A 57671-nucleotide genomic window follows, 5' to 3' on the forward strand; every position below is an offset into this window, starting at 1 on the left:
CGGATCATCATCCTGGGCATGTGGGGGGCCAGCCTGGTGGCCATGATCGTCCACGTCTTCTGGATCGATGCTCCCCGCTGGCTCTACACCCTGGTCTACGTGGTCTTCGGGGTTTCGGGTGTAGGCTTCCTGAAGCTCTTCTGGGACTCCCCCATGGCCGGTCCGCCGGTGGTGTGGCTGATTGTGGCCGGCGGCCTGGCCTACATCCTGGGGGCGATTGTCTACGGTCTGCGACGGCCGGACCCCTGGCCCCGGGTATTCGGCTTCCACGAGATCTTCCACTGCGGCACGGTCATCGGCTACGCCTGCCATATCGTGGCCATCTACCTGGTGGTCTGCAATCTGCGCTGAATAAATGGCCAGTCTGGTGGTCTTTTCATCAAGCTCCGCCCAACAAAGACCATCGGTCTGCCGTACGAATCAAGCGGTCGCCCATAGAGCGGTCTCTTATAGAAGAAGCCGCCCTCCGTCGACCAGGGCGGGGAGTGGCTTCATTCAGGCAGGGCTGGGACGGTGAGGGGTCGTCCCGCTACTTGAGGGGCTGGGCATCCTTGACGGTGACCGAGATGTCCTTGCCATTGGGAGCCTTGTAGGTCACGGTCTGACCCTTCTTGGCACCCATCAGGGCCGCGCCGATGGGCGACTCGGGGCTGATGACGTCGTAGTCGGTGGCCACGGTCAGATCCCTGGAGCCCAGTACATAGACCATTTCGTTGCCGGCCATGGTCAGGGTCACCAGGGAGCCATTGCCCACCGTGCCCGCCTTGGGGGCCTTGAGGATCTTGGCGTTGCGCAGCTTGACAATCAGCTCGTTGATCCGCCCTTCGTTCTTGCCCTGCTCCTCGCGGGCAGCCTGATAACCGCCGTTCTCGCTCAGATCGCCCTCGGCCCGAGCCGCCGCGATGCGTTCGGTGATCTCGTCGCGGTACTCGCCCTGACGGTGGTCAAGCTCCTCCTTCAGCTTGTCGTAAGCGGCCTGTGTCAGCAGAATCGTCTTTTCCTCAGCCATGTGATTCCTCCTTGTTTGATGCACTTGTCTCGTGGCCCGACCTGAACTGCAAAGTCAAGGGTATGAAAAAGGCGCCGGCCCTCACCGGCGCCTGGAGACCCTTGTCTACCGTGTCGATATGATGTCGATCACGAAAACCAGGGTATCGTCGCCGCCGATGCCCGCCTGGGGCATCCCCTGACGACCATAGCCATACTCCGGCGGAATGGAGACCACTAACCTGGACCCCACGTTGTGACCGGGCACCGTCTGGTCCCAGCCGCGAATGACCTGCCCGACGCCAATGCCGAAGCTGGCCGGCTGATGACGCTGGAAGCTGGAGTCGAAGACCTGATCCGAACCCCAGACGACACCGTGATAGTTGACGGTGACGGTATCGCCCTTGCGGACGACCGGACCGTCCCCCTCGACCAGCTCCACGGCGCGCAGCCCGCTGGGTGCCGGACCATGGAAGGTTATGGTCGGCGTGGCGCCGAATTCGGCGTTCACCTCGGGCATGGATTGGTCACTCATGACAACTCCTTTGGTTTTCTTGCGTACCAGAGTATCGGTTCGTCGGCCGGGTGACAAGTTGCGACACTGCCCTCCAAGCCGATGAGGCCTTGGTGCCCCGGGTGGGAATCGAACCCACAAGCCGGTGAAGGCGGCGGATTTTAAGTCCGATGCGTATACCATTTCGCCACCGGGGCCGTAACCCATAACGCCTTAGTATATCATTCGCGCAGGAGGGTCCGACCGTAGTCCAGGACCAGGCCATCCAGGAGGCCGTGCTCGCTGGCCACATAGGTACCCGAAGCCAGCGCGCTCGGGCTGGCCTGACCCAGTCGCTCCAGCAAACGGCTCCAGATCAGGGCGCCCCCGCCTATCACATCCACACGTCCTGGATGGATGGTCTTGAGCTTCCGACGCTCCTGACGGCTCATGGTCAGCACCTGGTCGTCAACCCGGCGGGCCGCATCAACGGAAATGGACTGGCCATCGACGGCATGGCGATCGTAGACCTGGCATCCCAGGGCCAGGGCGCTCATGGTGGTGACCGTGCCGGAGACCCCGATCAAGCTGCCCACCCCGGCTACAGGAACCTGGTCGAAGGCCCGGTCAATCCAGTCGTCAACATCCCCGAGGGCCTGGTCAATCTCTTCCTGAGTGGGCGGATCATCCAGCAGATGCCGCTCGGTCATCCGAACGGAGCCGATGTTCATGGAGTAGGAGGCCCTGACCTGATCCACGGGCAGATTCTTTCCGTCCCCGCCCAGGACCAGTTCGGTGGATCCGCCACCCAGGTCGACCACCAGGTATGGTGCAGGCGGCATGTCGTCGCTGCCCCGCTGCTCCAGCACGCTGACCGCGCCCAGAAAACTCAGCGAGGCCTCCTGGGAGCCGCTGATCACCTCGGGCGTGACCCCCAGGATGGAGCGCACCCCCTCCTCGAATTTTTCTCGGTTGTCGGCATCCCTGGTGGCCGAAGTGGCCACAAAGCGCAGGCCATCCACAGGATGCTCCTGCAGTTGCTGGGCGAAGAGCCGACAGGCCTCAAAGGCTCGCTCCAGGGCCTGGTCGGAGAAGCGGTGGTTGCGGTCCACACCCTCCCCCAGACGGATGACCCGCATCAGCCTGGGAGCCACCGGGTGGAGTCCCTGCCGGTCAACCCGGGCCATCAGCAGACGTATGGAGTTGGTGCCGCAGTCCACGCCCGCCACCGTCACCTGATCCATGGAAACCCCCTTCATAGCTTCTCTTGTCGATCCTCTTGCCGGGATGCCTCACACCAGGGCTGGGCACACCTGCAGACCTGCGGATCGAACACCTGACGCACCAGACCCAGAACCCGGTCACCCAGGGGATTGACCCCGGGGCCCATAACCAGGGACTGGGCGGTCAGAGCGTGCAGACACTTGACCCGCTTGGGCATGCCCCCGGCCGAGATTCCCGTGATGTGCCCCTCGTCGTCGCCCAGCCGCTGGGCCAGGGCAGAGCGGAAGGCCAGATAGAGCTCGTGGGCCCTGCGGTAGGCGCTGGCCAGGTTCGCATCCGAACCCAATTCGGTGTTCCAGTCGGCCATGATGCCGTCGGCCTCAAGTCGTGAGACGGCCTTGACGGCCTCGGGGCTGGTCAGATAGCAGGTGGTCGGAAAGGGCGTGCCATCCTCCAGCCGGGGCCGGGTGACCACAGCCAGGGGGTTGCCACAGACACAGCGGGCGCCGACGGCCACCATGCCCCGCGGATAGCGGCCAAGCTGCCGGTTCACGACGGCTATCTGATCCGGTGTGGCCGGAGTCGCCAGAAGCTCCTGGACTCTTCCTCTTACCGCGGCCAGATCCCGGTCAGCAACCTGGCCGGAAATTTCGACCTTGTCCTGCCCAACCTGTGGCTCGACCCGGGCCTTGTCGCCGGCTTGAGGTTCCACTGCTGCCTGGGGCCTTCCCTGGGCCTTGATCACGCTGTCCTCGTCTTTCCTGATTGTTTGCCGATGATGGGTTCATTGACTGTTGACGCAACGGAATCCGAACCTTCGGAGTTCACTGCGCTCCCCCGCCCTTGGATGGAGAGGGACTGTCAGAGCCACCTGGACTGTTGGAACCAACTGGACCAGCAGATCCGCTCGGACTGGCTCCGTCACCAGGTTGCTGACCTGCGCTCCCCTTGCTCCTATTGCCCACCGGGTCCTGGTCGGCCTTGGCGAAGGAGTAGGCCATCTCCTGATACCAGGGCAGGGAGTTCCTCCTGGGGGCCCGAACCCCCTTGCTCCCGGCCTGGTCCTTGTCCTTGCTGCCCGTGACCGCCTCCGGATGCAGGACCCGGATGGCCTCCTCGTCGGGGAAGACGAATCCCAGACGGTCCCGGGCCTGGGCGGTCACATAGGCCTTGTCGTCCCAGCGGCGGATCTGGTTCTCCAGTTCACGCTTGTGCTCTACAAGCTGGGCCTGCTGGTTGCGCAGGCCGTTGAGCTCGGAAAGATTGATGGCGTAGGCGTGGAAGGTGGAGACCAGCTGAATCAGCCCCAGGGCCACGACGATGACCGCCACAAAGAAGGTGATGGGTCCCGACGACCGCCTGCTTGTCCGCCGGTCGGCGCCGTCACGTTTGTTCTTGGCCATACCCATAAAAATACCCGCGGCAGCCGACGCGGACCGCCACGGGTGAAAGACTTCACGGTCGGGTCAAAACCTGCAGAGGCTCCGACCCGACCGGCAGGACCTTACTTGGTGTACTTCTTGCAGGCCTTGAAGGCGCTGTAGCCGGCGTACTCGGCGGTGGAGCCCAGCTCCTCCTCGATCTCCAGCAGACGGTTGTACTTGGCGATGCGCTCGCCACGGGCCGGGGCACCGGTCTTGATCTGGCGGGTGTTCTTGGCCACAGCCAGGTCGGCGATGGTGGTGTCGGAGGTCTCGCCGGAACGGTGGGAAACCATGGAGGTGAATCCGTTGGCGGTGGCCAGCTCGATGGCGTCCAGGGTCTCGGTCACGGTGCCGATCTGGTTGAGCTTGACCAGCAGGGAGTTGGCGGCCTTCAGGTCGATGCCCTTCTGCAGCCTCTTGGGGTTGGTCACCAGCAGATCGTCGCCCACGAACTGCAGGCGGTCGCCCATGGCGGCGGTGATCTTCTGCCAGGCGCCCCAGTCCTCCTCAGCGAAGGGATCCTCGATGGAGACCAGCGGATAGCGCTCGACCAGACCCTGGTAGTAGTCCAGCATGTAGTCGGCGTCGCGGTCCTCGCCATCGAAGTGGTACTTGTCGGTGTCCTTGTTGTAGAACTCCGAGGAGGCCACGTCCAGGCACAGGCCGATCTGCTTGCCGGGCTCGTAGCCGGCGGCTTCAATGGCATCGACGATGTACTTCAGGGAGTCCTCGTTGGACTTCATCTTGGGGGCAAAGCCGCCCTCGTCGCCCAGGCCGGTCTCGTGGCCGTCCTTCTTGAGGATGCCCTTGAGGGTGTGGTAGACCTCGACGCCGGCGCGCAGGGCCTCCCGGTAGGAGTCGAAGCCGTAGGGGGAGATCATGTACTCCTGGATGTCGGTGGCGAAGTCAGCATGGGCGCCGCCGTTCATGATGTTCATGTTGGGCACAGGCAGGATGTGGCCGTTGGTGCCGCCCAGGTAACGGTAGAGAGGCAGTTCGGCGGACTCGGCAGCCGCATAGAGCGCAGCCAGGGAGACGCCCAGGATGGCGTTGGCGCCCAGCTTGCCCTTGTTGGGGGTTCCGTCCAGGTCAATCATGGTCTCGTCCAGGGCGCGCTGATCGGTGGCGTCCATGCCGATGACATTGGGAGCGATAGTCTCATTGACCGCCTTGACGGCGTCCAGCACACCCTTGCCCTGATAGCGCTTCTTGTCGCCATCCCTACGTTCCCAGGCCTCGGCCTCGCCGGTGGAGGCACCGGAGGGAACCAGACCACGCCCCTCGGCGCCGTCCTCGGTCTGCAGAACGACCTCGACGGTCGGGTTGCCACGGGAATCAAGAATTTCGCGCGCGAACACGCTTTCAATTGCTGCCACAACTGCTCCTTCAATAAGTTGTTGTGATGTCTCTTACAGGATACTAGTTTTGTTGGACGGGCGCGGGACCCGCTGGCGTGCCATCATCGGAGGACTTGGGCAGCCCCCAGGCCAGGTCGTCCAGCAGGATGTCCACCCAGGCGGTCATAGCCGCCGAATCCATGGGTCCCGAACCCAGGGAGCCCGCGAAGGGCGCCGGGATCAGCAGGGTCTGCGTCACCGGGCGGTACTGGCTGCCCTTGTAGATGCGTGCAATCCTGGCCTGGAGGGAGTCGGGCATGGCAACGGGCCTGATCCGCACCCTGGAGCCCTGGGAGGCAATCTCCACAATGCCCAGGGAGCGAGCCTTGGCCCGGAGCCTGGCCACCGCGAATAGGGTGTCGAACTGGGCCGGCGGACGACCGTAGCGGTCGGTCAGCTCCTCGTGCAGGTCGCGCAGGTCCTGCTCGTTGCGGGCCGAGGCCAGCTTGCGGTAGGCCTCCAGACGCAGCTTGTCTGAGTCGATGTAGTCCACCGGAATGGAGGCCTCCAGGGGCAGGTCGATGCTGACGGTGACCGGCTCGGTCCGCCCGGGCTCCTTGTACTCCTCCACCGCCTCGGAGACCATGCGCACGTAGAGGTCGAAGCCGACCCCCTCGATGTGGCCGGACTGCTCGTCGCCCAGCAGGTTGCCGGTGCCGCGCAGCTCCAGGTCCTTCATGGCCACGTCGTAGCCGGACCCCAGGGCCGTGTTCTGGGCGATGGTGGCCAGCCTGTCGTGGGCGGTCTGGGTCATGGGCTTGCTGGGGTCATAGAGGAAGTAGGCGTAGGCGCGCTCCCTGCCTCGTCCCACCCGGCCGCGCAGCTGGTGGAGCTGGGAGAGCCCGAAGCGGTCGGCCCGGTCCACGATCAGCGTGTTGGCGTTGGGTATATCCAGGCCGGTCTCGACGATGGTGGTGCAGACCAGCACATCGATGTCCCGGTGCCAAAAGTCGCGGATGACCCCGTCCAGCTGCTTCTCCCCCATCTTGCCGTGGGCCACGCCCACCCTGGCCTCGGGGACCAGGGTCTGTACCTTGGCCGAGACCTTGCCGATGTCCTCCACCCGGTTGTGGATGTAGAAAATCTGCCCCCCACGCAGCAGCTCGCGGCGAATGGCCGCCGTCACCTGGGCATCCTCGTAGGCGCCCACATAGGTCAGGACAGGCAGACGGTCCTCGGGGGGCGTGGCCAGGGTGGACATCTCCCGGATGCCGGTCACCGCCATCTCCAGGGTGCGGGGAATGGGCGTGGCCGACAGGGACAGGACATCCACGTTGGTCCGCATGGCCTTGAGGGTCTCCTTGGCCTCCACGCCGAAGCGCTGCTCCTCGTCCACGATCATCAGGCCCAGATCCTTGAAGCGGATGCGCGGGTTGAGCAGCTTGTGGGTGCCGATGACCACATCCACGGCTCCGCTGGCCAGGCCCTCCATGGTGGCCTGGTTCTCCTTGGCGGTCTGAAAGCGGCTCATGGCGGCCACATCCACCGGGAAGCCCTCGAAGCGCTCGGTGAAGGTCTGGTAGTGCTGCTGGACCAGCAGGGTCGTGGGCACCAGGACCACCACCTGCTTGCCGTCCTGGACGGCCTTGAAGGCGGCACGAATGGCTATTTCGGTCTTGCCGAAGCCCACATCCCCGCAGATCAGCCGGTCCATGGGCACCGGCTTCTCCATGTCGGCCTTGACTTCGTCGATGGCGGTCAGCTGGTCGGGGGTCTCCTGGTAGGGGAAGGCGTCCTCCAGCTCCTTCTGCCAGGGGGTGTCCGGGCTGAAGGCGAAACCCTTGGTGCGCTGCCGGGCCGAGTAGAGCTTGACGAGGCCCTGGGCGATCTTGTGGACGTGCTTGCGGGCCTTGGCCTTGGTGGCCGACCAGTCGGATCCGCCCAGCTTGTTGAGCCTGGGGATCTCGGCGCCGATGTATCGGCTGACCTGGTCCAGTTGGTCGGCCGGCACGAAGAGCTTGTCAGGCGGGGCATTGCGCTTGGAGGGGGCGTACTCCAAAACCAGATACTCCCGGCTGCCCTTGCTGGGGCCCACGCCCACGCTGCGCTGACGCATGCCCAGGAAGCGGCCGATGCCGTGCTGGTCGTGGACCACGTAGTCGCCGGGCTTGAGCTCGTCCAGGTCGATGGCCTTGCGCCGACGGTTGGAGGTCTTGCTTCCAGCGGCCACGCTGGTACGGCCGGTCAGGTCACGTTCGGTCAGCAGGGCCAGATGGGCGGACTGGTCCACGAAGCCGTCCACAGCCAGGGAGCGGTGGTACTCCACCCCGACAACACCGGTGGTCTGCACGGCCCGACGCAGACGGCTGAGCGTCCCCTGAGCCGGAGCGGTCACCACAACCCGGTCGCCGCGCTCCAGCAGGGAAGCGATGCCCGAGGCGGCCCGGTCCTCGTCGCCGCGGTACTGGTCAGGTGCCAGGGCATCCAGACGCTCGGCCCCCTCACGGTCCGGATCCACCGACAGGTCGGTCAGCTTCCAGACCTCCCCCTTGCGGTACTCCAGGGATGTGATGACCTCGTCGTAGTCCAGGAAGCTGGCCCTGTCGAAGCTGATGGGCGCGCCCGAGCCCTGTCCTGAGGCGGCCACATGCCAGCTGGCGGCCAGGAACTCGTTGGCGGTCTTGACCAGGTCCTGGGCGGACCGGGCCAGCAGCTGCGGTTCCGACAGCAGAATCAGAGCGCCCTCGGGCAGCATGGACCCCACCGGCACCAGGTCGTCGACCAGGGCAGGCAGAAGGGATTCCATGCCCTCCACCGGAATGGCCTGGGCGATGGACTCCAGCATGTCGTCGGCGTTGGGAATGCTCCCGATCAGGGAGCGGGCACGGGCGCGGACCTGGTCGGTCAGCTGCAGCTCGCGGCAGGGCGGCGCCCAGATCCGGTCCAGGTCGTTGCCGTAGGTGCGCTGGTCGGAGGCATGGAAGCTGCGGATGGTGTCCACCTCGTCGCCAAAGAACTCGATGCGCACCGGGTGGGCCATGGTGGGGACGAAGACATCCAGGATGCCGCCTCGAACGGCGAACTGGCCGCGCTCCATGACCAGGTCCACCCGGGTGTAGGCATTGCGGACCAGGGCTTCGACCGCCTGGTCCAGGGGCAGCTCCTGGCCGCGCAGGAAGACCAGGGGCTCCACATCCTGCAGACCCTTGACCACCGGCTGCAGCAGGGAGCGCACGGGCATGACCAGGATGCGGATGGGTCCGAAGTCGGGATCGTCCTGGACCGGATGGGCCAGCCGCCTGAAGACGGCCATCCGGGAGGCCACGGTGTCTGCCCGGGGCGAGAGCCGCTCGTGAGGCAGGGTCTCCCAGGAGCGCAGCAGGGCTACGTCACCCGGGTCGCCCTCATACCAGGAGCGGATGGCACCGGTCATCTCCTGGGCGTCACGCTCGGAGGGGACAACCAGGACGACCGGTGCCCGTACGGCTGCTGCGGCGGCCAGGGCCGGCCTGATGCCCTGGGGAGCCTGGACCATAAGGGAGGTGTCGGTGTCAGCCGCAGGTTCGGAGTCCCCTTGGACCAACCTCTTGAAGGCAGCATCCGCCTGCAGGTCGTCCAACAGAGGACGCAGGGACCCGTTCAACGATTCCTTGCGCTCCGACTTCTGGGTATCCTCATCGACCATTGAACTGCTCCTGAGCCTGGCTGAGGCCCTTGGTAATGACGATTTCTGCGGCATCCGCGCCGTCGGCCAGAAACTCGGGCAGACGTTTGCGCTGATCGCCGACAAAGGTGCCCAGGACCCAGTCCACAGTGCGGCGGTGGGCCTCCGGGCCTCTCCGGGCATGTCCCACGCCCATGCGAACCCGGGCGTATGCGTTGCTGCCCAAAGAGCGGTCGATGGAGCGGATGCCGTTGTGCCCGCCCGAGGACCCACCAGCCTTGACCTTGATTCGGCCGAACTCCAGGTCCATGTCGTCATGGATGACCACGACCCGGCCAACCGGTATGTGGTAATAGGAGCAGATGGAGGCCAGGGCATCGCCGGAGTCGTTCATGAAGGTCAGCGGCTTGGCCAGGAAGAAAGGTATGCGCCGTTCGTCAAGATCCAGGGTGCCACGGCCCAGTTGGGCCAGACCCTTGTGGTCGCGCAGGTTGACCGACCATCGTTCGGCCAGCAGATCGGCGCACATGAAGCCCATGTTGTGCCTGGTGCCCTCATACTCGTCACCCGGGTTGCCCAGTCCGGCTATCAGCCAGAAATCGGATGCCATGTAGGTGATACCTCCTGCTCTCAAACGGGACGGTGAGATTCTACACAGGCTCCCCGACCCCGTTTCGCTCAAGGGACAGGCTCCAGTAGGAGACATCATGCAGGGCGAACCTGTCCCAGGCGGCCTGGGGCAGGAGGCCGAAGCGGCTGAACCCGAACCGCTGCAGCAGGGCCTTGGAGGCCGAGTTGTCATCGAAGATGATGGCCACGGCCAGACGCATGCCCTCCTGCTGGGCGCACTCCAGCAGGGAATGGACCATCAGGGCCCCCAGGCCCCGGCCACGGCTGTCGCGGTCCACGTAGTAGCCCAGCTCGCAGGTCTCCTGGTAGCCGGACCGGTCGTAGTAGGCCGACAGGGAGCCGAAGGCCAGCACCTTGCCCTCCTGCTCCAGGACCAGGACCGGATGGCCCTGGTCCGGCTCGTGGCCCAGCCACCACTGCAGGCGCTGGTCCAGGCTGACCGGGGCCGTATCCGCTGTGGAACCACCGTCCATGACCGCCTGGTTGTAGATGGCGGTGACCGCCTCCAGGTCCCCGCGACGGCAGAGCCGGATGCGCGGGGTGGCGCTCACTTGTTGCCGCCCTCCTGGTCGGAGGCTTCCTTGAGGGCTTCACGCAGGCGGTTCTGCGCCTCGCCGTACGCGCTGAAGTCGCCCTTCTTCAGGGCGGCATCGCCGTCGCTCATGGCCTGGTTGGCCTTGTCCAGGGCCTGTTTCATGGCCTGCCCTCCTGTCGCCGATGCCCCGCCGGACCCGGTGGTCTTGTCAGGGGCCTTACCGGATTGCCCGCTCTGGTCAGCGTCGGAATTGGTGCGTCCGGTATTGTCGGCATCACCTGCCGATGCGCCCGAGTTGCCCTGGAAGGTCTTGTCAAGGGCCGCATCCAGCGTCGCCGAGGAGGAGACCTTGTCTCCGAAGGCCACCAAAACCCGCTTGAGCAGAGGGAAGCTGGTGGCGCCGCTGGACTGCACGTAGACCGGCTGGATGTAGATCAGTCCGCCGCCTATGGGCAGGGTCAGCAGGTTGCCGCGTTTGACCTTGGTGGACCCGGACTGGAGCAGGTTGAGCTCGGTGGAGACCGCAGCATCCGAATTGAAGTTGTTCTGGGCCTGCCCAGGGCCGGGCACATTGGAATTCTTAGGTAGCTCCATCAGCCGGATGGTCCCGTAGTCCGGTCCTATCACCCCCTTGGTCGATCCGGCGTCGGAGTCCACGGACAGGAATCCGGTCAGGATCTCCCTGGTGGAGGTGCCGGCGGGGATGAAGGTGGAGGTCAGTGAGAAGGCGGGCCTGTCGGTCCCCGGGGTCTGCAGGGTCAGATAGTAGGGAGGCTGCTTGATCCCCGCTGTCTGCTCCTTGCTGGTCCCGGTCGGATCCACGGGGGTCTGCCAGAAGTCCTCTCCGGAGAAGAACTGGCTGGCCGAGTTGACGTGGTACTGGGACAGGAGCTGGCGCTGCACCTTGAACAGGCTCTCCGGGTAGCGCATGTGGCTCATCAGGTCGCCCGAGATGGACGAGAGCGGCTTGAACTGGCCGGGGAAGACCTTCTGCCAGGCCTTGAGCACCGGATCCTTTGCATCCCAGGCATACAGGTCCACCGAACCGTCGTAGGCATCTACCGTAGCCTTGACGGAGTTGCGGATGTAGTTGGCCTTCTGGGAGCCCAAGCCCTTGACGGCCTCCGAGCTCAGGGTGGTCGTGTCCTGGGTGATGGGTCCCAAGTCCACCTTCTGGGAGTAGGGGTAGGCGTCAGAGGTGGTGTAGCCGTCGACGATCCACTTGACACGTCCGTCAACCACAGCCGGGTAGACGCGCCCGTCCAGGGTCAGATAGGGGGCGATCTGGGCCACACGCTCCTTGGGTGAGCGGTTGTAGAGGATCTGCGAATCGGGGGTGACGCGGTCCGAGAAGAGGATCTGGTCGGATCCGAAGCGGATGGCGTAGAGGACCCGGGCCAGGAAGTTGCCCACCGAGGGACCGCCGTTGCCCTTGAAGGTGTTGGTGGCGCCCTTGGAGCCGGTGGGATAGTCGAACTCCCAGCCCGACGAGCCCTGTGGCGCGCCGACGATGGAATACTCGGGCGCGTTGGGCGAGAAGTAGATTCGCGGCTCGTAGTGCTGGCTGTCGGTCAGCTTGCCCTTGGTGGGGATGTCCTGCTCGAAGAACTCGGGCTGCCCGTCCGGGGTGACCTTGTTGCCGTAGGCGGCCACGATGCCGTAGCCGTGGGTGAAGACCGTGTGGTCGTTGACCCAGTTGCGGTTGTCGTTGCCCTCCAGGTCCAGCTCGCGAGCGCCGATGACCGTGTCCTGGCTGACTCCGTCGATGTCGTACTTGTCGACGGCCAGGGTGTCCTCGAAGGTGTAGTACTGCTTGGACTGCTGCAGCTGGCGGAAAGTGGGGGAAACCACCTGGGGATCCAGCAGACGAATCTGGGCGGTGGTCTCCGCATCACGGGAGAGGGCGCCCGACTGGACCTCGGTGGTGGCGTCATAGGCCTCGGTCTTGAGCTTGTCCAGACCATAGGCCTTGGTGGTGGCGGCGATGTTGCGCTGGATGTAGGCGGACTCCATCTCCTGGGCGTTCGGGTTGACCCGGAAACGCTGGACCAGTGCCGGCCAGAAGACGGTCAGCAGCAGGGACAGGACGATGGTGACGGCCACAGCCAGGACTGGCACCCGCCACTGCTTGACGGCCGAACCCAGGGAACCTGCATGGATACGGCCGGGTTCCAGGGTGCGAGAGCGCAGAATCCAGACGGCCAGGATGATGCCCAGCAGGGCCATGACCACGGACATGATCAGGGTGACGGGGATGGCCGCCTTGACCGAGGTGTAGGAGGCACCGGTGATCCGATCGCCCTCCTCGGTCAGCCTGCCGAAGACGCCCAGTGCGGTATCACCGGCCCAGACCAGCATGAACAGGACCAGCCAGACGGCCACCTGACGACGGGCGGGACGGGTCATCTCCAGAATGCCGCGTCCATGCACGGGCATGGTCAGCCGAATGCCGCCCATAAGGAAGTTGGTGACCAGGCTGAAGACCGTGGCCGCCAGCAGCATCATCAGCAGGGAGGAGACCAGCAGCTGCAGGCCGGGCAGGATGAAGACATAGAAGCCGTTGTCCAGGCCGAACTGGGGGTCGCGCACCCCGAAGGACTGGGCGTTGAAGAGCAGGAGCACCTGCTTCCAGTCCGCGTTGAACTGGAAGCCGAAGAAGACGCCGACGACCAGGGAGACCACCACGGCCACCTTGAGCGCCGTGCGTGAGGAGACTCCTTTGCCTACCTCGATCAGATCGCCCTTGACCCTGATGGTGGACCCGTCAGGCGAATCGGGACGGCTGCGAATGGCCAGGATGGCCGAGAGCAGGGTCACCGCGGCCAGCAGCAGGGCATAGGCCAGCCAAAGTCCCACCTTGATGCCCAGCTGGGTCCAGACGATCTGGGCCGCCCCCAGCTGGGAGAACCACATGACGTCAGTGATGAAGCGGCTGAGCGCGAACAGGAGCAGGAAGACGACCAGGACGACTGCCACAACCACGGCCAGGATCCGCGAACCCCGCGAGGGCCCGTCATTGCCCTTTCTGCGGGAAGTCAGCCGGGGGTCACCTGGTCCGGGGAAGCGAAAACGGGGTGTGCCGCCGCCCCCCTGGCCGGGACCTTCCCCATCGGTTTGCACGTGCAGGATGACCGGGTCGTCTTCATTGCGACGCCGGCCTGGTCCTCCTGGACCGCCCTCAGGGTCGAACATGGAACCGAAGAAATCAAAGAATGACATGTACCTACCCTACATGAGACGGCGGTCTTGAATGGCTTGCCGGTAGACCTCCTCCACCTGATCGGCCACGGTGGTCACGTCGTAGCGGTCCAGGAGCGCAATCTGGTCATGGCGCACCTTCCGCCTCCAGGAGGGGTCCCCCAGGGCCTGGGCAACTCGCCGGGCCAGCAGTTCGGGGGTGTTGGGCGAGTCGACGGGCACCAGAGCCCGCTCATCGCCCATCAGGGTGGACCGGTAGCCGGGATTGTCCCCGGCCAGCACCGGAGCCGTGCCCGAGGCGATGGCCTCCAGCAGGACGATGCCGAAAGACTCGCCCCCGGTGGAGGGAAAGACGGTCAGGTCGGAGGAGGCCAGCAGGGCGGGCTTGTCCTTCTCGTCCACAAAACCGGGGAAGGCCACCGGGGTATGCAGGGCGGCGGCCTGTCGACGGCAGTCCTCCAGCAGCGGACCCTTGCCGGCCATGGTCACATGCAGGCCTTCGGGCAGGATGCCGGCCCGCTCCCCCGCCCGGAGGGCCGAGAGCAGGATCCCTGCCCCCTTGCGTGCCACAAATCGTCCAAGAAAGACCAGATGCGGCCCCTGGCCGTGCAGGCGCGCCACCTCCTGGTCGCCGGCGGCCTGACGGGCCTGGCGCAGGGCGGCCACGTCCACGGGGTTGGCCACCACCCTGCTGGGCACACCGGCGGTCTGCTTTGCATAGCCGGCCGCCACAGGTGAGACCGCGATGACCCTGTCGATGCGTCTATGGGTCCGGCGGTTGATTATCCCCAGCAGCCGGCCGCCCAAGAGCTGCAGATTCCCTGTGGGGGCGATGTGATAGGTGGCCACCAGGGCCGTTGCAGGGTCTGCGGCGCGGATGACCCGCCCGGCCAGGAAGGGACTGTAGGGTGCCTGAACATGCAGCAGGTCGAAGTGCCCGGCCTCCAGGACCCGGCGGATGGGCGCCTTGGGCGCAGGCAGAGGTATGCGCATCCTGTTGCCGTTGAAGGAGACCATGACGTTGCGGGACAGGGAGTGGACCCCATCAACGGGCGGATGGGCGGTCTGACCGACCAGGTACTGGACCCTATGGCCCCGCCTGCCCAGCTCCCGTCCCAGGGTCAGAATGTGCTGTTGGACCCCGTCAAACACATCCAGGGTGTCATCGAAGACGAACCCAATGCTGAGCGTCACTGAGCGTCCTGGCCTGCTTCAGGCTCGGTCCCTGCAGCCAGCTGACGACCCTTGAGGGCCAGGGCCACCAGGTGCCGGTCGGCGGCCTCGCGCGCCTGCTGCTCGTCGTTGCCCGAGTCCAGATTGTCCACATAGATGGTCTCCACCTGGGCGACCTGGCAGTACTTGAGGAAGGTCTGCCTGCGCAGCTGGTTGTCCAGGGCCTCACCAACGCCGCTGGACTGGTACCATTCCTTTTCCCCGCCGGTCAGCATGATCAGCTCCACCCGGCGCCCGGCCAAGGCCCCCGGGGTTCCGTCAGCGTGGTAGGCGAAGCCCCGACAGATGACCCGGTCGATGAAGCCCTTCATGATGGCCGGCATGCTGTACCAGTAGACGGGGAAGACCAGGGCCAGCACGTCCGCATCCCTGATGCGCTCCTGCATGGCCTGGACATCCTCGGGCAGGGGTCCCTGGCCCAGGTAGTGGGTCCTGTCCTCCATGCCGAAGACGGGATTGAACCCCTCGGCGCAAAGGTCGATCAACTCGGTGCGAGCCCCGCCCTCGGCCGCACCGTCCAGCAGGGCATTGCCCGCCGCATCGGTCAGGCTCTTGGGTTCGGGGTTGGCCGTGACTGCCACGATCTTCATGGGGATTCGCTCCTTACATTCCATTTCGCGCCTGCACCGACTGCGTGCAGACCCTTGTCATTGTCAGTCCTGGCAAGGACGGCAACACTGGTTTGGCAAATGCTTGACACTGCTCCTGGGCCCATCTATGTTATTGGGTGGTCGGTAGGTGAAGCTACCGCATGGACAAGGCATGCTGCCGCAAAGTGGTGGAGACACCCCGCGCAGGTCAACAGTCCCCGTCGGATCAAGGCAGGGACTAATGCAGGGCCAAATACCATGCGAAGCCGAAGCTTGAACGATGACAATGATCGGCGCATGGCCGATCGCCACGCCGTCTTCGAGGCTGCCGACAGGGATGTTCCGCACCTTGGAGGGAGGCCATCGTGAATACTGTCGCACTGCCAGGAATGCTCCGTTCTCCATTGAACGACGACCGTAGCCAGGCATCGCGCTCCACCCGTATATGGACGGGTCTGGCCGTAGCCATAGGCGCTCTGGTCCTATTGGGGGCCCTAGCCTATCTGCTGCCAGCCCTGGGCGCGCCCATCGGCCCGGCCGGGGTACCCTCGCACGTCTCCACCGACCCGGCCAATCTGCCCTATTACGCGCTTCGCTCCCTCTTCCGCATGTTCACGGCCCTGATCATCTCCCTGGTCTTCGCCTTCCTCTACGGACTGGCCGCCGCACGCTCCCGCCGCCTGGGCTCCGTACTCATCCCCCTGCTGGACATCCTGCAATCGGTGCCCGTCCTGGGCTTCCTGTCGGCCACCATCTCCATCTGGCTGGTCCTCTTCCCCGGGTCCATCATGGGCGTGGAGGCGGCCTCCATCTTCGCCATCTTCACCAGCCAGGCCTGGAACATGGCCTTTTCCTTCTACAACTCCCTGACCAGCGAGCCCTCCGACCTGGACGAGGCGGTGAGGCTGATGCGCCTGACCCGTTGGCAGCGCTTCTGGAAGCTGGACGTGCCCAACTCCATGATCCCCCTGCTCTGGAACTGCATGATGAGCATGGGCGGCGGCTGGTTCTTCCTGACCGCCTCCGAGATGATCTCGGTCAACAACAGGACCCTGGCCCTGCCCGGTATCGGCTCCTTCGTGGAGGAGGCCACCGCCGAGCAGGACCTGGGCAAGGTGGGCCTGGCCATCCTGACCATGATTGTGGTGGTCCTATTGATCGACTTCCTGCTCTGGAAGCCGCTGACCGCCTGGGCCGAGAAGTTCCGCTACACCAGCAGCCAGTCCACCGAGCCCCGGCGCAGCCTGGTGCTGACGGTCATCCGCCTGTCCGGGGTCAAGGACCTCTTGGGCCTGGTGGGCCACCCCCTGGCCGACCTGCTGGACCGGATCACCCGCCCCCTGGGCCGGACCGGGGCGCGCTGGAGCCGTGGCGACGGACGCAGGCGGACAGGCGACCTGGTCTGGTGGGCCTGCCTGGCCCTGATTGGCCTGTGGGGACTCTGGCAGCTGGACCGCCTGGTCATCCGCCCGCTGGGCCTGGGCGAGGTCGGCCACGTCTTCCAGCTGGGTCTGCTGACCTTCCTGCGGGTGCTGATCCTGATGGTGGTCTGCACCATCGTCTGGGTGCCCATCGGCGCCCTGATCGGCATGAACCCGCGCATCTCCCGCTATTTGCAGCCCCTGGTGCAGATCCTGGCCTCCTTCCCGGCCAACTTCATCTTCCCCTTCGTCACCATGGTCTTCATCATCTGGCGGATCGACATCAACTGGGGCAGCATCCTGCTCATGGCCCTGGGCACCCAGTGGTACATCCTCTTCAACGTCATCGCCGGGGCCTCGGCCATCCCCGACGACCTGCTGGAGATGTCGCGCAGCCTGGGCCAGAACCGCTGGCAGCGATGGAAGACCCTGATCCTGCCGGCCCTGTTCGGCTCCTGGTGCACCGGCGGCATCACAGCGGCCGGCGGGGCCTGGAACGCCTCCATCGTCTCCGAGGTGGTCTCCTACGGCAAGACCGAGCTGACGGCCAAGGGCCTGGGTGCCTACATCGCCCAGGTGACCGCCACCGGCGACACCCCACGCATCATCCTGGGGGTGGCCGTCATGAGCATCTTCGTGGTCCTGGCCGACCGGTTCTTCTGGTCTCCCCTGCAATCACTGGCGCAACGGCGCTATTCCCTGACATGAGAAGTCTGAGAGGTTCGACAATGACCAAGATCAATTCCAACGGGATCATCACGGCCGAGCACGTGACCAAGACCTACCAGTCCGACAAGGGCGCGGAGCTGACCGTTCTGGACAACATCGACTTCACCCTGCACGAGGGCGAGGTGGTGGCCATCCTGGGCCGCTCGGGCGCCGGCAAGTCCACCCTGCTGCGCATCCTGGCCGGCCTGGTACCGGCCAGCAAGGGCAGCGTCGAATACCGGGGCAAGCAGCTGGACGGGCCCAACCCCGGTGTGGCCCTGGTCTTCCAGAGCTTCGCCCTGATGCCATGGCTGACCGTCAGGGACAACGTCGAGCTGGGCCTGCAGGCCCGTGGCGTGCCCAAGAAGGAACGCGAGAAACTCTCCCTGGCCGCCATCGACGCCATCGGTCTGGACGGTTTCGAAAGCGCCTACCCCAAGGAGCTCTCCGGCGGCATGCGCCAGCGCGTGGGCATCGCCCGAGCCCTGGTCCTCAAGCCGGACGCCCTCTTCATGGACGAGCCCTTCTCGGCCCTGGACGTGCTGACTGCCGAGAACCTTCGCCAGGAGGTCCTCAAGGTCTGGTCCGAGGAGGCGGGCAGCGTCAAGTCGGTCCTGATCGTCACCCACAACATCGAAGAGGCCGTGGAGATGGCCGACCGGGTCCTGGTCCTGGACTCGCATCCGGGCCGGGTCATCGCCAACGTGCCCATCAACCTGGACAGGCCTCGGGACAAGCAGTCCGACCTCTTCCAGTCCTGCGTGGACTACCTCTATTCCATCCTGACCGGCCAGCGCGACAGCGAGGACATCCGCCGCCGTCTGCAGACCAAGGTGCGCAACCGCCAGGCCGTGCGGGACTCGGTGCGGGACGAGGACACCGCCGAGCGCAACCTGCCCGACGCCACCCCCGGCGGCCTGGCCGGTCTGGCCGATGTCATGGTCAACCAGCCCAACGGCATGGACCTGGCCGACCTGGCGGCCAAGCTCTCCTTCGAGGTGGACGACCTCTTCCCCCTGATCGACGCCGGGCTCATGCTGGGCATCTTCCAGGCGGACAACGGGCACGTCAGGCTGACCGACCAGGGCCGGGCCTGGCACGACGCGGACATTCTGGAGAGCAAGGAGATGTTCTCAAAGATGCTGATGGACCACGTCCCGCTGATCCGCATCATCGACCGGGCCCTGAAGAACAGCGACGACAAGAGCCTGCATGGCTCCCTGATCCTGGACCTGCTGCGGGCCCACCACTCGGACAAGGAGGCCGTCCAGCAGTTCGACACCGCCATCACCTGGGGCCGCTACGGCGAGCTTTTCGATTACGACGCCGACGACGACCGGCTGACCCTGGACCCCGAGAATCACACCGAATGAACAACTGCAGCAAGTACGGAAATCACGGTCCTCTGGCGCCCCTAGAATGAGCCTCGGGCGATGGAACCCGCCCGGGGCTTGAGCCCCGAACCGCAAACTGCTGATAGTTCCTGCACCATGATTCGACGACCCGTCTGTGGGCCGGGTGCAGGCACATGTCTTTCAGCCCGACCCTGCGGATGCTGATTCGTCGGGAACCGAGACCTTCCATGACCAAACCCCCTACCGGACCTGACATGGCCACGGCCCTGGTGGTGATGCTGGGCGGAACCCTGGGCACCGGCTGCCGGTACGCCCTAAGCCTGCTGCCGGGCCAGAGCGGCCCACTGCATCCGGGAACCCTCCTGGCCAACCTGATCGCTTGCGCAGGCTACGCCCTGCTGACCGCCTTCCTGGCCGGGCTGCCCAAAAGCAGGCATGCGCGCCGAAGACAGCTGACCGACAAGGGCCTGGGCATGGGCCTGTGTGGAGGACTGTCGACCATGTCCACGCTCTCGCTGGAACTGGTCCAAGGCTTGTCGGGCGGTCAAGTCCAGGCAGCCCTTGCCTACCTGCTGGTCTCCTTCGTCGGAGGCCTCTTGGTCTCCTGGGCCATGGCAGGGCTGGGAGCGCGTTTGGCCGCACGCATCCAGGCGGGTGTGCGATGACCATTACGTTTACGTTGCTGATTTGCCTGTGCGGCGGCCTGGGGGCCGGACTGCGCTACCTGCTCGATACCCTGGTCAAAGCCCGCTGGCAGGTGGACCTGCCCCTAGCGACCATGATCATCAACCTGTTGGCCGGATTGGCCGCAGGGCTGGTGGCTGCCCTGGCCGCCTTCCACGGACTGCCCGCCTGGGGACGGCTGCTGCTGGCCACAGGACTGCTGGGCGGCTTCTCCACCTTCTCGACAGCGGTCAACGAAGTGTTGGCCCTGACCCGGCAGAGACGGCACCTGGCGGCTCTGGGCTATCTGGCAGCTTCAATCTTTCTGCCGCCTCTGCTGACGGTCCTTGGGTTCCTGCTGGCCGGACCGGGCATGTAGCAGATCCAGCCAGCAATCAAGGCGTTCGAGAATCAGGCACGAACCGGTTCCGGACGACCCTGGGCGGAGTCTGCGGCAATCCCCAGACGGTCGTCATGCCGACGCCACCAGGCGGACAGCACCGAGCCGGAGATGTTGTGCCAGACGCTGAAGAAGGTGGAGGGGATGGCCACAATCGGGTCGGCTGCGAAGGCCTGCAGGGCCAGGGTCGCACCCAGTCCCGAATCCTGCATACCCACCTCGAAGGTTATTGCCTTCTGCTGGGCGTAGCGGAACCCCTTGGGGTAGATGCGGTACATGAGCCGGCTGAAGAGGAAGCCCAGACCGTATCCGCACAGGTTGTGGAGCATGACCACCGGCAGGACCAGGGCGGTGGCGGCGGTGAAGAGCTTGGCATGGTTGACCGAGACGACCACACCGATGATGACCAGGATGGCGATCTGCGAGACGGCCGGCAGGGCCACGGTCACCTTCTGCACCTTCTCCTTGAAGATGGCGTGGACGGCCAGGCCCAGGGCGATGGGGATCAGCACCACCTCAAGGGCGGTCAGGAAGAGCTGCTTGGTGGGGATGGCCACATACTGGCTGGCCAGCAGGTTCATCAGCATGGGGATCATGAAGGGCGCGCACAGGGTGGAGAGCAGGCCTATGGACACGTCCAGGGCCACGTCGCCGCGCGACAGGTAGGACATGACGTTGGAGGAGGTCCCCGAGGGGCAGCAGCCCACCAGGATGACTCCCACGGCGATCATGCCGTCCAGCCGGAAAATGCGGCAGAGCAGCACGGCCAGCAGGGGCATGATCAGGTAATGGGCTATGGTGCCGACGATGACCATGAGCGGCATCTTGACGATTCGCTTGAAGTCGTCCAGGCTCAGGGTCAGTCCCATGCCGAAGAGAATAATGCTCAGGAAGTAGTTGGTGTAGCTGCGGGCCCAAATGCTAATCTGCGGGACAAAGAAGTTGATGGCGGCCCACGCTAGGACCACCAGGATGAACCACTTAGTCAACCAGTCACTGAACCGCTGCACCTTTTGCATGATTCCTGACCACTTCCTCTCGATAGTTCTCTATGTGGTAGAGCAAAGTTAGAAAACCGAGGGCAGGCGCGACGGCGAATGGTCACATTTTGGACGAGGCCGTTCCGGCTCCGACTGGAATTCAGTTGTCCAGGACGGGCGTGCCGGTGGGCACGGACTGCATGATCCACCGAGCATCAGGCACCGTCAGTCGGATGCAGCCGTGGGAGCCAGGGCGGATGCCCAGCATATCGGCCTCCTCCTTGATGTAGCTGCCCTTGGAATCTGTGGGGACCGAGTGGCGATAATCCAGATACTCTGGATTCCTTTTATACTTGATATAAGTTCCATATCCGTTGTTTTGGTGAGTACTCAGTCCCCCGTTTGACACAGGCTACAACCGGGGGAATTATCTAAAGCGGCGCAAACAAACTAATCAATAATGTTAAGGACCTCGCTTGGGTCCGCTATTGTCTCATATTCAGGGAAACACAAATAATCTGCATTTTGCATATGAAACTGAGGAACATTCAAACCAAAGATCCTTGAAACAATAAGGTATGCAAGCAACTAGGGAAATCAAGTAACTACGGACATAGACAAGCTCACATAGGCTGCTTCTTTCGAACCACAGGAGCAATATTCAGTTCTACATTCATGCTGGCGAGTTCCTGGTCATGTCTGACAAGATTGATTTTGGTGAATGTGAAAAGCGTACCGGCAGTTATCGGCTTATCATCCTTCGCTATAACAATAACGACACGACGAGGTTTCGTCTCATATTTCTGAAGGTCAACACCGCTTGGTGCGATTTCTTTAATCTTCTCTTGGAGAAGCTTCTGTGCTTCCTCGTTGGTTCGCAGTACTTCCGTTGAAACAAGAGCTTGAGCCAGTAGATGACTTGCCGGGGCAGAAGACGATACATTTTTAACATGGACGAAGACACCATGAGGCATTAACACATCACAGGCTTCGATCCCTGAACCATGGTTTTCCGGTCGGATTAGCTGCTGGTCAAGACAAAGTCCACCGAGTCTATTTGAGAGCTGCTTGTTGTAATTTAATTCAGCATTTGCCTTCCTTTGAGCATTCCCATCTTCCGGTATTTCATATATAGGCCAATCGGGAAGGTTCTTAAAGTATGGCCCACGATCAAAGATTGTTTTTACCTGTTTTTGAAGATTCGCAATGTAATCGCTGTCCATGACATACCAGCGATTATTTTGCAAAAAATACCTCTTGTCGCCGATAGTTTTCTGGAATGTAAACCATTTTTTTAGAGGAATTTTTGGACTGCTAACATCTGAGTCGTCGGGACCCTTAAAAAGGACAATATATATCTTTTGAAGTCTATTTAATCGCTCCTTCTCATCTACTTCTTGAAGCGGTTTAAGAATATTGTTTAATGTAGGCAGATAATCATAATGCTGTCTATCTCCAGTACCAAAGATTCTGAAACTTTCGACTTGTCCGAAATCATCAATGATTTCATAGGGATATGAGAGGGCCACTTGGTCGCTCTTCTCTCCGATAGCTTTAATAAGACACCGATCGAGTTCGTTTTTCATTGCCTTGTTTTTAACCAATGAAAGATGCTCTAATGCAGCGAGTTCAGAACTCGCGGGTTTTCGGTCAAGCACCGCCTTGATCTGCTCCAAGTTCATTAATAATTTTTCCGGTGACTTGGAGAGAGGAATGCTTAACGAGTCTGCCCCTCTGAGTTTTATCGGTTTCTTAGAGTCACCAATGCCGTCTATGTGTGCTTCAGCGACGAGTTTTGTTGAAAAATCACCGAGTTCCTCAAATCCGAAACTTCTGAGTTCCGCACCCGCAGGTATCGTTGAGCGAATCATTTCAGGTCTCTCATCGAGAGTTGTCTTGCTAAGAACATTTAAACCAGCAGGTTTTGCACATCTAATTGCTACACGTAACCCAAACCTAGGATCTACGTATTGCGGTTCAAGCATCTGAAAACCCATTCCAAAGGTTATTGCCCAAGCAGAAAAAGAAGTTGTTTTCTTACCGGTCTTAGCCGAATCATTGTCGTTGCTTGATTCAGTGCCCGATACCAACTCAGCTCCTGATACAGACTGAGTACTATCCGCATCTGGAATAATGAGAACTGCTGAGGCTGTAGCATTCCCCACTCTCAGTTCTTTTTTAGTAAGCCCTTTTACGGTATCAGTCCAATTAGCCTGATCATGATTAACGGTGCTCCAGTAAAGATAAGCCTCTGTTTCCGCAACATGGACAACTTCTTCACTATTGTCATATTCATCATCATCTGACTGCTGATATTTAGCGCGTATCGCGGCATCATATGAGGGCAAGCCTATGAGGCGGTACAACGTCATACGAGTTTCTGTGCTGGGCTTCCTTGCCAATCTGTGTTCCCCCTTCAGTATCACCAAAGATTTGCTCTTATTTATTAGGGCAGACAATTAAGTGAAAATTATCATGCTGCACCTACTATAAGGCTTAATTAGTAAATTTTAGTAACTAGGGAGACGGTAGATAGTCAGAATTAGTTTTAAAACAAGCTTCGCACTTATACGAGAATACGCGGCTATCCGGAAAACAAGAGTTACAAATACTGATGTAGTAACTTATAGTGCTCACAATGACGGTAAATGTCGTGAATATAAAACATTCAACATCATCTAAACATAAAAAAGATGATATTTCAGAGAATAGGCAACGAAACAAGTTAAGCTCTAGTCGACTCTGATGCGAATTTGCTAAAAGTGACAAACGATTGTTCAATAAAATGACATCGCAGGACGTATACTTCCTAGTCATTTTTCTATTGTTCTCTTTTGGCAAATGCAAAATCAGAAACCCAAGGCACATGCGTCAGCACATAATCCCGTGTTGTTGCTGCGGACTGCACAGAGGGCTATGGAATTCACTTGACCAGGACGGGCGTGCCGGTGGGCACGGACTGCATGATCCACCGAGCGTCGGGCACCGTCAGTCGGATGCAGCCGTGGGAGCCAGGGCGGATGCCCAGCATATCGGCCTCCTCCTTGATGTAGCTGCCGCTGGAATCAGTGGGGACCGAGTGGAAGAGGAAGACCCCGTGGTTCAGAAAGCTGGTGTAGTAACGGGCGCCCATCCCCTCCCTGGGGTTGTAGAAGTGGTCGCCGCGCTCAGACTGGATGCGGAAGCTGCCCTTGGGCGTGGAATCGTCCATGCCCGTCGAGGCGTACATGGTGTAGAGCAGTTGAGACCCGTCGCGCACATAGACCCGCTGATCCTGAAGGCTGACCTCCAGGGAGAGGCCAGGATGGACCGCAGGATCCGGGTAATCGACCTGCTGCGAAGGCTTGAGCCAATCGACAGGCTGAGCAGATGCGCCAGCAGGCTCGGTCTTCTGAACCTTTGTCCGCTCCCCTGCTTGTTCTTTTTTCGCTGATGAAGCGGAGGACTCGGATTTACCGGAATGATGCGCCTTGGGAAATTGTCTCGCCGAAACGGTGGCTGTGCTGGAAGCGCTCGCACCTGCTGAACGTTCCGCATGGGCCGCATCCGCCGGCTGGATCAGGTTGACGATCAGGACTGTCAGCAGCAACGTCAATAGGGCGGTTGTCACCACCACAGGCGTGCGGCGGACAGGGTCCAGCAGCCAACGGAGCATGGCAAGCACACGCCGCTTAAGGCGCTTGCTTTGCAATCCCCAGACAGCCATGTCCTTCCCCTTCGTCGCCATCGAACGAACCTGTATGCACAGTTCATTGTAGTGGCGAAAGAAACCAGGGAGGACTCAGCCTTTCAGCACCTGCCTGGCCCAATCCTCCAGCAGGTCGCACACCAGGGCGGTCTGCTCGATCTGCACATTGTGGCCGGCCTGGTCCAACACCGAGTAGGAGGCCCGGGGGAAGCGGCAGGCCAGGTCGAATTGGTCCAGGTAGCCCACACGGTCGTCCTGGCGGCCGCAGACAAAGAGCACAGGGGCTATGAATCCGGACCAAACCTGGTCGAATTCCATATCCAGCTGGTAGTGCCCCTCCATTCGAGCCACCGTGTCGGCATCGGCCGAACGAATGCCAGGCATGATGGTGCGTTGGTAGGCCTCCAGGTGCTCCCGGGACTCCACCACGGCCATCTGTCGGTAGGCATGCCTGGTGAACTCGTCCACGTCGGCCAGACCCTGGTCATCCCGGACCAGCACCTGACGCGGGGGCAGGCGCCTGTGTGCCGTCACAGGGTCGACCACCGAGGAGAGCAGAGCCATCCCCCGGCAGCGGTCCAGTCGACCGGCGGCGGCATGGCGGCTGAGCAGCCCACCCAGGGAGTTGCCCACCAGGGCGAAGGGGCCGCCACCACTGAAAATGTCCACCTGATCATCCAGCCACCGGGCCAGACCGTCCAGGTCGAGGATGGACGGGTCGGGCGGTGTGCGGCCAAAGCCGGGCTGGTCCAGGTAGATTCGCTCAAAGCCACCCACCCGCTCGAAGACGGGGTCCAGATCGTCGAAGATGTGGTGGTCCACACCTGACCCATGCACAAAGATCAGCGGCAGCCCATGACCCCGACGAATGGCGAACCCGGGCCTGGCGCTCACTTCTTGGAACCGGAGGGAATGCCGGTCTTGAACTCCACGATGTCGCCGTCCTGCATGACGTAGTCCTTGCCCTCAAGGCGCATCTTGCCCTCCTCGCGCACCTTGGCGTAGGACCCGTCGGCGGCCACGAAGTCGTCGTAGGAGACCACCTCGGCCTTGATGAAGCCCTTCTCGAAGTCGGTGTGGATGACCCCGGCAGCCTGGGGGGCGGTCCAGCCCTTGTGGATCTGCCAGGCGCGCACCTCCTTGACCCCGGCGGTCAGGAAGGTCTGCAGGCCAAGAATGTCGAAGCCCACCCGGGCCAGCTGGTCCAGGCCGGACTCCTTGAGCCCGGCATCGGTCAGCATCTCGCGGGCGTCGGCCTCGTCCAGCTCGGTCAGCTCGGACTCGAATTGGGCGTTCAGGAAGATGGCAGGCGCAGGAGCCACGGAGTCGGCCAGCTGCTTCTTCATGTCCTCGTTCTGCAGCTCGTCGTCGTCCACGTTGAAGACGTAGATGAAGGGCTTGGCGGTCATCAGATGCAGGTCGTAGAGCTCGTCCTTGTCGATGTCCCCGGCCTGGGCCGCCTGGTCGATGGTCCGCCCCTGGCCCAGAATCTCCTTGGCCTTGCGAACGGTGTCCAGGTAGGCGGGCTTGATCTTGCCGCCGCGCTGGTCCTTCTCCAGCTTGGGCAGGGCCTTGTCGATGGTCTGCATGTCGGCCAGGATCAGCTCGGTGTTGATGGTGTCGATGTCGTCGGCCGGATCCACCTTGCCGTTGACGTGGACGATGTCGTCGTCATTGAAGGCGCGAACCACCTCGCAGATGGCATCGGCCTCGCGGATGTTGGCCAGGAACTGGTTGCCCAGCCCCTCCCCCTCCGAGGCCCCCTTGACGATGCCGGCGATGTCCACGAAGGTGACCGTGGCTGGCACGATCTTGTCTGTGTGGACCAGCTTGGCCAGGACTGGCAGCCGGTCGTCGGGCAGGGGCACGATGCCGGTGTTGGGCTCGATGGTGGCGAAGGGGTAGTTCTCCGCCAGAACGTTGTTGCGGGTGAGGGCGTTGAAGAGTGTGGACTTGCCGACGTTGGGCAGCCCGACGATTCCTATGGTTAACGACATATGTACCAGTCTATTGCCCGGACTGCCCCGGCGTGGCTCCCCCTAGTCGCCGCGCTCCACCGCATCGATGGCCTCGATGACCGCTCCACGGAAGCCGTGCTTCTCCAGGGAGGCGACCCCCTTGATGGTGGTTCCGCCCGGCGAGCAGACCGCGTCCTTCATGGCTCCGGGGTTGGTGCCGGTGGCCAGGTAGAGGGCCCCGGTCCCTTGAACCATTCGAGCCGCCAGCCGGTAGGCCGCCTGCCTGGGCAGCCCATGCTCCACCCCGGCGTCGGCCAGGGCCTCCATGTACATGGCCGTGTAGGCGGGCGCACATCCGGCGATGGTCGTGCCCACCGAGACCAGATCCCGGGGCAGCCGCTCGATCATGGCCACCGGGTCGAAGACCTGGGTGAAGAGCTCCCGCTGCTGGTCGGTCAGGGTATCGTCCTCCTGGGTGACCAGAACCCCCTGCCCCACTGAAATGGGCGTGTTGGGGATGGCGCAGATCAGGTGGGTGCCCTCCTCCAGGAGGTCGGCATAGTCCTCAAGGGTCATGCCGCCCACCACCGAGAGGACCATGCGGTCCGGGTCAGCCAGCTCATGGCGGATGGGCTCGCAGACCTGGGCCACCTGCTCCGGTTTGACGGCCAGAATCACCAGATCAGCGGCCGCAGCCACCTCGGTGCCCGAGTGCATGGGCCGAACACCCAACTGGGCCGTCCGCTCCACCAGCCGGTCGTAGTGGGCTGCACAGGCCACAATCCGGCCGCCGGGCAGCACGCCCGCGTCGACCAGCCCCTGGGCCATGGCCTGGGCCATGTTGCCGTATCCGATGAAGCCGAGAGTCAATGAGTCCGTGTTCATGCCCTCAAGTCTAGCCGCGCGCCGGGAAGAGCCCCTCCAGATCGCCGCGTTCCAGGGCCAGCCGGTAGAGGTGGGCGAAGACCCTGTCCCCGTGCAGACCGTCGTGCTCGAACTCGTTGGTCACCCAGGCATGGGCGTGACCCACGCGCGAGAGGGTGTCCAGCTGGAGCTCGGAGGGCACGTAGAGATCGTCGGCATAGACCGCTGCCTGCAGGGGAACCTGATTGTCGGCCAGGCGGTCGGGATCGTACAGGTGACCCCAGGAGCCCTCCTCCATGAGCAGACTGACCGCCGGTCCGAAGGGACGCAGGGCCGACTCCTGCTCGAACATCCAGGGGAAGATCGCCTCCCCGGTGAACATGAGCGGGCGGGCAGCAGTGCTGAATTCAGGACGGGCATCACGCACCCGCTGCCCCGCCCAGTGCAGGGGTTCACAGTCCCCATCGGCGTAGATGAACTCCTGCAGGGGCCAGTAGAGCTGTGTAACCGCAGTGGCCGCCCGCACCCCCTCCAGGAAGGCCTGAGAGAGGATGGCCCGGGAGCTGCTGGTGCCGGAAGCGGGCAGGCTGCCGTCGCCGTCCAGGAAGGCCGAGTCCAGCAGCCAGTGGAGGCGCTCGAACCCGCCGCTCTTGCCCAGGTCGGCGCCCAGGGTCTGCAGCCGCTCCACGCTCAGGGGGTCGCCGCCGGGCAGGACCACATCGCCCTGGGCCAGCCGGTCGGCAATGGCCGCCACTCGGTCTTGATCCCCCGGATAGCGCTGATAGAAGGCCTGGGACCGCTGGGCCATCTTGGTAAAGGTGTGGGAGAAGAGCTCATATGCATCAGTGGGGATGTGGGGCACGCCTCCGGCAGTGAAGGCCGCAGCCAGCCCTTCTGGGAAGTTCGACAGGTAGGCCAGGGTCAGATAGCCGCCAAAGCTCTGCCCCAGAGCGACCCAGGGACGGCCGGCGAAGACCGTGCGACGCAGGTGCTCGAAGTCCCGGATGATGGAGTCCGCCAGAAAATGCTTCAGATAGTCGGCCTGGGCCCGGGGCTGGCCTAGGGAGGCCATGGTGGAGCCGTCAATGGCGCTGGACCGGCCCGTACCCCGCTGGTCGGGCAGGACAATGCGGAAGTGGCGCAGGGCCTCGGCCATCCACCCGTCGGCAGTGGCGTTCAACGGCCGTGGGGCGCCCGAGCCGGGTCCGCCCTGCAGGTAGACCAGCAGCGGCAGGTCGTCGTGGATGTGCTCGGGGGCGCAGACCACGCGGTAGAAGCAGCGGATAACCGCCTGGTCCGAATGATCTTCGGCTCGCCAGACGCCAGGTTCACTGCCCGCCCAGTCCAAGGGAACGGGGACGGACCCCTCCCGAACGTAGAGTCCCGGCAGATAGTATCCCTGGTTGGTCATACGCTGGCTCCTTTCTTTGAGATCGGTCGGGTTCATTGTCCCCGGGCGGTTGGACCTGGCTCGTGTGTTGTTTTTCGGATAGCACGGTAGATGCAGTGATGTTGTGAAACGGAGCGGGTTCCGTTCCGACCTGTTTGGCTGTCGAAGCCAGCTTAGGCGGATGCTCCCGCGCTCACCTCCCCCAGGGGGATCCGACGCGCTCCTCGCGCCCACCGCACTTCTGCAAGTAGCCGCTTTCTGCTAAGTATTTAGCCTCGTCTGACTTCACTCATAGCCAAGCCTTGACGGGCCATGCAGTGAAAGTTGCGGTATCGTTACCGCACTGATATAACTGAAGGCTGTCAGAACCGTTCGCCTGCCCATGGCGGCGGTCAGGCAACCGCCGAGGTCGGCAGTCCGGCCCGGCGGCCGACCACTTCGACGAAAGGCCATGATGGCGTACGCGACGATCAGGGATGTGGCCCAACGGGCCGGTGTCTCCGTATCGACGGTCTCCCGAGCCCTCAACGACTCCGGGCGCATCTCCCCCGCCACACGACAGCGCATCAACCAGGTCATCCACGACCTGCACTATGTGCCGGACTCCCGGGCCCGGTCCATGCACTCCGCCCACTCGCGCACCATCGGCCTGCTCATCCCCGACATCCGTAACTCCTACTTCGCGGATCTGGCCTATCTGATCCAGGGCCAGCTGCTCAACCATGGCTTCCAGACCCTGATCTGCACCTCCACCCAGGGCGACCCCGGCGAGGACCGTGCCCAGGTGCGCAACCTGCTGGGCCAGCACATCGACGGAGCCATCATCGTGCCCGGGCCGCGTTCCTCGCACACCCTGGAGGAGCTGACCAGACGCGGGCTGCCCCTGGTCTGCGTGGACCGTGCCGCCGAGGGTGCCACCGGACACGACGGGCGGGCCATCCCCTGCGTGGACGCCGACCCCGAACCCGGCTTGAGGCAGGCCCTTGAGGATCTGCACGCCCAGGGCCACCGACGCATCACCCTGGTGCCCGGGCCCCTCAAGGAATCGGCCACCTTCCGCGAACGCCTGGACGTCTACCGGAACCTGCTGGCAGGCATCGAGGGCATGGACGACCCCCTGGCCGACCAGGTGGAGCCCGGCACCTTCGACCCCGACATGATCGACCTCTGGGCCCGGCAGGGCATCACCGGCGTGCTCTTCGGATCCTCCCTGGATGCCATACGCGCCATCAAAACGGCACAGTCGCGAGCAATCAGCATCGGCGAGGACCTGTCCATGGTCACCTTCGACGACCTGCCCGTCTTCCGCATCCTGACCCCGGCCGTATCGACCATCTCCCAGCAGATCGACACCATGGGGACCCGCTGCGTGGACATGCTCCTGGCTCTGATGGCAGGCTCGCCCGTGCGGTCGGTCCGGCTGCAGACCAGCTACCGCCACTGCGCCTCGGTGGGTCGCCCGCCCGCGCACACCGGCCAGGATCCCTGAACCTGTCACAGCGTGATCATCAAGGCGGACAAGCTCATCAAGGAACGGAGAAACATGATTCAAGATATGGCGGCGGCACCCGACCAGGTGCTCAAGGGACTGGATACCATCACAGGGTCCATCTCGGTGGTCGGATCCATGAATGCGGACTACACCGTCAACACCGACCGGCTGCCCAAGCCCGGCGAGACCATCAACGGCGGTCCCCTGCAGGTGCTGCCCGGGGGCAAGTCGGCCAACCAGGCGGCGACCGCGGCCCGCATCGGCGCCCAGGTCAGGCTCTTCGGGGCCGTGGGATCCGACTCCAACGCCGACTTCCTGCTGGGGCAGCTGGGCAATGCCGGGGTGGACGTCTCCCATGTGATGACCGTGCCGGGAGCCAGCGGAACCACAGTCATCACCGTGGATGCGCGCGGCGAGAACACCATCGTCTACTCCCCCGGCTCCAACGGCAAGGTGGATGTGGACTACGCCCACCGCTCCCGCCAGGCCCTGACCTCGGCCAAGGTGCTGGGCCTGTGCCTGGAGAGCCCCATCGAGACGGTCACCGAGGCCGCGCGCATGGGCCACGAGGCCGGCATGACCGTGCTGCTCAACGACTCCCCCTTCCGCGCCGACCTGCCTGCCGACCTGATCGCCAACTCGGATCTGATCCTGGTCAACGAGCATGAGATGGCTCAGCTGCTGGGCATCGACGAGCCCGAGGACGGCGACTGGCTGGGGGCCGACTGGGACCGGATCAACCAGACCATGCAGGACTTCGGCTTCCACCGGGCCATCGTCACCTTGGGCGGCGAGGGATCCATGGTGCTGGACCAGGGCCAGACCTACCGGATTCACGCCGTGCATGTGGACGCCGTGGACACCACCGGCTGCGGGGACGCCTTCATGGGCACCGTGCTGGCCGGCCTTGCCTCCGACATGACCCTTGTGCAGGCCGCCCAGCTGGCCTCCTACGTCTCCGCATACGCCGCCACCGGGCAGGGGGCGCAGGCCTCCTACGGCACGGCCGAGCAGATTCGGCTGCGTTTCTCCTGAGACCGGGCGCTCGGAGGCGGAACATCAAGGTCGAGCCATCGGGATCAGTCCACCGGGATCTTATGACCAAGGTACGTTGGTCAGGGTCCGACGATTAGTCAGGTGGACCGGCCCCTCCCCCGGCTTTGTCAGGCCGACGAACCGTTGTGGAATGCACGACGGGGAGTCGGCCTGACTGGTATTTGAGCGAAGGAACGGCATTAAACCCCTCGAGGTGGCTAAACCGATGATCAGTAACCACATCTGCAAAGCCACAATTCTTCGGCAGCCAGGGACCACATTTGACCACATCATCCCTCGGACTGATGGCGCCTCCCATCACCCACGAATATTGTTGGTTCCATGAACACAGTCAGTCAAACAGCGCAGCGGCCGATCACCAGGTCCAACGGTCGAACGCTGCTGACTGACACTCTCTTGGCCATCCTTCTACTTCTACTGGTGAGCGGCCCCACCTCCGCTTCCGTTCCAATAGATGGAGCCCTGATCCCCTCGCAGAAAATCCAAATCCTGATCTGGACGATCCTGATCATAGCGCCTGTCATTATCCGTCGCCGATTCCCCGACCTGGCAGCCGGGCTCTTCATCGCTGTGGCTCTGGCTCAGCTCCTGTTGGGGCCTGCCATCATGCTAGCTGATGCAGTCTGCCTGGTAATGGTCTATTCCTGTCTGCTCTACGGACGCCCATCCTTGCGTCGACTCTACCTGACCTTGACCTGGGTCATGATGTCCTTAGCCTGCCTGGCTTTCACGTTGGTCAATTCGGGGTTTCTGCCTCCAGGCAGGACACGGCAGGACCGCACCTTCATGTCGCCGAGCTCATTGAGAGAACTGACGATCAACTTCCTATTGAATTTTCTGTTCGATGGGCTTCTGCTGCTCGTCGCCATCATTGCCTCCTACTGGACGCAGACCAGGCGGGATGCCCTTGACGAGGCCCGGCAACGCAACCACGCCTTGGCCCTGCAGGCAGAACAAAGCGCGGCCCTGTCTGCAAGCGCTGAGCGGGCCCGCATGGCCCGTGATATGCACGATGTCGTCGCACACACCCTGTCCATTGTCATCGTGCAGGCAGATGCCGGCAGATATGCTGCCACTGCCGATGCCAACCTGGCCCTCAAGACCATGCGCACCATTGATCAAGAGGGCCGTCGCGCCCTACGTGAGCTGAGCTCGCTCTTCGGCAAACTCAGGGCTCCAACCAACCAAGCGGCCGACTCCAGCCAAAAAACAACGAATATCCCTCCAGGTCAACACCTGTCTTCCCCAAGAATACTTGACCAATCTCAAGCAACTGCCCCAACGAGCTCTACTCGTCAATTCGCGAACGAGCATGATCGCAATTCAGTTGATGCAGAAGGTGCTCAACCAAGACAAGCCAGCGGTCATCCTCCCACAATTCAAGAGACTCCAACTGTTAACACTGTCAAGGCCAATGTTGATACGGCCAGCAATGCACATACTTGGTCCTCGGCTGCCACCTCTTCAAGCAACCCACCGACCAGCTACGAATCTTGGACAGACTTGATAGATGCGGCTCGACTCACTCAGCCGGAATCCCAATTCAGCCGGCACGTCGAAGGCCGACCCCAACCACAAAGGTTGGATCGCAGCCGCGCCATAACTGCTTATAGGGTCTTGCAAGAAGCATTGACCAATGTTCGCAAGCATGCCGCTCCTGCTTCACACGTGCTGATTGAAGAGCAGTGGCTCACGGACGGTCTGAGCCTGACTATTGACGACTACCCGCTTGACCTTACCACTACTATTTCAGATTCTCAGACGCAGATGGAACAACCTGAGCATTCAGGCTTCGGACTTTTGGGGATGCAGGAACGACTGACGTCTCTGGGAGGCAACCTTCAAGCTGGCCCCAAACCAGATGGCGGTTACCACCTTCAGGTATGGATTCCTTTTGTCGCTCCGCCAAAATCCGACCCCGAAATGGGAATATACGCAAATCGACAAGCTCAGTGGTCCTTGCGCTCGATTGTCTCCAAGCTCTTCATTTGGTTTCAACGCCATCCATTGACGGCCGACCTGGGTTTGGTAATCGGACTTGTGTTGGTAGGGAATCCAGGTCAAGCTCTTTCTATAGCACCTGTCACGCCCCAATATGATCCGGGCCGACCAGTAAGGATCATCGCCACGCTAGGTATCACTTTGCCTCTGATTGTGCGCAGAGTCCGTCCCGGCATTTGCGCCGCCCTAGTGGCTGCAGCTGCCGCCCTGCTGCTGCTCTTCTCGCCATGGCTGCCAGAGGCTGCGATCTGTTCCCCAATCGCCATCTATTCGGCAGTGGTTTACGGTAAAGACACCACCAGGCGATGGGTTCCATTCGCGGTCATCACGGATGTGGTTTTATGGGCTGCCAGATGTGTGGCCAATAACCAAGGGTGTCCCACCGTTCTGTCATACATTACAGAACGACCAGCAGAATCACCTTTTTCTGCATCCAATTTAACGCATTTCACAGTGATGGCCGCGCCGGCCTTGATCTGTCTGCTGACCATTCTGATTGCGTCGCACCAACGCACTCGTGGCTCGGTCCTTCTTCTGCAGCAGGAACGCGAGCGCGCGCTAAGCCAGACCCTGCAGGAAAGCCAGGCTCTGGCCGCCAATCAGGAGCGGGAACTGATCGGCGCCACCATGCAGGTAGAAGTAGCGGACACACTAAATACTGTCATTGCATCCACCACTAATGCCATCGGCGTGCTGAACGATTATCAAGTCAAGGGAGTGAGCCCTCCCCCGGAACAGATAGCACAAGCCTTCGGCGACATTGCAAGCCAAGGACGCGAGGCCCTGGCTCGAATGCGGCAACTGCTAACAGTCCTGCGCCACAGTTCCAGCACCGACCCGCATTCAGACACCGAGACCATCCATGACCCGAACAAGAGTTTTAATTCAGATGGGAGCCACAAGGTTGAATCCACCCACAAAACCCCACCTATGACGGCTCTTCACCCAGCCAAACCCCTGCCAGTAGATCTTGACGATCAGGTTGACAACCCTTCGCAACATTCGCAACGGGACAAGAAACCGATGCATGTCCAATCGGACACCAGGCATGAGCATTCTTGATAATGAGCACTAATGAGCACTAATGAGCACAGCAGGTAATCAGCACAACCGAAGAATCAAGCACCCCACGAATCATGCATCCGAACATTAGCCTGCCCCAGGAATTAATGACTAGGGTAAGTCGTTTTGTTATTTGACAGTTACTCCGGCAACGGATGTTCAGACAACACTTACAGCTATTGCCTTAGCCACAAATCGAAACCAGCCGTAATTCCTGGCAACACTCAACTCAGATAAAATCGAATGGTAGCGCTGGCTACCATCTAACGGAAAGAAGCAGGCAATCATGGAACGGACCAAACCCATCAGCGTTGCCATCGTGGATGACCAGAATCTGGTCCGGGCCGGTTTTGCCATGGTCATCGGCTCCCAGGATGACATGACCGTGGTCGGCCAAGGCGCGGACGGCGAGCAAGCAGTGGACCTGGCCTCACGCCTGCGGCCCGATGTGATCCTCATGGATGTACGCATGCCCGGCGTGGATGGTTTGACAGCCACCCGCCGAATCACTGCATTGTCACCTGACCGTCCGGAGTCCAGGGTCATTGTGCTAACAACCTTCGATCTTGACGAATACGTCATGGCTGCCATAAAAGCCGGTGCATCCGGATTCCTGCTCAAGGATACCGAGCCTGAAACCCTCCTGTCCTCCATCCGTACAGTTCACCGGGGCAATGCGATCATCGCTCCTTCGGCTACAAAACGCCTGATCGAACACATGGCCCATGACGTGCCTGCGGCCGGGTCCATGCCATCGGGATCGACCTACCGCGATCCCGAAGTGGACCTGCTCACTGATCGCGAGCTGCAGGTCCTGATTCACATAGCCCAAGGTCTGAGCAACCAGGAGATAGCCGACAATCTGGGGATCTCACTGCCCACAGTGAAAACTCATGTCACTCACATTCTCCAGAAGATCAATGCCCGCGACCGCGTCCAGGCGGTGGTCTTCGCTTACGAAAACCATCTGGTATGAACCTGGACGTCATGCAGCATCAATCGTCACTAAGAGCCTCAATGGGTGAAACCTTGACTGCCTCCTTGGCTGGCAGCACACTGGCTGCCACAGCAGCCAGCAAGGCCACTGGCAGTATCAGCACAAAAGCCGACCATGGCACGGTGAAGGTCACGGACCCTAAGGGCACAAAGACCTGGTAGGCTCCTATCCATCCGAAGAGCGTTCCTAGAACGATTCCAGCCAGACTGGCTCCCAGGGCTATCATGCAGGCCTCGACTCCCAAGGATCGACGAACCTGGACGCTGCTCATGCCGATTGCCCTGAGCGTGGCAGTCTCACGACGGCGTTCCAGCACCGACATCATCAAAGTGTTGGAAACCCCTATCAGGGCGATAATCACAGCAACGCCCAGCAATGCCACCATGATCGCCAACAAGGAATCGATTCTTTCGTTCCATGTCCTCATTTGCGTCAGCCCTCCGCTGATAGCCATGTCGTCATGCTCTCCTACAGCCTGACGTATGTCATCCAAGAGCAGTGCGGTATCGCGATCTCCCTGCGTCCTAATCCAGATTTCATGCGTCTTGGTGTCAATTCCAGCAACATTCCGGGAGTCCGTGATTGCATAGACGCCACTGGTATCCAGCCCGCCGAATCCGGCAAAGACCCCAGTCAATGTTCTTCTTGCATCTGCCTCCTTTTCACGTTCATCGTCCGCCTGAGGATCGGCTATTGACAACTTCAGCTGACTTCCATCCCGGTAACCGGAATGCTTGGAAATCGTTCTGGTCGACACCAGCAGCGCATCCGACCTTTGCATACCTGGACCCAGATCGGCATGAAGCACTCGCCTGATCCGTGAAGCATCCAAGGCATAGACAGTCATGGAAGCTTGTGATGGGCCTCCTGACTGGACCTTGGCATCGAATCGCTGCACCAGCTCCGCATCTGCAACACCTTGGATACGCTCAATGGCCCGCACATTTCTCTTGTTCAGACCCTGACCAGATATTTCAATATCCACGGAATAACGCTGATCAATATCCTTGAACAAGGTCCGTTTAGCGGTTACCGCACCTGTAGCCAGAGTGGAGACCAGAGTCACGCCAATCAGCAGAGCAACACCTGTGGCAGCGACCCGTGAGGGATTTCGAGCGATATTCGCCACTCCGACACTGCAAGATGGTCCAATCTTGGACACAGGTTTACCCAAACAACGCAGAAGAGCCGGAATCCATCGACGAGCCCCTATCAGCGCACCCAGAAAGATCAGCAAAACACCCAATACTGCGAGACCTAGCAATCGTTCCTGCTGATTACTGGTCTGGACTGTATCGCCAGAGTTTGTCCTGACTAACTCCCCTACGCGCCAAGATGACCAGGTCACCAACGCCAGACCAATGACAGCCAGCAGGATACTGATTCGTAAACCGGTCCGATTCCTGCTGCCCTGCTCCTGATAATCCACTGGCTGCAGGGCTTCAAGCGGTCTGACTCTGATAGCCCTATGACTAGATCCAAAGGCAGCCACCAGGGTTGCCAATACACCGAGCACAAACGGAACCAGGAGGGAGGCGGGTGTAAGCAGGAGTTCAAACTTCATGGTGCCCGAATGCAAACCAAGGCAACCGGCAAGGCCCATCAAGCCCATGGCCAGCAGGATGCCGATCAGGGACGATATGACGCCAAGAAGCAGGGCCTGCTGCAGCACGCCTACCCTGATTTGCCGTCGATCAGCACCAATAATCCTCAGCAGGGCCAGATACCTGCGCTGTCTGGCAACCATGATCTGGAAGGTGTTGGCAATCACCAAGGCAGCCACCACCATGGCCAGCAAACCAAAAGTCATGAGGAAAAGAGTTGTGATGTCCACACCATCGCCGGTCTGCTCTCTGAGCAGCCTGTCCTCCATGGTACGACGATCCTCCAGCTGGTATCCCTTGGGAACGTATCGCCTGATATTTTGCAGAGCCTTCTGAAGCTCCTTGCCTTGGCCATCAACCTGCAGATAGACATTATTCACAGGAAGGGACTCCGGTCCAACCATTCCCGCCATACTCAGCAGACGCTCAATCCGAGAATCCGTCAGCACCACAGCTCCACCGAAGTCATCGTACTGTCGACCACGGCTCTTGCTGATGCCTGAGACGGTCAAGTCCACGGTTCCTTGGTCAACAAGACGTTCTTTGCTTGAAGAATCCTGAGCACTATCGCTATCACTACCTGGCAGCATCATCGGGGACAGATGGAGGCGCACCTTATCACCCAGGCCCGCCTGGAGCCTGTCGGAGACGGGCTGCGGCAGCACAACCTGATCATCTGAATCCGGCCATTGCCCCCGAACCAGATCGATAGGCATAAGCTCCTGCCTGGCACCTACTATGGCCAGGATCTCCTTGCTGGACTGACCGTTTGCTTCTGCATCCACCAAGAGGCTGACATCAGGGCGCAGACCACGAACCCCCTGCAAGTTCGACAGTCCTTTGCTGTCAAACTCGTCGAACAGGATTGGCTTGTCCTGATCCTCTCTGGAGGCCACAACATAGTTGGCTTGACCAGCATCCACGCTCATCTCGCGACGCATGGAGGCATTCGCCACGTTGCCAAAAAGGAGCGTCAGGCACATAAAGAGGGTGCCGATAACAATGGCCATACCAGCCGGCATCATCATACGTGCATCGCGCTTCATCATCGTACGGGTTATCCGCCACACAGTGCACCCCCTAGTCCTGTACCTGGGAATCGTCAGCAGTGCCAGCCGACACTTGTTCAGCCAGAAGGTCATTCATGGCCTTCACTGTCGGATTCTGTCGGTCCGCGACTATCCGTCCGTCGGCAAAGACAAGCGCACGATCTGCGTAGGATGCGGCATAGGCATCATGAGTGACCATGATAACGGTCTGATTCAGCTCGCGCACGGAATCACGCAGGAACTTCAGAACACCAGTGCTGGAGGCCAGGTCCAAGTTGCCCGTCGGTTCGTCCGCAAAGACCAGACCGGGTTTGGTTATCAGCGCTCTGGCGATGGCGACCCGTTGCTGCTGCCCCCCGGATAATTCACTGGGAAGATGGTCCAGCCTCTCCGACAAACCAAGAGTCTCTACCAGTTGCTCCATCCACGAGCTGTCAGGCCGAACGCCGTCCAGTACCAGCGGCATGAGGATGTTCTGTTTGGCGGTGAACATAGGCAATAGGTTGAAGCTCTGGAAGATGAATCCCAGATGCCGTCTCCTGATAAGGGTCAGCTGACGGTCGTCCATTCGTGTCAGGTCGACTCGGCCGGCCTGGTCAATCGATGGATGGTGACGATCTCCGCTCTTCGGATGCAGAAGATCAGCGGCCATATAGACATGGCCTGAGGTGACAGTATCCAGACCAGCCAGAACGTGCATGAGCGTTGACTTGCCCGAACCTGAAGGTCCCATGATGGCCGTGAACCGGCCACGCTCGAAATTCACGTCGATTCCACGCAGGGCATGGACGGCGTTCGATCCTTGCCCATAATCCTTGGTCAGCTGTCTGGCACTGACAGCCGGCGGTCCCGCGACGCCTGGACCTGCTCTGTCGATCAACCCTTGTGAAGACGAAGTATCCGCTTTGTTCTGCATGGTGCTCCTTATCCGCGAGGAAACCTTTCTCCCGTCAGCTTCCGACCCTATGCGGCTATTAGCTGCCGCGATATGCTCCCTGGGAGCGATGAAGATAATCATCCTTACGGATGAGTGCGATGAAGAACTCCTCCTGTTAGGCTGACACCATCCAAACCAACGCGGGGCAACGGGGATAAACATTTGCGGAGTTGAAGAACATCATGTTCAGCACAAAAGACACGAGCCACAAGACATGCAACCATCGGACCAAGGGATTGAAACAGTTGCCTGGATTCCCGTGATTGACTACAGGAACACCTCAAGCAGCATCAAGGAAACCATCACCCGGCAGAATGAGTCATTCATTCCCGGCTTCAACCAAGATGCGCCTGGGTGAAGGCTGGCTTGTCGTCATTCCTCTGCTAGAGCCACGACCGGTGGAGTCCGGTTGACGCGTCTTGCAGGCAGGACGCTTGCCAAGATCGCGGCTACGAGCGCCACCAGCAGAATCACTATGCCTATGGTCCAAGGAATGGGGAAAGCCACCGTCCCCAGAGAGGAGAAAATCTCATAGGCTGCAGCCCAGCCGAAGAGCAGGCCCAGGATCATGCCAGACAAGGACGACACCAGAGCTATCGGTCCTGACTCCACAGCCAGGGACCGTCTGATCTGTTTCCGGGTCATCCCGATAGCCCGCAGGGTGGCGGACTCCCGTCGGCGTTCCAGCACCGAGAGGGAAAGCGTGTTGGCCACGCCAATCAGGGCGATGGCGACCGCCACCGCCAAGAGAGCCAGGATGATCATGAGCAAGCTGTCGATGGTCCGATCCCACTGCTGCTTTTCAGCCAACCCACCCTTGACGGCAACAGCCGAATAACCAGAAAGCGCGTCTTTTACCTTGTCGATGAATGCCGGGACTGTTGGTGAGCCATCGACCTTGGCCCAGATCTGCACGGTCTGCGGCTGAACGCCATTTAGCGAGGATGAGTCAGTCAGACCATAGAAATTGCCGGCATCAATCCCCTGGAAGGGCGCATAGACACTGGTCACAAAGAGTCTTTGAGCCACCGATGCGGATCCGCCATGAGCATCGCCTTGAATCGGGTTGAGAATGTTGAGCCCCAGATTCCCGCCGTCGTGAAAATCCTTCTGTTTGTCCATGAGGCTTTCCGGGAGCAAAAGGGCATCCTGTCCGGAAAGATCCTTGCCGACCTTGGCGTTCAGGAGACGATCGATCTTGTGTGAATCCAGGGCGAAAATAGTCATTCCCGCACCGTTCTCACCGCCTGATTTGACCATGGCAGCATACTGGGGCACCAGCTCGGCCTGCGCGACCCCTTCGATTCGTCGAATGGCGTTCAGAGCCTTGTCATCCAGGCCATCGGCGCTGATCTGCAGATCGACGGAGTAGTGCTCGTCCAGCATGTTGGCCATGGTCTGCTTGGCACTGGCGGCGCCCGTGGCCAGGGTGGCGACCAGTGTCACGCCGATTAGGAGGGCGGTACCCGTAGCCGCCACACGGGAATGATTCCGCGCGATGTTAGCCACGGCGATTGTGGACGAGGGCCCGATCCGAGAAACCAGGGACCCGACTCCCTTGAGGATGAAAGGAATCCAACGATTGGCACTGAACAGAATGCCCATGAAGGCAAGGACAATGCCGATGACAGCCATGGCAGCAACAATGTTCGGCCCGTCTCCGGATGTCTTGCTGGCCTTGTCTTCCGTGACACTGAGCCTGACCTGCCAGAGGGACCAGACCGTCATGGTGATGCCCAGCAGAATCATGACCACGCTGGCAAACAGACGCATCCTGCTCGTCCGCTTGTTCTCCAGAAGATCGGCAGGCCTCAGCGCCTCCAAAGGACTGACCCTGGTGGCGGCCCATGAGGAGCCCAGGGAGGCCAGGACCGTAACAATGATGCCGAAAACAAGAGGCACCAGGAAGACTGCCGGAGTCAGCTTCAATTGGAAGTAGAGGGAACTCGTATGAGCCTTGGCTACACCCAGAACAGCCATGATGCCGATGGCGACGCCAACCCCGATCAGGGATGCCACAGCGCCCAGGATGATTGAACGCATCAGAACACTGGCCCTGACCTGGCTCTTATTGGCGCCAATCGTCCTCAGGAGGGCCAAATAGCGACGTTGCCGAGCGACCATGACCTGGAAGGTGTTGGCGATGACGGTGGCAGCCACGAACATGGCCAGTGTGCCAAAGACCAGAAGGAAGGTGGTCACGGGGTTTTGGGAACCGCCGAGCGCGGTCTTGACCAGTCGGTCCTCCACGGTGTGACGGTCCTCTAGGGAATAGCCCGAAGGCATGAGCTTGCGCAGAGAGGCCAGAGCCCCATCGAGGTCGCTGCCCTGCCCGGCAACATTCAAGTATGCATTTTGGGCATACAGATTACCCATGTTGCCAAGGCCTGCTGTAGCCATAAAGTCATCTATGGTCTTGGGGGTCAGCACGATTGCACCGCCCGACTCGCCAAACTCGCCGCCCTCGTTCCCCCGGTTCGAACTGACGCCCGACAAGGTCAGGGGCTTCGATATGAACCTGCCCGCCACCTGGTCGGCACTGGCCTGATTTTTCGACCCATGGTCCTCGGATATGTACAGCATGTTAGGCGACAGATTCAGATTCACTCTGTCACCCAGGGAGAGCTTGAGCCTGGACACAGTCGGCCCGGGTAGGACCACTTGGTCGTCGGCACTGGGCCAGGATCCCTTGGCGAGACCGACCGGCATCAGCGATGAATCCGCCATAGGAATGGCAATCACGCTCTCGCTTTTGATTTTGCCGGCGCGGACATCCGCCATGAGCTGGGTGTCTGACCTGACTGCGTGAACGCCTGGGACTTTTGCCAGCTCCTCGGTTTTGAAGTCCTTCACTCTCTTCTGATCTGGATTGCTGCCTTCCGCGGGGATGATGGCGTAGTTGGCCTGGGCCGCATCGGATGAGACCATCTGCCGCATGGAAACGTCCATGGTGTTGCCGAAGAGGAAGATCATGGCAATAAACAGTGTTCCGACGACAATGGCGATGCCCGCGGGAACCATCATGCCCAGGTCATGCCGCATCATTTTTCTGGCGACGAACCACATGAGCATTCCCCTCAGCGATGAGCAGCTGAGCCAGCTGTAGCTGCGGAGGCCATGACTTCCTCGGAGAGCAGGGAGTTCATGGAATCCACAGTGGGTCTGTCCTGGTCTGCCACGATCCGCCCATCCGCAAATACCAAAGCCCGGTCGGCAAATGAGGCCGCAAAGACATCATGAGTGACCATGATGATGGTCTGCCCCAGCTCGCGGACCGAATCCCGCAGGAAGCTGAGCACTTCGGTCGATGAGGCCGTGTCCAGGTTTCCCGTAGGCTCGTCCGCAAAGACGATTGAAGGCTTGGTGATGAGGGCCCTGGCGATGGCCACACGCTGCTGCTGACCACCCGATAGCTCACTGGGCCGGTGGCTCAGCCTCTCCTCCAGGCCCAGGGTCTTGGCCAGAACCTCCAGCCAGGCTGTGTCTGGCTTGACCCCATCCAGGATCAAGGGCATAAGGATATTCTGCTTGGCCGTAAACATGGGCAGGAGGTTGAAGCTCTGGAAAATGAAGCCCAGACTCTGGCGCCTCAAGAGGGTCAGCTGATTGTCGTTGAGCTTGGTCAGGTCGACCACTCCCCTCCGCCCTCCACGACGGCTGGTCCGCTTGCCCTTCACCCCGGCGGCATCGGTCCCGTTCAGGTAGACATGTCCGGAGGTAACAGTGTCCAAGCCGGCCAAGGTATGCATGAGGGTGGATTTGCCCGATCCGGAGGGACCCATGATGACCGTGAACCTGCCCCGCTCGAATTCGACATCGACACCCCGCAGGGCATGGACCAGGTTCTCCCCACTCCCATAGTCCTTGGTCAATCCCTTGGCCCTGATGGCCACCTGGGCAATCTGCCTCGGTTTCCCCACACCGGACGACGGATCGGAAGACGACCTCGTCTTTGCTCCATGTTTCATGCCTCCATTTTACTCACCGCAACATTTCCGCCTGACCGGTCAGGTGGTGTCTGCGACTGGAAAGGGGTGAAGAGAGGGCACATACAAAGGCACCCATCGAAACGTAATGAGGTTTCGACAGGCACCTTGTATTTCTTCGCCTTCTCGGTCATATATCACGCATATACGGGACCAAGAAGGAAGTGTGATTGCCGGCTACTTGGCCAGACCGGACTCCTTCAGTGCCTGGAAGGCACCCTTGAGATCATCCAGAATATCCTCGATGTTCTCCGTGCCAATGGAGAGCCTGATGGTACCGGGATGGATGGCCTGATCCTCCAGCTCCTCCGGCGTCTCCTGGGAGTGGGTGGTCGATGCCGGATGGATAGCCAGGGACTTCACATCTGCCACGTTGGCCAGAAGGGAGAAGAGATGCAGGTTGTTGATGAAGACCCTGGCCGCGTCCTTGCCGCCCTTCAGATCGAAGGTGAAGATGGAGCCGGCGCCGTTGGGGAAGTAGCGCTTGTAGAGTTCGTGGTCAGGGCGGCCCTCGATGGCCGGATGGCTGACCGACTCCACCTCCGGCACAGTCTGCAGGTAATCCACCACCTTCAGGGCGTTCTCGACATGACGCTCAACCCTCAGCGAGAGCGTCTCGGTCCCTTGCAGGAGGAGGAAGGCTGCAAAGGGCGAAATGACGGCGCCGGTGTCGCGCAGGAGGATGGCGCGGATACGGGTGACGAAGGCCGCAGCCCCCAGATCCTGATAGAAGCGCAGACCGTGGTAGCTGGGGTCGGGTTCGGTCAAGGTGGGGAACTTGCCGGGCACTGCCGCCCAGTCGAACTTGCCGCCTTCCACGACGACCCCGCCCAGGGTGGTGCCATGGCCGCCGATGAACTTGGTCGCCGATTCCACGACGATGTCAGCACCGTGCTCCAGCGGACGGAACAGGTAAGGGGTGGCAAAAGTGTTGTCGACAATCACCGGCAGGTTGTGGTCATGGGCGATCTTTGAAATGGCCTCGAAGTCGGGCAGGTCGGCGTTGGGGTTGCCGAAGGTCTCGAAGAAGACCAGCTTGGTGTTCTCCTGGATGGCCGACTCGAAGTTGGCCGGGTCCGAAGGATCTACGAAGGTGGTCTCGACACCATCGCGGGGCAGGGTGTGCTTGAGGAGGTTGAAAGTGCCCCCATAGATGTTCTTGGAGGACACAATATGGTCCCCGGTCTGGGTGATGTTCCGGAAGGCATACTCCACGGCTGCCGCTCCCGAGGCCACGGCCAAACCGGCGGTGCCGTTCTCCAGGGCGGCGATCCTGTCCTCGAAGACCCCCTGGGTGGAGTTGGTCAGGCGGCCGTAGATGTTGCCCGGATCCTTCAAGGCGAATCGGGCCTCGGCGTGATCGAAGTCGTGGAAGACGTAGCTGGTGGTGGCGTAGATGGGCACGGCCCGGGAATCAGTGGCGGGGTCGGCCTGCTCCTGGCCTACATGGAGCTGAAGCGTCTCGAAATGGTACTTGTGCGGGTTCTGGTCGGTCATGTCGATTCCTATCTGTTGGTGACGTACGTCATCGGTCAAGTTCTTGATGTGACCATAAGCGGCCCAAGCCCACCTGTTCAAGCCGGAAAGGACTTTTCGGTATCGTCCTTTTTTATAACAGCTTCCAAAAGGTTGAAAGCGGGCCTTTTCCGTCTCGACATTGCACACGCGGAGGTACCCGTTTAACCCCTTCGCTGTAGAGTCGGGTAAGCAACGGAGAAGGCTCCGCTGCGAACAGCCTCAGCAGGCATGAAGGAGTTCAAAAGATGGCCGGACAGACGGACGATCAGAACAGGCTCTACCAGCGCGACAGCAAGTACATCCCCCGAGTCGCCGCTGTGCATGACATGTGCGGGTATGGCAAGTGCTCGCTGACGGCCGCCATCCCCATCCTTTCGGCAGCAGGATGCGACGTTTGCCCGGTGCCCACGGCCCTGTTCAGCGCACACACCATGTTCAAGGACTACACCTTCCACGACACCACCGAGATGCTGCCGGGATACCTGGACGCCTGGCAGAAGGAGGGCGTCGAGCTGGACGGGATCTACAGCGGGTTCCTGGGCAGCGCCGAGCAGGTCGACATCATCCAGCGCATGTATCGGGAATACCCCAAGGCCCTGCGGCTGGTCGACCCGGTCATGGGCGACGGCGGATCCATGTACCCCACCTACACCGAGGAGATGTGCCGGGCCGTGACCAATCTGGTCGATGGAGCCGACCTGCTCATGCCCAACCTGACCGAGGTCAGTCTGCTGACCGGCATCGACTACGAAGGCCAGGACCTTGACGATGCCCAGGTTGGCGAGCGTCTGGGCCTTCTGCTGGACATGGGCGCGAAAAACGTCATCATCAAGGGCATCGACCGGAAGGACGGCAAGCTGCGCAACTTCGTGGCCTCAGCGGATCATGGCGGTGTCAGCAAGCGCACTGAGCTGGTCCACGACAAGCTGCCCTTCATGATTCACGGAACCGGCGATGCCTTCGCCTCCAGCCTCTGTGGGGCGCTCTTTGCGGGACGAGGCCTGGCCGATGCCGCCCGGATCGCCGGCGAGTTCGTCCGCTCGGCCATGCAACACACACGCAATCAGCCCGATTATCAGCAGCGCGGGGTCAGCTTCGAGCTGGATCTGGGGCAAATGACCGCTCTGATGCAGGAGCGGTGAGCCCAAGCCCGGTGAAAGCGGCATAGGCGTCCAGGCATGTGTCAAGAGTGGGAGGCCAAGGTGGATGAATGGAATCCAGACCGCATAAATCACTGCATTTTGCCAGCCAAAGACCCGGTCGACAGGGTGACAAATCAGTCATAAAGATAAGTTGCTGACCACAGCAGATCGGAAGGCATTGCCAACGAATTCGCCGGCGGTGCCTTCCGGTCTCTGTTATCTCTTTGTTTCTGGTTCATTTAGCTGCCTACTGTCATGCCCTCCCTTGCTTCCTTGGTTTCTGTTCCCCTAGTTCGGCTTTACCTGGTCCTTTTTGCCCGGTTTCTACTTTACTTGGCACTGCTTTCTTCCGTCTCAGTTCTTCTTGCCTCTGTGGCCGCTGCCTGATACAGAAATGAATAGAATCGATACAGCGTCAGCATCGTCAATCCACTCGTTCATCCACTTTCGTGCGTGCAAAGGTTCATTCGACCACATGCCTGGTTCGACTAGTCGCCGACCTCCTTCCAGTGGTCTCCTAGAAACATGGACACACAAGCACTGACTAGACCAACCAATCTCCGCGCATTCATCAATGACAAAGACGACAGAACCGATGCTGACGCTATGATCGCAGACCCATCGGTCACACAGCCCATAAGCGCTCTGCCCGATTCCATAAGGTCCGTCGACAATCCAGAAACCATGCGCCCTGGGAGGACAAGGTTAGGCACAAGCAACGATGAATCCTTCGACATAGAGCTGGCGGATCTTGAACGACAGATCGGAGCCAGTGGCATAAACAGCCGAGAGCTAGGACGATTGGGCGAGGACTACGCCTGCCAGTGGCTGCGGCAACGAAATTGGAGAATCCTGGCCCGGAATTGGAGAAGCCGGTTCGGCGAGCTGGACATCATCGCCCTGGATCCCGAGGCGATTCTGGTCTTCGTAGAGGTCAAGACCAGGCGCACCGGTCGGTTCGGATCCCCAGAAGAGGCTGTCGGCCCGCGCAAGCAGACCCACCTGCGTCGCGCAGCAGTCCAATGGCTGATCAGCCACGACCGAGATCCCAGCGCGCGACATCGCGGCACCCGTTTCGATGTCATCAGTCTGTCAGTCAAGTCCGACCCTGGCAGAAACATTCATTCCGAGAGCCCTTATCCTTTGGCTTCCAGTCAGGCATCCACCGAGGCCGTCAGGGGATCCAACCGTTCGGGCAGGGGCGGCTGGAATCCGGGATCGGTCTTCCTCAGACACACCAGGGAGGCCTTCTGATGCGTCTTGGATCCGCTGAATCCGTGGGACTGATAGGCCTCAAGGCCTTTCTCATCCACGTACAGTCCTTCATCTCCCCTGGTCTGCCCTACTTCTCCATCATCGGTCTGCCGGACGCCTCCTTGTCGGAGTCGCGAGAACGGGTCAAATCCGCCTGCTCGGCCTGCGGATTCCGGTGGCCGCAGACCAGGGTCACCGTCAACATGTCCCCTGCTTCAAAACCCAAGCATGGCTCCTCACACGATCTGGCCATTGCGACCAGTGTTCTGGAAGCCGGCGGAGCGCTGCCGACGGAAGGCCTGGACCATACGGTCATCCTGGGCGAACTCAACCTGGACGGCACGATTCTGCCCATCAATGGCCTGCTGCCCATTCTGACTCAGGCCAGAGCTCAGGGAATCACACGGGCTTTCGTCCCCGCAGACAACCTTGACGAGGCCCGTCTGGTTCCCGATATAGAAGTCGTGGGACTGCGCCACCTGGGCCAGCTCATCCAGGCCTTGGGCGGGCAAAGCAGGGTTGCCGTACCTGAGTCAGACAGCCACAAGAACTCTGACAAACCGGCCGACATAGCGAGTGTGCACCCCAGGAACCCAGGTCATCAAGACAACTCCCCCGCCAATGCCGGCCCAACTCCCCCCAAGCCGGATATGGCTGACGTGATCGGTCAGGAGGAGACCAAGTGGGCCATGATGGTGGCTGCAGCCGGCGGTCACCACATGCTCATGGTCGGTCCCCCGGGAGCCGGCAAGAGCATGCTTGCAGAACGGCTACCCAGCATCATGCCCGCTCTGGATGCTGTTCAACAGTTGGAGGTAGCCTCCGTCCGATCCCTGTGCGGTACGCTGAGCCAGTATGGAATCACCGATGTGCCGCCCTTCGAGGCCCCACATCATACGATCTCCATGGCGGCCATGGTCGGGGGCGGCGCAGGACTGGCCACGCCCGGCGCCATTACCCGTGCCCATCGTGGCGTCCTCTTCATGGATGAGGCTCCGGAGTTCTCTCCAAGGGTGATCCAATCCCTGCGCGAGCCCCTGGAAATCGGACGAATCTTCCTGTCCCGCGCCAAGGGCAGCACCACCTTCCCTGCTCGTTTCCAGCTGGTCATGGCCGCCAATCCCTGCCCCTGCGGATACGGATACGGCACCGGCGAGCGCTGCACCTGCACGCCCCGCGAACGCCTCCGCTACTGGAACAGGCTGTCAGGACCCATCATGGACCGCATCGACATCCAGATCACAGTCCCTCCGGTGACCAACCCGGATTTCGACGACCACCGTCCACGCCAGCGCAGCGCCAAGATCCGCCAGCGGGTAACCCGCGCCCGCCAGGCGGCGAAAGAGCGTTTCCACAAGGAAGGCTGGACCTGCAACGCACAGATCAGCGGCGAATGGCTGCGCCAGAACACATCAGCCAAGGCACGTTCGGTCGTGGATCAGGCCCTGCACAAGCAACGTATCAGTCTGCGCGGAGCCGACCGAACCATGCGCCTGGCATGGACTCTGGCTGACCTGGACGGGCGGACCAGCCCCGGTGCCGATGATGTGACCACAGGCATCCTTCTCAGGACAAGGGCCGTATGAGATGTCCAAACCTTTGATGAGAACCATGCCCGCCGGTAAACCGCGACCGATGTCCATGGCTGAAAACGACTGGCTTGCCAGAGCTGTACTGACCCTGGCGGCAGACGGCCCCGATGCCTTCATGATTGCCTGCCTGCTGGGCTCGGACCAGGCTGCCGACCTGTGCCGAAATCTGATCGAGTTGGGAGCGCCGAATCAGTCGGAGAGCGGCAGTCCCCATGATGCTGCTCGTGTCAGTCTGGACGAACGCTTTCTTAAAGGGGCGGTTCGATGGGGACGGCAAACGAGCCCTGAGGACCTCACCCGGTTCCACAAAATCAGCAATTCCTGGCGAAAACGCCTGGCGCCCTTGCTGGCCATGGACACCGACCAGGTACGAACCATGATGACAGGTGGGGGCCAATTCTGGGTGATGACCCCAGATGACCCCTGCTGGCCAGGCCAGGTGGATGACCTGGCACGCCGCTCCGACTGGGCCCCTCCCCTCTGCCTGTGGGGACGAGGCAATCCTAAAACATTGATCTGCTGTGACCACCCCCTGGCCGTGGTCGGGTCCAGAGCCTGCGACGAGTATGGACGGTCCATCGCCCATCAGATCGCCAGACAGGCCGCCGGCCAAGGCCACCTGGTCGTCTCCGGCGGAGCCATGGGCACGGACGCCGCGGCCCACTGGGGAGCCCTGGCCGCCGGCGGCGGACGCACGGTGGCCGTTTTTGCCGGAGGCTTGTTGCATATGGGTCCCAAACGCAACAGCCGTCTGTTCGAGAACATTGAGGCAGATGGCGGCGCGCTGATCAGCGAGCTGCCGCCTGGCACCATCCCCGAGGCGCGTCGGTTCCTTCTGCGCAACAGGATCATCGCCGCCCTGGCCTCCGACATCGTTGTAGCACAGGCTCGTCACCGATCCGGTGCGCTGAACACCGCCAATTGGGGTGTGGAATTGGGCCGTCGCGTACTGGCTGCCCCAGGCAGAATCGACCAGCCGGAAAACAACGGCTGCAACCGGCTTATCCATGAAGGCAAGGCGGAGCTGCTCCTGTCGGCCTCCGACGTCCAAGACATCTGCCATCCCGCCCATGCACCTATCCACCCTGACGAGTCTGTTCAACAAGGAGCCGGAGTTTCAGCCAAAACCACCGAAGATCATGAGCATCAAGCAAGTAGACAACCCACGCAGCGCACACCGCCGCTTGACTGTGATTATCCGATCCAAACCACTCACGGCAATCAGCCGCTCCCAATCACACTCAAACAATCCGGCACTAATGGAGGTAGGCTTCCGACCCACTCTCAGCACAAAGAGCATCCTCCAACCCCGCCATCGAATCCAGGTAGGGACTGTGAATGTGAAAAAACTGACGACTTGCCTTTAACCAAGGAAGAGGCAACCGTGCTGGCGGCTATCCGTACCTGCCAGCGCTGGGGCGGTCCGCCCATGATGGGACAGCTTCGCGCTGAGCTGGCCAATCAGGGACATGAGCTCTCAGTCAGGCATCTGATGCAGCTGCTGGGTTCCCTGGAGATTTGTGGTCTGATCAGCCTGCAGAATGGATGCGTGGCAGCTGAAGACCAGAAGAATCAAGCCTTCCAGCGACAGCGATCCAAATCCACCACCCAGCCGTCCGCACCAGCCGATTCATCGCTGCGGGGAGGAACAAAATGAACGCCTTCATCCTCCAGCAGCTGACGCTGACGTTCAGGCCCGCCAAAAGCGAATCCAGGTGCCAGAGAACCATCGCGGAAGACCACGCGATGACAGGGAATCACCCCAGGTTCAGGATTGTCATGAAGCGCATAACCCACGAACCTGGCGTTGCGCGGATGGCCAGTCAGAGAGGCGACCTGACCGTAGGTGGCCACCTTGCCGCGAGGGATCCGCCTGACGACCTGATACACCTGCTGGGAGAAGGAAAGTTCGGTCATAAGACCCATTCTGCCCGCGCAAGCAGACATGGGCTGGAGGAGCCGCCGCTATCAATAGGTCGTGACAGTATCAATGGTATGAATCCGCAGAAGGTCAGAAACCGCTATGATGCCGTCATCGTCGGAGCCGGAGCCGCCGGGTTGTCGACGGCTCTGGGACTCTACAGAGCTTTAGAGGGCAAACAGAGCGAAAACAGCTCGTCACCAAAGGTCCTGGTCGTCTCCAAGCTGCAGCCCCTGCGATCCCACACCGGCTCAGCAGAGGGCGGCATTGCGGCCAGTCTGGGCAACCAGGAGAAGGACGACTGGCATTGGCACTACTACGACACCATCAAGGGCAGCGACTGGCTGGCTGACCAGGATGCCGTGCGGATTCTGGCCGAGCAGGCCCCGGGCATCGTCATCGAGCTGGAGCATGACGGGGTGGCCTTCTCAAGAACCGAAGACGGGCACATCGCCCAGCGGAAGTTCGGCGGCCATACCGCCGATTATGGCGGCCATCCAGTCCGAAGAGCAGCCTATGCAGCCGACCGTATCGGCCACCAGATCCTGCACGCCCTTTGGCAGCAGTGCCTGCGTCAAGGAGTCGAGTTCGCCGAGGAATGGTATGTGACCGATCTGGTCGTGGATCCGCCCGCTGATGAGGAATCCGGCGGCCAGGCCCGAGGACTGATCGTTTTGGACACTCACGTCGGCAAGCTGCAGGCCATCCAAGCCGACAATATCGTCCTGTGCACGGGCGGGGCCGGCCGCCTCTTCCATACGACCTCCAACTCCTGGGATCTGACCGGCGATGGCATGGCGCTCGCCCTGCAGGCCGGCCTGCAGCTGGAGGATGTGGAGTTTATCCAATTCCATCCCACGGGCCTGGGCCACACGGGCATCCTGCTTTCAGAAGCCTCCCGCGCAGAAGGCGGCGTGCTCAGGAACAGTCAGGGACGGGCCTTCATGCAGGACTACGCGCCGGGACACGGCGACCTGGCCGCCAGGGATGTGGTCAGCCGTTCCATCATGGCCGAGATTGATGCAGGCCGGGGAGTGGCCGATCCATCGGACCCTGACGGACCTCATGATTGCGTCTGGCTGGATATGACCGGCATTGACAGCCAGCGCATGACCACCCTGCTCCCCCAGGTCACCGAGACCATCCATCGCTACGCACATCTGGATCCTTCTGTGGACATGGTTCCGGTCAAACCCACCGCCCACTACACCATGGGAGGCATTCCCATTACCGATCGTGGTCGCGTCTACCGCTGGCAGAATGGCCACCGTCGAATCGTCAACGGACTGTTCGCCGCCGGGGAATGCTCCTGTGTCAGCGTTCACGGGGCCAACCGGCTGGGCGGCAATTCCCTGCTGGACGCCTGCCTCTTTGGCACCCGGACTGGGCAGACCATCGCCGCCGCCATGTCCAATGCCGACGAGCCAAACGACATGACCGACACGTCTCCGCTCGCACCAGCCCTGCAAAGGCGTCAGGCCTTCATGGACGTGTTGCTGGCTGGCGCAAGCAAGGCCGAGCCCACGGAACCAGCATTGGCCGACAACCAAAACGAAGAAGCCAACACCGGTGTCGATGCCGACCTGAACAACCCTTATGCGCTGATGAGTCGACTGGGACGGCTGATGGAGGAGGCCGTTGCCGTCCGATGCGATCAAAGCAGCATTGAAAAGGGTTTGCAAGGATTAAATCAACTGGATGCCGATGCCAGACAGCTGCATGCGCACAGTGACACAGCAGTGCTCAACCAGGAGGTGACCGCCATCATGGAGGTGGACAACCTGCTGACCCTGGCCCGGGCCGTCCTGAACGCCAGCCTGCAGCGTCGGGAGTCCCGCGGTGCCCTGTACCGGAGTGATTATCCGCAGCGCGATGACGAACACTACCTGGCTCACACCATGATCGATGCCGAGGAAAACGTCTCCTGGCAGCCCGTTCATATCGTCGACATGCCTCCCAAGGGTCGCAACTACTGATGGACCCTGATTATGGGGAATCTGGGCCCAATCTGTTCAGTCAGGCACCTGTTCAGCACCTTCCCAGGTCAGTCAGGGATTAGGATGGAATTCGCGCATATCAGTGGGCATCGGACCGTTTCACGAACAAGGACAGGAGCAACCGTGACATCACAGTCCACGGAATCAGAAGGATCCAAGGATTCCTCACCGGACCGCGATCCTCGTCCAGTGACCTTTAGAATAGCCCGGTTTACCCCACGACCTCAATCAGAGCGGTCGGCACGAACCAACCCATTCTCCAAAAGCAATCCTTTCGCCACGACAGGCAACCGACGGGCTCGAGGTCGCCGCTGGACGCAGGAGTACACAATCCGGATTGCTCCACAGTGCACTGTTCTGGATGCCCTTCTGCAGATCAAGCGGAGGGTGGATCCGACACTGAACTTCCGGTACTCCTGTGGACATGGCATGTGCGGATCGGATGCCGTGCTCATCAACGGCCGTCCGGATCTGCTCTGCACAGCCACCATCGCCGACTACCTGTCTGCGTCCAAATCCATACCAAACGCATTTGCCTCACCCGGTGTAGCTGCTGGAAATCCACAGGTCCAACAGCCTCCAGCTTTCCGTCGTACCGGTGCGGCGGCCACAGCAACGACCGTGCCCCAACCGACACCGCATTCGGATTCGGTCTCAGACTCTACGGCCACAGATCTTGCAGGAACCCCAGTGCCTGCAGACCCTACAGAAGCTAGACGCCTTACAGCAGACACCCCACATCCCCCAGAAACATCGGGTCATGCAGAATCTTTCATAATAGAGATTCGCCCGCTTCCCGGCTTCATCCCGCTCAGGGACCTGATAGTGGACACCAATGCCATGTTCGAGCAGATTCGGCGCTTCAAGCCTTATCTGCTCCATGATGACTCCTCTGCCGATAGCGGCCAAGCGAACCGGACGAAAGCAGCCAGCACAGAACCAGTGTCAGAATACAAGCAAACGCCGGAAGAGCTGGCCCGGTATGAACTGCTCAGCACCTGTATCGCCTGCGGGCTCTGCCAGGGCGCCTGTCCTATTTATGCGGGCGGTGAGGCCTTTGCCGGTCCGGCGGCCATGATCGCAGCGGCTCGATTCATCAACGATTCCCGCGACGGCCATCGTCAGGAACGTCTTGAGACCATTGACCAGGTGGACGGGATCCAGGCATGCCAGTCCATACGGGCCTGCACCCGACCCTGCCCCAGAGGCATCGACGTGGGTGAAGAGATGTGGAAGCTTGTCGAAGCCGTCAAGGAGTAGTCAGACTCCTGCGCACACACAGGGCACTAGGAGCTGACGACAGGCTTGTGCCCTCTGGTCGTTACCATGGTTAGCATGGACAAAACCTCGTACAACAACATCGCCAGAGGATGGGAATTCGCCGAGGCAAGCGCTCTGAACGTCGAATCCGACAAGTTGCAGGCCTTGCGAGACAAGGCTTCGGAGGCCGGATTCGCCCAGTGTTCCCGGTCTCAAGGCGCCTTTCTGCAGTTTTTGGCAGGCCGAAACGCTCCGGCATCCATCATCCTGGTCGGCAACGGCTCCGTGGTTGAAGCTCTGCGCCTGATGACGGGCCTACACGGCCATGGCCAGTTCACCGCCGTTGACTCCACAGCCCAAGGCACCTCTCTGGTCAAAAAAATATTCGCTGGTATGGAAAAAGCCCACCCAGGCATGAGGCTGCGGGCGGTCAATGCCGCTGCCAGAACCTACTTCCCCAGGCTCAACCCCAGCGACTACGACCTTATCGTCGTCTCGGGCAATGGGGAAAACTACCAACAGGTCATGGATCAGGCCCCGCGCCTGCTCAAGGACAGGGGACAGCTGATTTTCACCGATGCTTTCGATCTGCTGGAGGACCCGGATAAGGGCGGCGTGCTCAACCCGGCCAACAGAACCGCCAAAACGACCACCCTACGGACCATCATGGAGGCCATAAGCAAAGACAACGCCTGGGAATCCTGCCTGCTGCCCATCGGCACGGGCATGATCATGGCCACCCGCGCCCACTGAGTGCCGCGCACCTAGTATTCAGGCACGGTGACGCAGGATGGTTTCGACAGCCTCATCAGGATCATCAGTGCGGATGACCAGATCGGGGTCCAGATCAGAAATCATGCCCCGCTGCTTCACCGTGTCCGAGATCCAATCGAAGAGTCCCTGCCAGTAGGCCGTGTCAAAGAGAACAATGGGCATGCTGGGTGCCTTATGAGTTTGGACCAGGGTCAGCACCTCGAACATCTCATCCAGGGTGCCGAACCCGCCGGGGCAGACGATGATGCCCGAGGAGTATTTCATGAACATCATCTTGCGTACGAAGAAGTAGCGGAAGGTGATGCCCAAATTCACCCAGCGGTTGAGCCCCTGCTCCATGGGCAATTCGATGCCCAGACCGACCGACTTGCCGCCGACCTCAGCAGCGCCCTTGTTGGCCGCCTCCATGATGCCGGGGCCTCCCCCGGTGATGACCGCCATGCCGGCCTTGGCCAGGTCGCCGCCCATCTTGCGTGCAGCAGCATAGTTAGGATCCTCTCTGACGGTCCGAGCTGAACCAAAGATGGCGGCTGCCGGCCCCAGCTCCGCCAGTGCGCCGAACCCGTCGACGAACTCAGCCTGGATGCGCAGCACCCGCCAGGGGTCCATATGCAGCCAGTCCGTATCACCGCCCGATGAGAGCAAACCAGCGTTGGCGTCCGCCTCGGGAATCATGGGCCCGCGCATGATGACCGGACCGCTGTGGTAGGTCCTGCCCAGGTCCGGGCCTTCATCGTCATTGTGATTGTCAACCATATCCGCCATATGCGCATTCCTTCATCGGGCCCCAATCCAAGGACCCGCTCGATCCTGTTCCGGCTCTCATGATAGCTGCCCCCCGCCGCCCGGCTGAGGGCAGGACCAGATTCATATCTGAAGAAATCACCGCAGTCGCTGCGAGTAGCGTGGCCGAGCTGAATCAGATCAACGGAGTATGGTGCTGCAGTCACAGACATGGACAAATAACTAAGAAAGGCCTGGTTCGAACCTCAAACGTCATATAGCTGGTGGCATGGATAACCTACGATTTGCTCAAATATTTCAACTGCCCTACATGCTTAATCAATGATGCCTCGCGTTTCTAACTCAATCCACATCCCATTTGAAACTAACACTGCCCAAAATACAAGCACTGCAGTAACAGCAAGCACAATGGAGGTTGAAAGCATAGCACCCGTTCACCGCATAGGATTTTTTGATGCCCTAAAAATGGAGTCTCCAAAGAGAGTCAACGAAATCCACGTGACAACATTCGTCAACCAGTCCAGAAAGATGGCGAAAGGTATGGTCAGGCCGCTGAGAAACATTGCCAACAATTGCACGAGAGTTCCCAAGTTGGTTGCCAAATGGTAAGAGGAAAGACAACCGCCCATCAAATAACCCAGAGCTAGGAACACGACCAGACCAAATTGAATAAACAGAATCACTGTGGATACGTTTCCACAAAATATGTTGAGTGTTGCAAAGAAAGCTGTCAAAGATATCTTTCAAGTACTGCTGTTCGGCAAGATATTCTACCAAAAAGTCTGGTTTTATTGGCGGATACTCCCTTCACAGGGTCATCAAAATGTTTGATGACAATAACTCAAATAGGTAGCGTTCCGGTCATATCTGGCACAACCTAGTAGATTATTGACAGTAAATTAGCCGAATGGCTTTAAGTAGGTACAAAGATTTGTTTGTTAACTAGCTTTTTCCTGTAAAGCCTTGTATCTATGATTATTAAAAAAAGAATATTCAAAGCAACTAGAAAGCGCGTTATCTTACAGTTATTGAGTCACAAGTGCAGTTAATCCGGTATGATTATTTAGTAAAGTATTGAAATTCGTTCATAGGCCATGGAATTGATGAAGAGCACCCGATGGCTGTATGCATCACCTAATTTGCAACCTACCCATCTACAGCCGAGGTTGTAGTTCACAAACTCAAAAAAGCTCATCAAGTTGATTTGATTCAACTTTATATTTGACCTCACGTTATATCAGCATCAAGCCCCAGCCCGACCAGCCTCAGCCGCATATGCCGCACTCGACCTTTCGCACCACTCAATCCATTTCCCTCTTCTGTAAGTTGACAAGCGGACTAAGGACCAAGCGAGCTATAGTTTCACACTACTAAACCACATACCAGTCAAATCACTGCCGCAGCATGTTTTGAGTCCGAGCTATAGCAGTTGCACCCGTATCTGTTCCTTTCTGATACAGGTGCAAAGCCTATAGCAGAGTAGTCATCAGTGTTACTGAGATATGTCAGCTAGCTCGCCGAAAAACAAACTTAGTCTGCTTAGCTGTATCGACCTCCCACTCCAGTCCGAGAGCGGAACGTGCTTTTCCTATAGAATCGTACATAGCTGTAAGAGCTTCGGGGCACCAACGCCTCATAGATGCCTTGCCTTTAACGTACCCCTGATTGCCTCCAGAATGGTGGGGAATCAGGATAATCCGCCAGGTTTCATCGCCTACGAGTTCTCGTGCATGCCGTAAGACCCGATCGTAATCATGCCCTACAACCAGCCAAATTGGTCTGACAGCGCCCAAACTCTTGGCTTCTTTAGCCAAAATCTGAACCATGCCTTCCTCAAGTTGGTCACGCTCCGCTTGCGATATAGAACTGAGATTTGCATTCAGTTTCGGCCCACTTGAGCTCGGCATGCCTTTCCAAAAGTCAGTAACCCAGGCCCCTTCGATGGGAGTATTCCAAACAGCCTGAGCCAGACGGTAGACACCATTGGGATGATGTCCTGCAGCACCACTCTCATCAACCTTCCATTGTGCATCGAAACCGTGAAAGGCCCAGTCATGAAAATTATGCCACCTGTAGGGTTCGCCGCCGTAAGGTTTATCACCATTATCCCCGCCCGCCCAATTAAGTTCAACGATAATAAACTCGTTAGTAAGGTTTTCCTTAACGGCCTTATACTGCGCTTCTAATGAATCGGGCGGGTCGACCCCGAGCTGGTTGCCCAGATATGTGGCCCAGGTGCCACTTGCCGACAATGGGTAACCAGTCAGGTTATCAGCCAGGGTTCTGCGTGTCTTTTTCGACACTACGATCGAACCCCAAGACCGCAAATCATCTTCCGAGAGAATCGGTACATCATTCAGCTTCTTGAATGCCTCGAAACTCACTTTCGCCATACTGTGCTCCTTTTGCCAACCGAGTTTCTTTATCAATCATAAGACCACGTGATTGCTTAGGGATACTTCATCGTCTAGTAAATGGTACAACATACTCCCTAGCTAACACTTTTATCGACTGAAGTATGCCGATACCAGCATTTTACAAAA

General features: G+C 60.6%; 44 protein-coding genes, 1 tRNA gene and 2 riboswitches (1 of these 47 running past the window's edge). Of the genes, 16 read left to right on the top strand and 29 right to left on the bottom strand.

The features are described 5' to 3' along the window. Positions 1 to 351, top strand: the 3' portion of a protein-coding gene (locus H3V04_RS03330; RefSeq protein WP_198187176.1) for a hemolysin III family protein. It extends 570 nt beyond the left edge of the window; the window shows 351 of its 921 coding nt (coding positions 571–921); its start codon lies beyond the left edge, outside the window; the stop codon is at positions 349 to 351. Positions 352 to 529: 178 nt separating this feature from the next. Here H3V04_RS03330 and H3V04_RS03335 read toward each other — a convergent pair whose 3' ends face one another. The 13 genes from H3V04_RS03335 to H3V04_RS03395 form a co-directional block, all read right to left on the bottom strand. Beyond that, complete coding sequence (locus tag H3V04_RS03335; RefSeq protein WP_024627331.1) at positions 530 to 1009, bottom strand: transcription elongation factor GreA; 480 nt, start codon at positions 1007 to 1009, stop codon at positions 530 to 532. Positions 1010 to 1114: 105 nt separating this feature from the next. Next, a complete protein-coding gene (locus tag H3V04_RS03340) occupies positions 1115 to 1522 on the bottom strand; it encodes an FKBP-type peptidyl-prolyl cis-trans isomerase (protein ID WP_024627330.1) in 408 nt (135 codons plus the stop codon). A 90-nt stretch (positions 1523 to 1612) separates the two neighbouring features. Further along, positions 1613 to 1698, bottom strand: a tRNA-Leu gene (locus tag H3V04_RS03345). Between the two features lie 24 nt (positions 1699 to 1722). Continuing rightward, positions 1723 to 2724 carry a Ppx/GppA phosphatase family protein gene (locus H3V04_RS03350; RefSeq protein WP_198187177.1) on the bottom strand — a complete coding sequence of 334 codons (1002 nt, stop codon included), beginning with the start codon at positions 2722 to 2724 and terminating at the stop codon, positions 1723 to 1725. A gap of 11 nt (positions 2725 to 2735) precedes the next feature. Further along, positions 2736 to 3326, bottom strand: coding sequence for a DUF501 domain-containing protein (locus H3V04_RS03355; RefSeq protein ID WP_232342541.1), 591 nt, complete (start codon positions 3324 to 3326; stop codon positions 2736 to 2738). Positions 3327 to 3528: 202 nt separating this feature from the next. Next, positions 3529 to 4113: a septum formation initiator family protein gene (locus H3V04_RS03360; RefSeq protein ID WP_198187179.1), complete on the bottom strand. Its 585-nt coding sequence runs from the start codon at positions 4111 to 4113 to the stop codon at positions 3529 to 3531. A gap of 95 nt (positions 4114 to 4208) precedes the next feature. Beyond that, positions 4209 to 5504, bottom strand: a complete 1296-nt coding sequence (eno, locus tag H3V04_RS03365) for a phosphopyruvate hydratase (protein ID WP_024627326.1) — start codon at positions 5502 to 5504, stop codon at positions 4209 to 4211. A gap of 43 nt (positions 5505 to 5547) precedes the next feature. After that, a complete protein-coding gene (gene mfd, locus H3V04_RS03370) occupies positions 5548 to 9150 on the bottom strand; it encodes a transcription-repair coupling factor (RefSeq protein ID WP_198187180.1) in 3603 nt (1200 codons plus the stop codon). After that, entirely contained in the window at positions 9140 to 9739 is a 600-nt protein-coding gene (gene pth, locus H3V04_RS03375; RefSeq protein ID WP_198187181.1) for an aminoacyl-tRNA hydrolase, read from the bottom strand. Before pth ends, mfd begins: the two co-directional genes overlap by 11 nt. A gap of 40 nt (positions 9740 to 9779) precedes the next feature. Next, entirely contained in the window at positions 9780 to 10310 is a 531-nt protein-coding gene (locus tag H3V04_RS03380; protein ID WP_198187182.1) for a GNAT family N-acetyltransferase, read from the bottom strand. Then, positions 10307 to 13513: a UPF0182 family protein gene (locus H3V04_RS03385; protein WP_198187183.1), complete on the bottom strand. Its 3207-nt coding sequence runs from the start codon at positions 13511 to 13513 to the stop codon at positions 10307 to 10309. Before H3V04_RS03385 ends, H3V04_RS03380 begins: the two co-directional genes overlap by 4 nt. Before the next feature lie 9 nt (positions 13514 to 13522). Next, positions 13523 to 14686 (bottom strand): glycosyltransferase family 4 protein, encoded by a 1164-nt coding sequence (locus H3V04_RS03390; protein WP_198187184.1) that lies wholly within the window; start codon positions 14684 to 14686, stop codon positions 13523 to 13525. After that, the gene (locus H3V04_RS03395) at positions 14683 to 15315 is read right to left on the bottom strand and encodes an NAD(P)H-dependent oxidoreductase (protein ID WP_198187185.1); all 633 of its coding nucleotides are present in this window, start codon (positions 15313 to 15315) and stop codon (positions 14683 to 14685) included. The genes H3V04_RS03390 and H3V04_RS03395 overlap by 4 nt, the downstream gene beginning before the upstream one ends. 133 nt (positions 15316 to 15448) lie before the next feature. After that, a riboswitch (M-box (ykoK) riboswitch) is annotated at positions 15449 to 15607 on the top strand. Positions 15608 to 15704: 97 nt separating this feature from the next. Here H3V04_RS03395 and H3V04_RS03400 point away from each other — a divergent pair. The 4 genes from H3V04_RS03400 (at position 15705) to H3V04_RS03415 (ending at position 19841) form a co-directional block, all read left to right on the top strand. Next, positions 15705 to 17444, top strand: coding sequence for an ABC transporter permease subunit (locus H3V04_RS03400; RefSeq protein WP_198187505.1), 1740 nt, complete (start codon positions 15705 to 15707; stop codon positions 17442 to 17444). Positions 17445 to 17464: 20 nt separating this feature from the next. Further along, positions 17465 to 18817, top strand: a complete 1353-nt coding sequence (locus H3V04_RS03405; protein WP_373564657.1) for a nitrate/sulfonate/bicarbonate ABC transporter ATP-binding protein — start codon at positions 17465 to 17467, stop codon at positions 18815 to 18817. Between the two features lie 47 nt (positions 18818 to 18864). After that, positions 18865 to 18937, top strand: a riboswitch (Fluoride riboswitch). An 89-nt stretch (positions 18938 to 19026) separates the two neighbouring features. Next, complete coding sequence (locus tag H3V04_RS03410) at positions 19027 to 19464, top strand: CrcB family protein (protein WP_198187187.1); 438 nt, start codon at positions 19027 to 19029, stop codon at positions 19462 to 19464. Continuing rightward, positions 19461 to 19841, top strand: coding sequence for a CrcB family protein (locus tag H3V04_RS03415; RefSeq protein ID WP_198187188.1), 381 nt, complete (start codon positions 19461 to 19463; stop codon positions 19839 to 19841). Before H3V04_RS03410 ends, H3V04_RS03415 begins: the two co-directional genes overlap by 4 nt. Before the next feature lie 32 nt (positions 19842 to 19873). On the opposite strand, the gene H3V04_RS03420 is transcribed toward H3V04_RS03415, so the two are convergent. The 8 genes from H3V04_RS03420 to H3V04_RS03455 all read right to left on the bottom strand — a co-directional run bounded on the left by H3V04_RS03420 (position 19874) and on the right by H3V04_RS03455 (position 28763). Beyond that, positions 19874 to 20881, bottom strand: a complete 1008-nt coding sequence (locus tag H3V04_RS03420; RefSeq protein WP_198187189.1) for a bile acid:sodium symporter family protein — start codon at positions 20879 to 20881, stop codon at positions 19874 to 19876. 121 nt (positions 20882 to 21002) lie between these two features. Beyond that, entirely contained in the window at positions 21003 to 21251 is a 249-nt protein-coding gene (locus tag H3V04_RS03425; RefSeq protein WP_198187190.1) for a L,D-transpeptidase family protein, read from the bottom strand. Positions 21252 to 21465: 214 nt separating this feature from the next. Then, a complete protein-coding gene (locus H3V04_RS03430) occupies positions 21466 to 23244 on the bottom strand; it encodes a DUF6119 family protein (RefSeq protein ID WP_198187191.1) in 1779 nt (592 codons plus the stop codon). Between the two features lie 521 nt (positions 23245 to 23765). Next, positions 23766 to 24569 (bottom strand): L,D-transpeptidase, encoded by an 804-nt coding sequence (locus tag H3V04_RS03435; RefSeq protein WP_198187192.1) that lies wholly within the window; start codon positions 24567 to 24569, stop codon positions 23766 to 23768. 54 nt (positions 24570 to 24623) lie between these two features. Next, on the bottom strand, positions 24624 to 25424 hold the full coding sequence (locus H3V04_RS03440; protein ID WP_198187193.1) for an alpha/beta fold hydrolase: 801 nt from the start codon (positions 25422 to 25424) through the stop codon (positions 24624 to 24626). Next, positions 25421 to 26527 carry a redox-regulated ATPase YchF gene (gene ychF / locus H3V04_RS03445; protein ID WP_029678472.1) on the bottom strand — a complete coding sequence of 369 codons (1107 nt, stop codon included), beginning with the start codon at positions 26525 to 26527 and terminating at the stop codon, positions 25421 to 25423. The genes H3V04_RS03440 and ychF overlap by 4 nt, the downstream gene beginning before the upstream one ends. Before the next feature lie 42 nt (positions 26528 to 26569). Next, positions 26570 to 27373: a pyrroline-5-carboxylate reductase gene (proC, locus tag H3V04_RS03450; protein ID WP_198187194.1), complete on the bottom strand. Its 804-nt coding sequence runs from the start codon at positions 27371 to 27373 to the stop codon at positions 26570 to 26572. A 10-nt stretch (positions 27374 to 27383) separates the two neighbouring features. After that, on the bottom strand, positions 27384 to 28763 hold the full coding sequence (locus tag H3V04_RS03455; protein ID WP_198187195.1) for an alpha/beta fold hydrolase: 1380 nt from the start codon (positions 28761 to 28763) through the stop codon (positions 27384 to 27386). 430 nt (positions 28764 to 29193) lie between these two features. Between H3V04_RS03455 and H3V04_RS03460 the strand changes: the two genes are divergently transcribed. The 4 genes from H3V04_RS03460 (at position 29194) to H3V04_RS03475 (ending at position 35329) form a co-directional block, all read left to right on the top strand. Next, the gene (locus H3V04_RS03460) at positions 29194 to 30231 is read left to right on the top strand and encodes a LacI family DNA-binding transcriptional regulator (RefSeq protein ID WP_198187196.1); all 1038 of its coding nucleotides are present in this window, start codon (positions 29194 to 29196) and stop codon (positions 30229 to 30231) included. A gap of 54 nt (positions 30232 to 30285) precedes the next feature. Then, entirely contained in the window at positions 30286 to 31269 is a 984-nt protein-coding gene (locus tag H3V04_RS03465) for a ribokinase (RefSeq protein WP_373564659.1), read from the top strand. Between the two features lie 342 nt (positions 31270 to 31611). Further along, positions 31612 to 34353, top strand: a complete 2742-nt coding sequence (locus H3V04_RS03470; protein WP_198187197.1) for a histidine kinase — start codon at positions 31612 to 31614, stop codon at positions 34351 to 34353. 286 nt (positions 34354 to 34639) lie between these two features. Continuing rightward, entirely contained in the window at positions 34640 to 35329 is a 690-nt protein-coding gene (locus H3V04_RS03475; protein ID WP_198187198.1) for a response regulator transcription factor, read from the top strand. A gap of 19 nt (positions 35330 to 35348) precedes the next feature. Here the strand turns inward: H3V04_RS03475 and H3V04_RS03480 are convergent, their stop codons facing one another. From H3V04_RS03480 to H3V04_RS03500, 5 genes are all read right to left on the bottom strand, one after another. Then, the gene (locus H3V04_RS03480; protein WP_198187199.1) at positions 35349 to 38003 is read right to left on the bottom strand and encodes an ABC transporter permease; all 2655 of its coding nucleotides are present in this window, start codon (positions 38001 to 38003) and stop codon (positions 35349 to 35351) included. A gap of 31 nt (positions 38004 to 38034) precedes the next feature. Further along, the gene (locus H3V04_RS03485; protein WP_198187200.1) at positions 38035 to 38919 is read right to left on the bottom strand and encodes an ABC transporter ATP-binding protein; all 885 of its coding nucleotides are present in this window, start codon (positions 38917 to 38919) and stop codon (positions 38035 to 38037) included. Between the two features lie 393 nt (positions 38920 to 39312). Then, positions 39313 to 42006 carry an ABC transporter permease gene (locus H3V04_RS03490; protein WP_198187201.1) on the bottom strand — a complete coding sequence of 898 codons (2694 nt, stop codon included), beginning with the start codon at positions 42004 to 42006 and terminating at the stop codon, positions 39313 to 39315. Positions 42007 to 42017: 11 nt separating this feature from the next. Then, the gene (locus tag H3V04_RS03495; RefSeq protein WP_232340680.1) at positions 42018 to 42908 is read right to left on the bottom strand and encodes an ABC transporter ATP-binding protein; all 891 of its coding nucleotides are present in this window, start codon (positions 42906 to 42908) and stop codon (positions 42018 to 42020) included. Positions 42909 to 43103: 195 nt separating this feature from the next. Then, positions 43104 to 44423 (bottom strand): O-acetylhomoserine aminocarboxypropyltransferase/cysteine synthase family protein, encoded by a 1320-nt coding sequence (locus H3V04_RS03500; protein ID WP_198187506.1) that lies wholly within the window; start codon positions 44421 to 44423, stop codon positions 43104 to 43106. 266 nt (positions 44424 to 44689) lie between these two features. Between H3V04_RS03500 and H3V04_RS03505 the strand changes: the two genes are divergently transcribed. The 4 genes from H3V04_RS03505 to H3V04_RS03520 all read left to right on the top strand — a co-directional run bounded on the left by H3V04_RS03505 (position 44690) and on the right by H3V04_RS03520 (position 50089). Further along, a complete protein-coding gene (locus H3V04_RS03505) occupies positions 44690 to 45586 on the top strand; it encodes a pyridoxamine kinase (RefSeq protein WP_198187202.1) in 897 nt (298 codons plus the stop codon). Between the two features lie 606 nt (positions 45587 to 46192). Then, positions 46193 to 46840: a YraN family protein gene (locus H3V04_RS03510; RefSeq protein WP_232342443.1), complete on the top strand. Its 648-nt coding sequence runs from the start codon at positions 46193 to 46195 to the stop codon at positions 46838 to 46840. After that, the gene (locus H3V04_RS03515; RefSeq protein ID WP_198177656.1) at positions 46840 to 48426 is read left to right on the top strand and encodes a YifB family Mg chelatase-like AAA ATPase; all 1587 of its coding nucleotides are present in this window, start codon (positions 46840 to 46842) and stop codon (positions 48424 to 48426) included. Before H3V04_RS03510 ends, H3V04_RS03515 begins: the two co-directional genes overlap by 1 nt. 49 nt (positions 48427 to 48475) lie before the next feature. Then, the gene (locus tag H3V04_RS03520) at positions 48476 to 50089 is read left to right on the top strand and encodes a DNA-processing protein DprA (RefSeq protein WP_198177655.1); all 1614 of its coding nucleotides are present in this window, start codon (positions 48476 to 48478) and stop codon (positions 50087 to 50089) included. Here H3V04_RS03520 and H3V04_RS03525 read toward each other — a convergent pair. Further along, positions 50005 to 50349: an MGMT family protein gene (locus H3V04_RS03525; protein ID WP_082067705.1), complete on the bottom strand. Its 345-nt coding sequence runs from the start codon at positions 50347 to 50349 to the stop codon at positions 50005 to 50007. The two genes, H3V04_RS03520 and H3V04_RS03525, sit on opposite strands and share 85 nt — an antisense overlap. Positions 50350 to 50427: 78 nt before the next feature. Between H3V04_RS03525 and H3V04_RS03530 the strand changes: the two genes are divergently transcribed. The 3 genes from H3V04_RS03530 to H3V04_RS03540 all read left to right on the top strand — a co-directional run bounded on the left by H3V04_RS03530 (position 50428) and on the right by H3V04_RS03540 (position 54363). Then, positions 50428 to 52329: an FAD-dependent oxidoreductase gene (locus H3V04_RS03530; RefSeq protein WP_198177654.1), complete on the top strand. Its 1902-nt coding sequence runs from the start codon at positions 50428 to 50430 to the stop codon at positions 52327 to 52329. An 84-nt stretch (positions 52330 to 52413) separates the two neighbouring features. Then, positions 52414 to 53610 (top strand): 2Fe-2S iron-sulfur cluster-binding protein, encoded by a 1197-nt coding sequence (locus H3V04_RS03535; protein WP_198187203.1) that lies wholly within the window; start codon positions 52414 to 52416, stop codon positions 53608 to 53610. A gap of 75 nt (positions 53611 to 53685) precedes the next feature. Then, entirely contained in the window at positions 53686 to 54363 is a 678-nt protein-coding gene (locus H3V04_RS03540) for an O-methyltransferase (protein WP_198187204.1), read from the top strand. 18 nt (positions 54364 to 54381) lie between these two features. On the opposite strand, the gene H3V04_RS03545 is transcribed toward H3V04_RS03540, so the two are convergent. Together H3V04_RS03545 and H3V04_RS03550 are read right to left on the bottom strand one after the other, a co-directional pair. Next, positions 54382 to 55149 carry a TIGR00730 family Rossman fold protein gene (locus H3V04_RS03545; protein WP_198187205.1) on the bottom strand — a complete coding sequence of 256 codons (768 nt, stop codon included), beginning with the start codon at positions 55147 to 55149 and terminating at the stop codon, positions 54382 to 54384. 1484 nt (positions 55150 to 56633) lie between these two features. Next, on the bottom strand, positions 56634 to 57521 hold the full coding sequence (locus H3V04_RS03550; protein WP_198187206.1) for a hypothetical protein: 888 nt from the start codon (positions 57519 to 57521) through the stop codon (positions 56634 to 56636). Positions 57522 to 57671: the final 150 nt, after the last annotated feature.

Source organism: Bifidobacterium sp. M0353 (genome assembly GCF_016100645.1).
Taxonomy (GTDB): Bacteria; Actinomycetota; Actinomycetes; order Actinomycetales; family Bifidobacteriaceae; genus Bombiscardovia; species Bombiscardovia choladohabitans.

What these genes read in the sequence shown, in the direction of transcription:
- H3V04_RS03335 (WP_024627331.1), bottom strand. Translation starts at nt 1,009, where the DNA reads ATGGCTGAGGAAAAGACGATTCTGCTGACACAGGCCGCTTACGACAAG.
- H3V04_RS03340 (WP_024627330.1), bottom strand. Translation starts at nt 1,522, where the DNA reads ATGAGTGACCAATCCATGCCCGAGGTGAACGCCGAATTCGGCGCCACG.
- H3V04_RS03350 (WP_198187177.1), bottom strand. Translation starts at nt 2,724, where the DNA reads ATGGATCAGGTGACGGTGGCGGGCGTGGACTGCGGCACCAACTCCATA.
- H3V04_RS03360 (WP_198187179.1), bottom strand. Translation starts at nt 4,113, where the DNA reads ATGGGTATGGCCAAGAACAAACGTGACGGCGCCGACCGGCGGACAAGC.
- mfd (WP_198187180.1), bottom strand. Translation starts at nt 9,150, where the DNA reads ATGGTCGATGAGGATACCCAGAAGTCGGAGCGCAAGGAATCGTTGAAC.
- pth (WP_198187181.1), bottom strand. Translation starts at nt 9,739, where the DNA reads ATGGCATCCGATTTCTGGCTGATAGCCGGACTGGGCAACCCGGGTGAC.
- H3V04_RS03385 (WP_198187183.1), bottom strand. Translation starts at nt 13,513, where the DNA reads ATGTCATTCTTTGATTTCTTCGGTTCCATGTTCGACCCTGAGGGCGGT.
- H3V04_RS03395 (WP_198187185.1), bottom strand. Translation starts at nt 15,315, where the DNA reads ATGAAGATCGTGGCAGTCACGGCCAACCCCGAACCCAAGAGCCTGACC.
- H3V04_RS03400 (WP_198187505.1), top strand. Translation starts at nt 15,705, where the DNA reads ATGCTCCGTTCTCCATTGAACGACGACCGTAGCCAGGCATCGCGCTCC.
- H3V04_RS03405 (WP_373564657.1), top strand. Translation starts at nt 17,465, where the DNA reads ATGACCAAGATCAATTCCAACGGGATCATCACGGCCGAGCACGTGACC.
- H3V04_RS03410 (WP_198187187.1), top strand. Translation starts at nt 19,027, where the DNA reads ATGACCAAACCCCCTACCGGACCTGACATGGCCACGGCCCTGGTGGTG.
- H3V04_RS03415 (WP_198187188.1), top strand. Translation starts at nt 19,461, where the DNA reads ATGACCATTACGTTTACGTTGCTGATTTGCCTGTGCGGCGGCCTGGGG.
- H3V04_RS03420 (WP_198187189.1), bottom strand. Translation starts at nt 20,881, where the DNA reads ATGCAAAAGGTGCAGCGGTTCAGTGACTGGTTGACTAAGTGGTTCATC.
- H3V04_RS03435 (WP_198187192.1), bottom strand. Translation starts at nt 24,569, where the DNA reads ATGGCGACGAAGGGGAAGGACATGGCTGTCTGGGGATTGCAAAGCAAG.
- ychF (WP_029678472.1), bottom strand. Translation starts at nt 26,527, where the DNA reads ATGTCGTTAACCATAGGAATCGTCGGGCTGCCCAACGTCGGCAAGTCC.
- proC (WP_198187194.1), bottom strand. Translation starts at nt 27,373, where the DNA reads ATGAACACGGACTCATTGACTCTCGGCTTCATCGGATACGGCAACATG.
- H3V04_RS03455 (WP_198187195.1), bottom strand. Translation starts at nt 28,763, where the DNA reads ATGACCAACCAGGGATACTATCTGCCGGGACTCTACGTTCGGGAGGGG.
- H3V04_RS03460 (WP_198187196.1), top strand. Translation starts at nt 29,194, where the DNA reads ATGATGGCGTACGCGACGATCAGGGATGTGGCCCAACGGGCCGGTGTC.
- H3V04_RS03465 (WP_373564659.1), top strand. Translation starts at nt 30,286, where the DNA reads ATGATTCAAGATATGGCGGCGGCACCCGACCAGGTGCTCAAGGGACTG.
- H3V04_RS03470 (WP_198187197.1), top strand. Translation starts at nt 31,612, where the DNA reads ATGAACACAGTCAGTCAAACAGCGCAGCGGCCGATCACCAGGTCCAAC.
- H3V04_RS03475 (WP_198187198.1), top strand. Translation starts at nt 34,640, where the DNA reads ATGGAACGGACCAAACCCATCAGCGTTGCCATCGTGGATGACCAGAAT.
- H3V04_RS03480 (WP_198187199.1), bottom strand. Translation starts at nt 38,003, where the DNA reads ATGATGAAGCGCGATGCACGTATGATGATGCCGGCTGGTATGGCCATT.
- H3V04_RS03485 (WP_198187200.1), bottom strand. Translation starts at nt 38,919, where the DNA reads ATGCAGAACAAAGCGGATACTTCGTCTTCACAAGGGTTGATCGACAGA.
- H3V04_RS03490 (WP_198187201.1), bottom strand. Translation starts at nt 42,006, where the DNA reads ATGTGGTTCGTCGCCAGAAAAATGATGCGGCATGACCTGGGCATGATG.
- H3V04_RS03495 (WP_232340680.1), bottom strand. Translation starts at nt 42,908, where the DNA reads ATGAAACATGGAGCAAAGACGAGGTCGTCTTCCGATCCGTCGTCCGGT.
- H3V04_RS03500 (WP_198187506.1), bottom strand. Translation starts at nt 44,423, where the DNA reads ATGACCGACCAGAACCCGCACAAGTACCATTTCGAGACGCTTCAGCTC.
- H3V04_RS03505 (WP_198187202.1), top strand. Translation starts at nt 44,690, where the DNA reads ATGGCCGGACAGACGGACGATCAGAACAGGCTCTACCAGCGCGACAGC.
- H3V04_RS03510 (WP_232342443.1), top strand. Translation starts at nt 46,193, where the DNA reads ATGATCGCAGACCCATCGGTCACACAGCCCATAAGCGCTCTGCCCGAT.
- H3V04_RS03515 (WP_198177656.1), top strand. Translation starts at nt 46,840, where the DNA reads ATGCGTCTTGGATCCGCTGAATCCGTGGGACTGATAGGCCTCAAGGCC.
- H3V04_RS03520 (WP_198177655.1), top strand. Translation starts at nt 48,476, where the DNA reads ATGTCCATGGCTGAAAACGACTGGCTTGCCAGAGCTGTACTGACCCTG.
- H3V04_RS03525 (WP_082067705.1), bottom strand. Translation starts at nt 50,349, where the DNA reads ATGACCGAACTTTCCTTCTCCCAGCAGGTGTATCAGGTCGTCAGGCGG.
- H3V04_RS03530 (WP_198177654.1), top strand. Translation starts at nt 50,428, where the DNA reads ATGAATCCGCAGAAGGTCAGAAACCGCTATGATGCCGTCATCGTCGGA.
- H3V04_RS03535 (WP_198187203.1), top strand. Translation starts at nt 52,414, where the DNA reads ATGGAATTCGCGCATATCAGTGGGCATCGGACCGTTTCACGAACAAGG.
- H3V04_RS03540 (WP_198187204.1), top strand. Translation starts at nt 53,686, where the DNA reads ATGGACAAAACCTCGTACAACAACATCGCCAGAGGATGGGAATTCGCC.
- H3V04_RS03545 (WP_198187205.1), bottom strand. Translation starts at nt 55,149, where the DNA reads ATGGCGGATATGGTTGACAATCACAATGACGATGAAGGCCCGGACCTG.
- H3V04_RS03550 (WP_198187206.1), bottom strand. Translation starts at nt 57,521, where the DNA reads ATGGCGAAAGTGAGTTTCGAGGCATTCAAGAAGCTGAATGATGTACCG.